The following is a 55000-nucleotide window of genomic DNA, read 5'->3' as shown; positions in this document are numbered from 1 at the left end:
GCCGGGGGGTTGAGCTTTGCCACGGTGCTGACCCTGCTGCTCACGCCCTGTCTTTTGATGCTCGGCCACCGGGTCAGCCAACGCCTGGGTGGTTGGCGGCAGCGCTGGCAAAGCGCCGGGGCCTAGGCTTGTGCCGCCCCGCTGGAGGGGTATGCTGGCGCCACTAAAAAGGGAGGGGACCCATGCAGCTCTATACCTCGACGACATCGCCCTACGCCCGGCTGGTCCGGGTGGCGCTGGCCGAAAAGCAGCTCTCGGCGGGCATTGATTATCAATTTCTCGACCCCTGGCAGGATCCGGCGGCGCTGCAGTCGGTCAACGCCGTCTGCCGGGTGCCGACGCTGGTCACCGATGATGGCCAGGCGTTGACCGAGGCGGCGGTGATCCTGCTCTTTCTCGAGCGCCGGTATCCCGAGCCACGGCTGATGGGGCGGGACAATGTCGAGCAGGTCCATGCCCGGCTGGGCCAGGCACTGGGTTGCATCGATGCCGGCGTGGGGGTGATCACCGAGCGCCGCCACGGGGACCCCGAGACCGCGCTTACCCGTCGGCGGGCCGCCGCCCTCGAGCGCTCGGCCCATGCCATTGCCGAGGCGGTGGATGTGGACGGCGATGGCAAGCCGGATCTTGGCAGCCTGGCCCAGGCGGTGACCCTGGCCTGGCTGGACTTCCGCTTTGCCGCTGAGTTGCCCTGGCGCGAGCAGCATCCGGCCACCGCCGAGTGGCTTGATCGCATCAGTCAGCGCCCCTCGTTTGTCGAGACCCAGCCACCGGCTGTCTGATGACAACCGGCCGGGCCGCCTTTGTCGCCGGTTTGCAGGCGGTCGCCCCGATGGTGGCGGCGATCGTGCCGTTTGGCGTGACCGCCGGGGTGGCCGGGCTGGATGCCGGTCTGGGGCCGTGGGTCACCATGGGCATGTCGGTGGTGATCTTTGCCGGTGCCTCGCAGCTTGCCAGCATCCAGCTACTCGATGCCGGGGCGGCGGTCCCGCTGGTCATCGTCACCGCGCTGCTCATCAACCTGCGGATGGTGATGTACAGCGCCCACCTGGCGCCGCATTTCCAGCAGGCATCGGGACCGACCCGGTCGTTGATGGCCTATCTGCTCACCGATCAGGCCTATGCGCTGACCATCTCGCGGGTGATGGATGACCGGCCGCTGCTGGCGGGGCATTGCTTTTATCTGGGCGCGGCGCTGCCCCTGTGGGGGGTCTGGCAGATCGCCACGGCCTTTGGTTACTGGGCCGGGGCGGCGGTGCCGGCGGGCTGGGAGCTGGGGTTTTTTGTGCCGCTCATCTTTCTGGCGCTGCTGGTGATGTCGATTCGCAGTCTTCCGGGGCTACTGGCCGCGGCGGTGGCCGGCACCATTGCCGTGGCCGGGGCCGGCCTGCCGGCGGGGTTGGGGCTGACGCTGGGGGCCGTGGCCGGGATTGCCACCGGGGTCGTGGCCGAACGCTGGGGATCCCATGCCTGATCCGGTGTGGTGGGTGGTGCTGGCGATCGGGGCCGGGACGTTTTTCTGGCGGGGGTCGTTTCTGGTCTTTGGCCGGGGGTTGCACATGCCCGATCTGGTCCGGCGGGCGCTTAACTACGTGCCGCCGGCGGTCTTTGCCGCGTTGGTGCTGCCGGGGCTTGTCCAGTTCCAGGCCGAAGGGGGCATCGATGCCCCGCGGCTGGCGGCGGGCCTGCTGGCCGCCGCGGTGGCCTGGCGCACCCAGGGGACCATCGCCACGCTGGTGGCGGGCATGGTCACCCTGTGGGCGCTGCGGGCGTTGCTGGGGGGTTAGCGGCTGGCGAGGCCGTGGCCGGCGGCCGCGCGGTCGCCAAGCCCCTGGCGGACCCGGTGGACCAGCGATTTGCAGGCGCCGGCGATATAGGCGCTGCGAATCATCTCTGCCTGGCGCAGGGCGGCATCGATTTCTGAGTGACTGATCTTTTCGGCCTGCATGCTGTCATCTCCCTGGTGCGTCATTGCGAGCGTTAGGCTATCCTGTGCCCAGAAAAAGATAATCCGGCAAACTGGAACAGTATTCTTGAACGATAGGAACGAATAGACATGGATCGGGCCGCGGAAATGCACATGTTCGTCCGGGCCGTGGACAAGGGGAGTTTCTCCGCCGCGGCCCGCGACCTGGATCTCACCCCATCGGCGGTGAGCAAGCAGATACGCCGGCTCGAGGATCGCCTGGGGGTACGGCTTTTCAACCGCACCACCCGCCGGGTGAGCCTCACCGAGGTGGGCCATGCCTACTATGAGCGCTGCAGCCGCATCATCCAGGAAATCGAAGAGGCCGAAGAGGCGGTCACCGCGCTCAACGAAAACCCCCGCGGCACCCTGCGGGTGGCCGCCACGGTGGCCTTTGGCCGGGTCGAGGTCTTGCCGCGGATCAACGAATTCCTCGACCGCTATCCCGATTTGAACATCGAGTTCGAGCTCACCGACCGGCAGGTGGACTTGATCGAGGAAGGGATCGATGTGGCCATCCAGTGGCGGGAGCAGATGGAAGACCCCTCGCTGATTGCCCGGCGGCTTTGCGTCAACCGCCGCATTATCTGTGCCGCACCCAGCTATATTGAGCAGTTCGGCAAGCCGACCACGCCCGAGGCGTTACTCGATCACAACTGCCTGACCCTCTACGAGGTCTCGCAGTTCAACGACTGGGCCTTCGAGGATGCCAAGAAGGGCCACCGGGTTTTGCATGTCGGTGGCAACTTCCGGGCCAACACCGCCGATGCGCTCTACGAGGCCGCACTGGCCGGTGTGGGGCTGGCCCGGCTTTCGACCTGGTTGGTGATGCCGGCCATCCGCCGGGGCGAGCTGGTGCCGGTGCTGCCCCAATACCCCCACGAGAGCTCGGCGTATTTCCTGCTCTACCCCCATCGCCGGCATCTCTCGCGCAAGGTCCGGGCGTTTGTGGATTTTCTCGTCGAGGTGTTCACCCCGGTCCCGCCCTGGGAGCGGGAGGGGCTGGAATTCACCGAAGCGGAGTGGCAGGCCCGGATCGAGCGCGAATAACCCGCCGGGTTAGCCCGGCGGCGCCGGGCCGTTGAGGGCGATGATGCCGATATTGAGGTAGGCGGCGTAGCTCACCCACACCAGATAGGGGGCGAGCAGCCAGGCGGCCGGCGGGTGGATGCGCCGAAAGCGCAGCATGGTCAGTCCGATCAGCGTCCAAAGCACCACCAGATCCACCAGCGCCCAATCCGGTCGATGCCATTGGAAAAACAGCACACTCCAAAGCCCGTTGGCGCCGAGCTGGGCGACAAAGGGCAATAACGCCGCCAGCCCGCCGATCAGCCCGACGCGCCGCCAGACCTGCCAGGCGGCCGCGGTCATGAGGATATAAAGTACCGTCCAGGCCACCGGAAACAGCCAGTCCGGCGGCGTCAGCGGGGGCTTTTCGAGCGCGGCGTACCACTCGCCCGGTGGGCTCAAGATACCGCCCATGGCGGTGACCACCACCAGCGCGATCCAGACGGTAAGCCCGGTCAGGTCGCGTCGGCGATCGGTCATCGGGGGCGCCGATGGGTTCATGGCTACCAGCTCCCGGTGTTGGGCATGGACTGCCAGGGCTCCTGCGCCGGCAGGGCATCGCCCTTTTGCAACAGCTCGATGGAGATGCCATCGGGTGATTTAACAAAGGCCATGTGGCCATCCCGGGGTGGCCGGTTGATGGTCACGCCGTTGTCCATCAATCGCTGGCAAAGGCCATAGATGTCGGTGACCCGATAGGCCAGGTGGCCGAAGTTGCGGCCGCCGTCATAGACCTCGGGGTCCCAGTTGTAGGTGAGCTCGAGCATGGGCGCCCGATCGTCGGAGCGGGCCCGGTCCACGTCATCGGGGGCGGCGAGGAAGATCAGCGTAAAGCGGCCCTGTTCGCTGTCGCGCCGGCTGATTTCTTCCATGCCCAGCAGACCGCAGTAGAAATGCAGCGAGGCCTCGATATCGCTGATGCGCACCATGGTGTGGAGATACTGCATGAATCCTCCTCGCGGTGGCCGGCGCCAATTAGTGGGCACCGGTGGTTAATGTCCGCCGGACCGCATCATGCCAGCCCTCGACCACATGGTCGCGGTGGCTTTTGGCCAGTGCTGGCTCGAAACGCTCATCGAGCGACCATTGTGCCTTGAGATCGTCCAGCGAGTCATACAGTCCATGCCGAAGGCCGGCCAGATAGGCCGCCCCCAGCGCGGTGGTCTCGATGGTCTCGGGCCGTTCCACCGCCAGACCGGTGAGGTCGGCGAGCCGCTGGAGCAGCCAGTTATTGGCCACCATGCCGCCGTCCACCCGCAGGGTGGCCTGGGCGGTGCCCGAGTCGGCGGCCATGGCCTCGAGCAGGTCGCCGGTCTGCAGACAGACCGAGTCGAGGGCGGCGTGGACAAACTCTGCCACCCCGGTGTTGCGGGTCAGGCCAAAGATGGCGCCCCGGGCGTTGGGATCCCACCAGGGGGCGCCCAGCCCGGTAAAGGCCGGCACCAGGTAGAGCCCTTCGGCCTCGGCATCGTTGGCCAGCCCCTCACTCTGCGAGGCGTGGGCGATGATGCCGAGCTCGTCGCGCAGCCACTGAATCGCCGCCCCGGCGATGAAAATCGCCCCTTCCAGCGCATAGGTGGGCTTGCCATCGATGCGATAGGCGGTGGTGGTGAGCAGCCGGTTGTTCGACGGCACGGCCTGGTCGCCGGTATTCATCAGCGCAAAACAGCCGGTGCCGTAGGTGCTTTTGATCATCCCCGGGGCAAAACAGCACTGGCCCACCACCGCGGCATGCTGGTCGCCGGCGATGCCCTGGATGGGTAGGCTCATCCCCAGGGCATCGGCGTGGGTGGTGCCAAAATCATCGGCGCTGTCCATCACTGTGGGTAGCAGGCTTGCCGGGATGTCGAAAAGCGCCAGCAGCTCATCGTCCCAGCACTGCCGGTGGATGTCGAATATCAGCGTCCGGCTGGCGTTGGTGGCGTCGGTGGCGTGGGACTGGCCGCCGGTGAGATGCCAGAGCAGCCAGGTGTCGACGGTGCCAAAGGCGAGCTCGCCATTGCGGGCCCGCTCACGGGCGCCGGCGACGTTGTCCAGCAGCCAGGCGATTTTGGTGGCGGCAAAGTAGGGGTCGAGCAGCAGCCCGGTCCGCTCGGCCACCATCGCCTCGTGGCCGGCGGCCTTGAGGGCGGCGCAGCGCTCGGCGGTGCGCCGGTCCTGCCAGACGATGGCGTTGTGAATGGGGGTGCCGGTGTGGCGATCCCAGATGATGGTGGTCTCGCGCTGGTTGGTGATGCCAATGGTGCGGGCGTGGACACCGGCCGCCTTGGCCGAGCGCAGCGCCTTGCGGCAGGTCTCGAGGGTGCTGTCGAGCAGATCCTGCGGGTCATGTTCGACCCAGCCGCTTTGCGGGTAGTGTTGCGGGAATTCCTGCTGGGCGGTGGCAACGATCTGTCCGTCCAGATCGAAGACAATGGCCCGGGAACTGGTCGTGCCCTGGTCGATGGCCAGGATGCCGCTTCGCTCGGCCATGATGCTCCCCTCCTGTGGCGTGATTCGGCTGCCGGATTGCGCCGGTCCAACAACTCGGTATGATCAAATGCAACCATTAAATGTCAAGGATCATTTTCGAATCCGAAACATCGGGGGAGGGGTCGACCATGATGGCCGACGATGCAGGCGTTGAGCTTAATCGCCGACAACAGGCGATGCTCAAGCTCGTCGAGGAACAGGGATTCGTCTCCGTCGAGGAGCTCGCACAGCACTTCGCGGTGACCGCGCAGACCATTCGGCGCGATATCAATGCCCTTTGTGGTGCCGGGCTGCTGCGTCGCTACCACGGCGGCGCGGGGCTGCCGTCGAGTGTCGAGAACGTCGCCTATCAAGCCCGGCAGGTGTTGCATCTCGAGGCCAAAGAGCGCATCGCCGCGGCCATCGCTGCGCGCATCCCCAACCAGGCGTCGCTTTATATCACCCTCGGGACCACCACCGAGGCAGTGGCCCGGGCGCTGCGCGAGCATCGCGGGCTGCGGGTGATTACCAACAACCTCAATGTCGCCAGCACCCTGGCCGAAAACCCCGGTTGCGAGGTCATTGTCGCCGGCGGCGTGGTGCGCCACCGCGATCGGGGCATTACCGGCGAGGCCACCATCGATTTCATGCGTCAGTTCAAGGTCGACTACGCGGTGATGGGCATCTCGGGCATCGAATCCGATGGCACCTTGCTCGATTTCGACTACCGCGAGGTTCGGGTGTTGCAGGTCATCATGGGCAATGCCCGTTCGGTTCTGCTCGGAGCCGATCACAGCAAGTTCGGTCGCAACGCCCTGGTCCGCGTCGGCGATCTCACTGAAATCGCAGAGCTTTTTACCGACATTGAGCCGCCTGCGGCGGTGCGTCGCCTCCTCGCCGACCACGGCGGCCGGCTCGTGGTAGCCGGCGAGTAGGGCGCGGAAATGTTCGCTTGACACCCCTTTTCCGGCTGGTATGTTTGAAACCGAACATCAAGAGGCGGCAATATAGCGGCCCAATTACAGGCTGGAGGAGAGGCGCACGTGTCTTCCGATCATCAGCGGAACGATTCCTACGACCTGGTTGTGGTCGGCGGCGGCATCAACGGCGCGGGCATCGCTCGGGACGCGGCCGGCCGCGGGCTGCGCGTGTTGCTTTGCGAACAGGGCGATCTGGCCAATTACACCTCGTCGGCCAGCACCAAGCTCGTCCACGGCGGGCTGCGCTATCTCGAATATTACGAATTCCGTCTGGTGCAAAAAGCCCTCGCCGAGCGCGAGGTGCTCATGGGCATCGCCCCGCACATCATCTGGCCGCTGCGGTTTGTCATGCCCCATGTCAAAGAACTGCGCCCGGCCTGGATGATCCGCATGGGGCTTTTCCTCTACGACCACCTGGGCGGGCGCAAGAAGCTGCCCGGCTCCAGGGGGTTGAACCTGCAGACCCACTACACCGGCAAGCCGCTCAAGGACAGCCTCAAGAAAGGCTTTATGTACTCCGATTGCTGGGTCCAGGACTCGCGGCTGGTGGTGCTCAACTGCATGGATGTGGAGGCCCGCGGCGGCACCGTGCTGCCCCGGACCCGCTGCACCGACGCCCAGCGCAGTGACGAGCACTGGTCGGTGGAACTCACCGACACGGTCAGCGGCAAGACCACGCGGGTCAACACCCGGGCGGTGATCAACGCCGCCGGCCCCTGGGTGGCACGACTGCTCAGTGATGCCATGCATCGCAACGACGACAAGGACGTGCATCTGGTCAAGGGCAGCCATATCGTGGTGCCTCGGATGTTCGATCACGAGGCCTCGTATCTTTTCCAGAACGACGACGGCCGGGTGATCTTTGCCATCCCCTACGAGCAGCATTTCACCCTCATCGGCACCACCGATGTCGCCTACGAGGGCAACCCCGCCGAGGCCGAAGCCAGCGACGACGAAATCCAGTATCTTTGCGATGCGGTCAACCGCTATTTCAAGCAAGGCATCGAGCCGGCGGACGTGGTCTGGACCTACTCCGGCGTCCGGGCGCTCTATGACGAGTCCGACGAAGCGGACGTCTCGGCGGTGAGCCGCGACTACAGCCTCGATCTCGACAGCAGCGCTGCACCGCTTTTGTCGGTGTTTGGCGGCAAGATCACCACCTACCGCACCCTGGCCCGCCAGGCGGTGGATCAGGTCGCACCGCTGCTCGGCGCGCCGATCGACGACTGGACCGGCAAAGCGGCATTGCCGGGCGGGGATATCCCGGGGGGTGATTTCGAGCACTACCTCGAGCGGTTGTGCGCGGCCCGGCCGTGGCTGCCGCAGGACATGGCCTGGCGGCTGGCGCGCAACTACGGCACGCGTACCGAGCAGATCCTGGGGGAGGCGGCGTCACTGGATGATCTGGGAGAGCACTTCGGAGCCGATCTGTATGAGGCCGAGCTGCGCTATCTGGCCGAGGCCGAGTGGGCGATGACCGCCGAGGATGCAATCTGGCGGCGCAGCAAGCTGGGGTTGATGCTCACGCCGGCCGAGCGTGAGCGGGTGGCCGCCTGGTATGCCGGGCAGAACGACAAGAGGGCAACTGCATAATGGGGCTGGTCCTGGAGGGGGTGAACCGCACCGTCGATGGTGAGGTATTCCTCAGTGATATCAACCTGACCTTCGAGCGCGGCGAGTTCAACGTGCTGCTGGGCCTGACCGAGGCCGGCAAGACCACCTTGATGCGCATCATGGCCGGGCTCGAGCCCCCCAACTCGGGGCGGGTGATCGAAGACGGCACGGATGTGACTGCGGTGCCGGTGCGCAAGCGCTCGGTGGGCATGGTCTATCAGCAGTTCATCAACTACCCGTCGCTGAGCGTCTACGACAACATCGCCTCGCCGCTCAAGCTCGCCAAGCTGTCAAAAGCCGAGATCGACCGGCGGGTACGGACCGAAGCCGAGCGCCTGGGGATCGATCACCTCATCGACCGGCTGCCATCGGAGCTCTCCGGCGGTCAGCAGCAGCGCTGCGCCATGGCCCGGGCGCTGGTCCGCGACGCCAAGCTGGTGTTGCTGGATGAGCCGCTGGTCAACCTTGACTACAAGCTTCGCGAGGGGCTGCGCTCGGAGTTGCGCAACCTCTTTGCCGACCGGGACACCGTGGTGGTCTATGCCACCACCGAGCCCGAAGAAGCCCTGGTGCTGGGCGGCAAGACCACCGTGCTGCACGAAGGCCGGGTGGTCCAGCATGGCGTCACCGCCGAATGCTACCGCCACCCGGCCAACACCACCGTGACGCAGGTCTTCGCCGACCCGCCTATGAACCTCATGCCGGTCCGTGTCGACGACGGGCAGATCCATGCCGAGGGGCTTTTCAGCGCGCCGCTGCCGGCCCACATGCGGGATCTGGCGGCTGGTAGCTACACCCTTGGGATCCGGCCCCACCATCTGTATGCCCAGGCGACGGATGACCGGGTTGCCCTGGCCGGTGAGGTCGAGGTGGCGGAGATCGCCGGTTCGGTGACCTATGTCCATATCGAGATCAACGGCCGCGACTGGGTCGTGGAAGAGCGCGGCGTGCATCAGGTCCATCCGGGCGACGCCTTCTCGGCCCACATCGATCTGGCCCGCGCCTACGCCTTTGATGGATCAGACAACCTGGCGGCGGCGCCGGCCAGCGAACGCGGATAACACCATGGCCCGTATCGAACTCAACAACCTTGCCCATCAGTACGCCCCCGGCGGTGACTATGCGCTGCAGCCCATGCAGCATGTCTGGGAAGACGGCGGCGCCTACGCGCTGTTGGGCCCCTCGGGCTGCGGCAAGACCACGTTGCTCAACATCATCTCCGGGCTGCTCCAGCCCTCTCAGGGCCGGGTGATGTTCGGCGAGCGCGATGTCACCACCCTGCCGCCCGAGCAGCGCAACATCGGCCAGGTTTTCCAGTTTCCGGTCATCTACGACACCATGAGCGTGTTCGATAACCTGGCCTTCCCGCTGCGCAACCGCAAGCTGGGCGAGGACTACGTCGAGCGGCGCGTCACCCAGATCGCTGGCATGCTGGGGCTCGAGGATGTATTAAAGCGCCGCGCCAAAAATCTTACCGCCGATGCCAAGCAAAAGATCTCGCTGGGCCGGGGGCTGGTCCGCGAGGACGTGGCCGCGGTGCTCTTCGACGAGCCCCTCACGGTCATCGACCCGCATCTTAAATGGCAGCTCCGCCGCAAGCTCCGCGAGGTGCATGAGCAGCTCAATCTGACGCTCGTGTATGTCACCCATGACCAGACCGAGGCGCTGACCTTCGCCGATAAGGTGGTGGTCATGCTGGCCGGCCAGGTGCTGCAGGTGGGTACCCCCCAGGCGCTTTTCGAGCGCCCCGAGCACACCTTTGTCGGCTATTTCATCGGCAGCCCCGGGATGAACTTCTTTGACTGCCAGGTCGAGGGCGGCGAGGCGCTCATCGAAGGCCATCGGGTGGCGGTGGACCCGGCCATGGCGCAGGCCGCCGGTGAAGCCGGCGGACTGCTGCAACTGGGCATCCGCCCGGGGCTGATTCGCACCGCCGCCGCCGGCGAGAAGGGCCTGACCCTGCAGGTCGAGAACGTCGAAGACCTGGGCGATTACGAGCTGGTCACCGGTTATCTGGGCAGCCAGAAGCTCCATGTCCGCCTGGAAGAGTCCGAGAAGATTGGCAGCGATGGCCTCGAGGTGGTCTTCCCCCGGGAGCATGCGCTGCTCTATGCCGACGATCGACTGGTCGGTGGAGGGAAATAGCTGTGGATAAGCGCGAATACCAATGGGCGTGGCTGATGGTCCTGCCGGTGGTGCTGGTCGTGGCGTTCAGCGCCATCATGCCGCTGATGACCGTGGTCAACTACTCGGTGCAGGACATCTTCGGGCCGGACTCGCGGTTTTTCGTGGGCACCGAGTGGTTCAAGGAAGTCCTCCGCGACCCGGCCCTGCATGGGGCGCTGGTCCGGCAGATCATCTTCTCGGCGGCGGTGCTTTTCATCCAGATTCCGCTGGGCATCGGCCTGGCGCTATGCATGCCCAAAAAGGGCATCGGCGTGTCGTTTGCCCTGGTGCTGCTGGCGCTGCCGCTTCTGGTGCCGTGGAATGTGGTCGGCACCATCTGGCAGGTCTTCGCCCGCCCGGATGTGGGCCTGGCCGGTGTCACACTCAACAGCCTGGGGCTTGACTACAACTACACCGGCGACTCGCTGGATGCCTGGTTCACGGTGCTGGTGATGGATGTCTGGCACTGGACCTCGCTGGTGATCCTGCTTTGTTACGCCGGCCTGCAGGCCATCCCGGATGCCTTCTACCAGGCCGCGCGGATCGATGGCGCTTCGCGCTGGGCGGTGTTCCGCTATATCGAGCTGCCCAAGTTAAAGGGCGTGCTGCTCATTGCCATTTTGCTGCGGTTCATCTTCAGCTTCCGGATCTATGCCGAGCCGTTCGTGCTCACCGGCGGTGGCCCGGGCAACGCCACGACATTCCTCAGTCAGAGCCTGACGACCATGGCCGTGGGGCAGTTCGATCTGGGGCCAGCGGCGGCGTTCTCGCTGGTCTACTTTCTGATCATTCTGCTTTTTAGCTACGTCTTCTATCTGACCATTCTCAACATGGACCGGGAGGGCTGATCGATGGGCTCGAGGCGTCGTTACATCTTCCTGGGCCTGTGGCTGGTCTTTTTGATGCTGCCCATCTACTGGCTGGTCATGATGTCGCTGAAGACCAACCAGGAAATCCTCTCGACCTTTTCGCTGTGGCCGCAGAACCTGACGGTGGATAACTACATCAAGATATTCACCGACCCGACCTGGTATCCCGGCTATATCAACTCAACGCTTTATGTGTTGATGAACGTCATCATCTCGCTGACGGTGGCGTTGCCGGCGGCCTATGCCTTTTCGCGCTACAACTTTCTGGGCGACAAGCACCTGTTCTTCTGGCTGCTGACCAACATCATGGCGCCGCCGGCGGTGTTTTTGCTGCCGTTTTTCGAGCTCTACCAGAGCGTCGGGCTCTATGACACGCACATCGCGGTGGCGCTCGCGCATACGCTTTTCACCGTGCCGCTGGCGGTGTGGATCCTGGAAGGGTTCATGTCCGGCGTGCCCAAGGAGATCGACGAGACCGCCTATCTCGATGGCTATTCCTGGCCGCGGTTTTTCATCACGATCTTCCTGCCCTTGATCCGCTCCGGCGTGGGCGTCACGGCGTTTTTCTGCTTTATGTTCTCGTGGGTGGAGCTGCTGCTGGCGCGCACGCTCACCTCCACCGAAGCCAAGCCCATTGCCGTGACCATGACCCGGACGGTCAGTGCCTCGGGCCTGGACTGGGGGCTTCTGGCCACCGCCGGTGTGCTCACCCTGGTGCCCGGGGCGCTGGTGATCTGGTTCGTGCGCAAACACATCGCCCGCGGCTTCGCCCTGGGCCGGGTCTGATTGGAGTGACGGCATGAATGCGGAAGCAGGATTCAATCTGGCGTGGATGGCCTGGACGCAGCCGGTGGCCATCTTTTTTGCAGCCATTGTGGTGATGCTGGTGGTCTTTGGCGTGCTGCAGTTCGTCATCCCCACCTACGAGCGGCGCGGCTTTCTGCCGGTGCCCACGACCCGGGGCGATCGGCTTTTCATGAGCCTGCTGGGCTCGGCGTTCATCCATCTCATCTGGCTGGCGTTCTCGGACGCGAGCCTTTTGATTGCCTCGGCCATTTCCGTTGCCTATGCAGCGGTGATGATGCGCTGGGGCTGACCGGCTTGCGCCCGCCCCCCGGGCCGGGTGCATGGCATGAAACGGGCAAGTGCCGGATGGGCCGGTGCCGCTGCCCTTGGAAACCGGGATCACATGGATCCCCTCCAGGAGGAGAACGAAATGAAACAGCAGAAAAGCGCCATGCGGCCCTGGACGGCGCTTGCCGTTGCGGCCGCCCTGGGTGTGGGTGGAATGGGCAGTGTCCATGCCGCCACCGCCGAGCAAATGGCTGTTGCCGAGCAGTACCTGGACGAGTTCCAGCCATCCACGCTGACCCGCGAAGAGCAGCTCGAGCAGCTCGAGTGGTTCATCGACGCCGCGGAGCCGTTCCGCGGCATGGATATCTCGGTGGTCTCCGAGACCATCACCACCCACGAGTACGAGGCCAGTGTGCTGGCCGAGGCCTTCAGCGAGATCACGGGCATCAATCTCACCCATAACCTCATCGGTGAAGGGGATGTCATCGAGGCCCTGCAGACCGAGATGCAGTCCGGCGAGAGCATCTATGACGGCTACGTCAACGATGCCGACCTCATCGGCACGCATTACCGGTATGGTCAGGTCATCCCGCTGTCCGATTACATGGAAGGTGAGGGCGCGGAGGTGACTTCGCCCTATCTGGATCTGGATGACTTCATCGGCCTGGACGCGGTGACCGCGCCCGACGGCAAGATGTACCAGCTCCCGGACCAGCAGTTCGCCAACGTCTATTGGTTCCGCTACGACTGGTTCCAGCGCGAGGATCTGCAGGCGCAGTTCGAGGACATCTACGGCTATGAGCTGGGTGTGCCCACCAACTGGTCCGCCTACGAGGACATCGCCGAGTTCTTCACCGAGCATGCCGGTGAGCTGGACGGCCGCGAGGTCTACGGCCACATGGACTACGGCAAGAAGGACCCGTCGCTGGGCTGGCGTTTCACCGATGCGTGGCTTTCCATGGCCGGCGCCGGTGACAAGGGCCTGCCCAACGGCCTGCCCGTGGACGAGTGGGGCATCCGCGTCGAAGACTGCCATCCGGCGGGCTCTGACGTGACCCGGGGTGGTGCGGTCAACGGCCCGGCCGCGGTTTACGCCCTGACCAAGTACATCGACTGGCTCGATGCCTATGCGCCGCCGGAGGCCTCCGGCATGACCTTCTCCGAGGCGGGCCCGGTCCCGGCCCAGGGTCAGATCGCGCAGCAGATCTTCTGGTACACCGCCTTTACCGCCTCGATGGCCCAGGAGGGCACGCCGGTGGTGAACGACGACGGCACGCCGAAGTGGCGCATGGCCCCTTCGCCGTCCGGCCCGTACTGGGAAGAAGGCATGAAGGTGGGTTATCAGGACATCGGTTCCTGGACCTTCTTCGAGCACGCCGATCCCGAGCGTCGCAAGGCGGCCTGGCTGTATGCCCAGTTCGTTACCTCCAAGGTGGTCTCGCTGAAGAAGTTCCACGAGGGCCTCACCCCGATCCGCCAGTCCGACATCATGCATGAGTCGATGACCGAGCGGGCACCGCGTCTGGGTGGTCTGGTCGAGTTCTACCGCAGCCCCGACCGCGAGATGTGGACTGATACCGGCACCAACGTGCCCGACTATCCGCGTCTGGCCCAGCTCTGGTGGTCCAACGTGGCCGCGGCCGTCACCGGCGAGGTGACCCCGCAGCAGGCCATGGACAACCTGGCCGAAGAGCAGGACCGGGTCATGGAGCGTCTCGAGCGTGCGGGTGTCCAGGAGCGTTGCGGACCGCGCCTCAACGAAGAGCGGGATGCCGAGTACTGGTTTAACCAGCCCGGCGCACCCAAGCCACCGGTCGACAACGAGAAGCCACAGGGCCAGACCGTGCCCTACGACGAGCTCGTTGCGAGCTGGCGCGAGAGCATGTAATCCGGACCCATCTCCTCATCCGGAACCTTGGGGGCCTGCGGGCCCCCTTTTCTTTTGGGGTGCCGCTTTCTGCCGATTGACCGACCCCCCGGGGGGAGGGGTAGAATCAAAGCATCAGATGGCAGTTAGCGATGCATGACCATGAGCGAGCAAACCCTCACCCTGACCATTTCGGGGCTGAACTGCGCGAGTTGCGTGCGCCGTGCCGAGACGGCGATAAACGGTGTCGACGGGGTGCAGAGCGCAAGCGTCAACCTGGGCACCGGCAAGGCCCAGATCCAGCTGGACGGGTCGGTGGATCCGACCACCGCCGCCGATCAGGCGGTCGCCGCGGTGGAGGCGACGGGCTACGGAGCCGAACGGGCCGAGGCGCCGGGCGGCAAGGCCAACGACGAGAATCCGGCGGCCCGCGAACAGGCATTGCTTTTGCAGCGGTTGCGCCTGGCGGCGGTCTTTACCGTGCCTTTGGTGATCATCGCCATGGGTCGACACCTGCCCGGTGGGCAGGCGTTTTTCCACACGTTGCTGCCGGAACGCGCCTGGATTGGCATCGAGTGGCTGCTGGCCACCCCGGTGGTGTTCTGGGCCGGTCGCGAGTTCTTCGTCCGCGGCTTGGCCGAGATGCTCCACCGCGCGCCGGCCATGAGCAGCCTGGTGATGATCGGTGCCGGGGCCGCCTATCTCTACTCGCTGCTGGTGCTGCTGGTGCCGGGGCTTTTTCCCGCCGGCACCGCCGGCAGCTATTTTGAGGCCGCCGGCGTGATCGTCACCCTCATCCTCGCCGGTCGCTACCTCGAGCAGGTCGCCCGCGGCCGGACATCGCAGGCCATTCAGCGGCTGCTGCGGTTGCAGTCGCGGACCGCCCGGGTCATGCGCGATGACGAGCCGGTCGAAGTGGACGTCGACGCGGTCGCGGTGGGTGACCGGGTGCTGGTGCGGCCCGGTGAACGCATCCCCGTGGATGGCCATGTGCGCGAGGGCCAGTCACGGGTGGATGAGTCCATGCTCACCGGCGAGCCCGTGCCCGTGGCCAAGGCCGCGGGGGATGAGCTCAGTGCCGGGACGGTGAATGGCAGCGGTTCGCTGACCTTTGACGTGACCCGGGTGGGCGGCGAGACGGTGCTGGCGCGGATCATCGACATGGTCGAACGCGCCCAGGCCGAAAAGCCGCCCATCCAGCGCATGGCCGACCGGGTGGCCGGCGTGTTCGTCCCCATCGTGCTGGTGGTGGCACTGGCCACCGCTGCCGTGTGGCTGACCGTCGGGCCCGAGCCGGTCCTCTCGTATGCATTCGTCGCGACGGTGAGTGTTCTGCTCATCGCTTGCCCCTGTGCCATGGGGCTTGCCACCCCGACGGCGATCATGGTGGCCACCGGCAAGGGCGCCGAGCAGGGCATGCTCATGCGCCGCGGGGCGGCCCTCGAGTCGCTGGCCCGGGCGGATACGGTGGTGCTGGATAAAACCGGCACGCTCACCGTTGGTCAGCCCCGGATGACGGATCTGGTGGTCCCGAGCGGCGCCGAGGACGAGGCCCTTGCCATGATCGCCGCAGTGGAGCAGCACAGCGAACATCCGCTGGCCGAGGCCATTGTCAGCGCCGCCCGGGAGCGTGGTCTGTCTCTCTCCGCGGCCACGGACTTTGACGCGGTGAGTGGCTATGGCATTACCGCGCAGGTCGAGGGTCGCTACGTCCACGTGGGCGCGGCCCATTACATGGAATGGCTCGGGGTCGACACCACGGCGGTGGCCGACGCCGTGGCCAGACTCGCCCGGGACGCCCGCACGGTGGTCTATGCCGCAGTGGATGGCCAACTGCTGGGGGTGGTGGGCATCGCCGATCCGCCCCGACCCGAGAGCGCCGCGGTCATCCACGACCTCAAGGCCGCCGGCCTGCGGGTGGCCATGGTCACCGGTGACCAGCAGGCCACCGCCGATGCGCTGGCCCGGCAGCTGGGCATCGACGAGGTCATGGCCGGGGTCCTGCCCGATGGCAAGGCCCGCGAGGTCGGCCGGCTGCAGGCGGATGGCCAGCGGGTGATGTTTGTCGGGGATGGCATCAACGACGCGCCGGCCCTGGCCCGGGCCGATGTGGGCATCGCCATTGGCACCGGCACCGACGTGGCCATCGAATCCGGCGACGCGGTGCTGATGCGCGCCGATCTCAATGGCATCCGCGATGCCTTGAGCCTGGCCCGGCGCACCCATCGCACCATCATCGGCAACTTCGTCTGGGCCTATGGCTACAACGTCCTGCTCATCCCGGTGGCGGCGGGGCTGCTCTTCCCGTTTACCGGCTGGTTGCTCAACCCCATGGCCGCCGCGGCGGCGATGAGCCTGTCGAGCCTTTTTGTGCTCACCAACTCCCTGCGGCTGCGGCGGTTTTCGCCGGCGCCCTCCGCCGGGTCGACCACGCCACAGCCGGAGGTGGCCCATGGATGAGAAGACCCATTGCGAACTGACCCTTGATGCGAATGTTCGCGAAGACGCGCGCCGGCGACTGGCCTCGGTGCGTGGGCATGTCGAGGGGGTGGTGCGGATGCTCGAGCGCGACGATGTCTACTGCGTGGATGTGCTGCGCCAGTTAAAGGCGATCAACGCCGCCCTGGACCGGGTGGGTGACACGGTGCTGCGCAGTCATCTGCGCCACCATGTCACCAACGCCCAGGCCCGGGGGGATGACGAGCGCATCGTCGCCGAGCTCATGGAAATCCTCAAATACCGCCAGGGCTAGCCGGCGTCGTTCAACGGCAATTGGACCTCGATGATGTCCCGGTCGTCGGGGTCGGTCCGCTCGCTGAATCCCAGTTGCCGGCAGAGCGCGAGCATGGGCTGGTTCTCGCGCAGGACCTCGCCGGTGATCGCCCCGATGCCCCGCTGCCGGGCATAGTCGATGACATGCTCCATGAGAATCCGTCCCAACCCCTGACGGGTGAGCTCGTGGCGGACCACGATGGAGTATTCGGCCTGCTCGCCATCCGGGTCGGCGTGGATGTGCACCGCGCCATAGAGCTCGGCCTCGCCGGGCACCCGGTCCGGGTCGGTGATGATCAGCGCCATCTCGCGGTCATAGTCGATCTGGGTAAAACGCGCCGCCGCCATGTGGCTTAGCTGCTTCATGGGGGCAAAAAACCGCAGCCGGATCTGTTCCGGGGTCAGATGCGAAAACGCCCGGTGCAGCGCCGGTTCATCCTCCGGCAGGATGGGGCGGAGCAGATAGTCGCTGCCGTCATCGGCACGGACCCGTGTCTCGAGCTCACGCGGATAGGGCCGGATGGCCAGCCGGCCGGCGCCGTCGCCGGCCTCACCCACCCGGATGCGGGCGTCCAGCGCGATGGTGCCACCCGCCGAGGCCAGCAGCGGGTTGATGTCGAGCTCTTTGATCCGCGGCAGATCGGCGGCGATCTGCGCGATGCGGGTCAGGGTCAGCGCGATGGCCTCGAGGTCCGCCGCCGGGCGGTCGCGATAGCCCTGGAGCTGGCGGTAGATGCGGGTGCGCGAGACCATGTCCTTGGCCAGTTTGAGGTTGAGCGGCGGCAGCGCCAGGCTCTGGTCGCGGATCACCTCCACCGCCGTGCCCCCCTGGCCGAACAGCACCACCGGCCCGAACTGGGCATCCTCGGTGAACCCGGCGATCAGCTCCCAGGCGCCGGCGCGCTTGACCATGGGCTGGACGCTAAAGCCCTGCAGGTCCGCATCCGGATAGGTCTTGGCCACCCGCCGCTGCATGGCCTCGGCGGCGCTGCGCACGCCCTCGGCGGTCTCGAGATCCAGCACCACCCCACCGACGTCGCTTTTATGGGTGATATCCGCCGAGAGGATCTTGATGGCGGCGGGCAGCCCCAGCCGTTCCGCCGCCTCGCCCGCCGCCGCCGGTGTGGCAGCAACCTCGGTGGGCACCACATCGATGCCGTAGGCGGCGAGCAGGGATTTGGCCTCGGGCTCGCTTAGGATGGCCCGATCTTCATCCACTGCCCGGTCAATCAAACGCTTGGCCCGGTCATGGTCGGGCTGGAAGAGCTCGGGCACCGACGGCGGGGTCTCGAGCAGCTGCTCCTGACTGCGCCGATAGGCCACCATGTGCATGAACGCCCGCACCGCCGCCTCGGGGGTGGTGTAGCTGGGGATGCCCGCCTCGGCAAACCGCCGACGGGCGTCCTGGGCGGTGTGTTCGCCCACCCACGAGGTCAGCATGACCGGGCGCTGACCGCTGCCCGAGGCCTGCCAGCGTTGATGCTCGGCGATCACCGCCTCGGCCGCATCCATGCTGTCGGCCACCGCGGTGGGGCAGTTGAGCACCAGAATGGCATCGGTCTCGGCATTGTCGGCGAGCACCGCCAGGGCGTCGGCGTAGCGTTTGCCCGGGGCGTCGCCGATGATGTCCACCGGATTGCCCTTCGACCAGGTGGCCGGCAGCACCTCATCCAGCGCGGTGGTGATGTCGTCGTCGAGTTCGGCGAGGTGGCCGCCCTGGCCGACCAGTGCGTCGGTGGCCAGAACGCCGATGCCACCGCCGTTGGTCAGGATGGTCAATCGGTCGCCGGCCGGGGGTTCGGTCGAGGCCAGCGTCTCGACGGCGGCAAAGAGCTCGCCCAGGGTGTCCACCCGCAACATGCCGGCCCGCCGGAAGGCGGTGTCGTAGACCGCATCCGAGCCGGCCAACGCCCCGGTGTGCGAGGCGGCCGCCTGGGCGCTTGCCGCGTGGCGGCCGGATTTGACCACGATCACCGGTTTCATGCGGGCCGCTGCTCGGGCGGCGGACATGAACTTGCGTGCGTCGGTGATGGCCTCGACATACAGAAGGATCGCCCGGGTGTCCGGGTCATTGGCCAGGTAATCGATGGTATCGCCAAAGTCCACATCCGCCATGTCCCCCAGCGAGATCATGTGCGAAAAGCCGATGCCCCGGCGCTTGGCCCAGTCCAGCACCGAGGTGACGATGGCGCCGGACTGGGTGACAAAGGCAAGCCGTCCTCGGGGCGGTGCCAGGTGCGAGAAGCTGGCATTGAGCCCGATGCGCGGCACTAGGATGCCCAGGCAGTTGGGCCCGATGATGCGGGTTAGCTGCGGCCGTGCCGCATCCAGTACCGCCTGACGGCGCTGCTCGCCGGCCTCGTCGCCGCCCTCGCCAAAGCCGGCGGTAATCACCACCACCCCGCGGGTCCCCCGACGGGCCAGCGCCTCGACGATACCCGCCACGGTATCCGGCGGCGTGCAGATCACCGCCAGATCCGGGGTCATGGGCAGGGCATCGATATCGGGATAGCACAGAACCCCCTCGATGGCGTCATGCTTGGGGTTGACCGGCATGATCGGCCCGTCGAACCCGCCGCGAAAGAGGTTGCGTGCCAGCACCGCACCCACGGATCCGGGACGGCGGCTGGCCCCGATGACGGCGACCGACCGGGGCTTGAAAAGGGCGTTGAGGTTGCGAATGGTCATCGGATGCTCCTGGCATGCTGCATAGCAACATACCCAGTGTAACGAACATCAGCGCCTGCGTTGTGACAGCCGGGATCAGCCCAGGTGGCGGGCAAGCAAAGCCAGTACCAGCGGCAGCGTCAGCGCCGAGATGGCCGTCTGCAGCGTCAGCATGCCGGCGACCAGGCGAAAATTGCCACCCATCTGACGGGCCAGGATGTAGGCCGAGGTGGCGGTGGGCAGCGCGGCGAAAAGCACCAGGACCTGGGTCTCGAGCGTGCTCAGGCCGATGCCCACCGCCAGGGCCCAGGCGATGGCCGGCATGGCGATGAGCTTGACGGCGGCCGCTCCCACCATCGGCGCGCCGGTGCGCCGGAGTGCGCCCATGCGAAGACCGGCGCCGACGCTGATCAACCCCAGCGGGACGGCGGCGCTGCCGGCGATCTCGAGCAGGCTGCTAAGCCACGGATGCAGGCCGATGCCGCCGACGTTGAGCAGCAGCCCGAGCACACAGCCGATGATCAGGGGGTTTTTCACCAGGCTGCCGGCGATATAGGCGGCGGTGGTGGGGGTGTTGTTGAAGCGGCTCAGCACCAGCACACAGCCCAGGTTGATCAGCGGCACCATGATGGCGATCACCACCGCGGTCACCGCCATCGCCGGCTCGCCGTAGACCGCCAGCACCACCGCGATCCCCAGGTAGGTGTTAAAGCGGATGCCGCCCTGGTAGAGCGAGGTCAGATCGGGCCCGTTGAGTCGCAGCAGGGGCTGCAGGGCAAAGGTCAGCGCACTGCCCAGGGCGATGGTGCCGCCGGCGGCCAGGAACACCGGGACCAGCCGGGCCGGGTCGACATCGGCGGTGGCCAGACTCTCGATAAGCAGCGCGGGGAAGAGAAAGAAATAAATCAATCGACCCAGATCCGGCCAGAACCCTTCGCCGGGGAAATCCGCCCGGGCCAGGGCGGCGCCGATCACGATCAGACCAAAAAGCGGGACCAGGGCCCCGAGGATGGCGGCGAGGGTATTCATGGTCGGGCGGGTTCCGGGTGGCTGTCCTCAAGGCCGGCGAGCTGGACGCCCAGCAGGCGCACGGCCCGGTGCAGGCGATGGGCATAGAGGCAGGCGCGGGTGGTCTGTGCCAGCGTTGCAAAGTCATCGGTAGGGCCGGTCAGGCTCTGCGAGCGGGTATGGGTGGTGAAGTCGCGATAGCGGATCTTGACCGTCACCGTGCGGGCCAGCAGATGGCGTTGGCACAGCCGGGTGTGGACCTCGGTGAGCATCTGCTCGGCCTCCCAGGCCAGTCGGGCACTGCTGCGGCAGTCGGTCTGGAAGGTGCGCTCGCGGCCAATGGATTTGCGCACCCGCTGCGACTGGACCGGCCGTTCGTCGCGCCCGTGGGCGGCGTCATGCAAAGCCCGGGCGTGGCGCTCGCTGAACTCGCTACCCAGGGTCGTAAGCGGTGTCCGGGCCAGGTCTCCCACGGTCTCGATGCCCAGGCCGGCGAGACGCGCGCCGGTTTTGGGCCCCACACCGTGGAGCACCCGGGCGTTGAGCGGCCAGACCCGATCCTCAAGATCGTCCGGGCCCAGACAGGTCAGCCCGTCGGGCTTTTCCAGATCCGAGGCGATCTTGGCCAGCAGCCGGTTGGGGCCGATGCCCACCGAGGCCACCAGGCCGGTATCCTCGCGGATCGACTGCTTGAGCGCCCGGGCGAGCGCCACCGCATCACCGGTCCGGTCGCTGACATCGAGATAGGCCTCGTCCAGCCCCACCGCCTGGATCACCGGTGTGACCCGGTGGAGATGCCGGAACACCGCCTCCGAGGCCTCGCGGTAGGCGGCCATGTCCACGGGCAGAAAGACCGCATCGGGGCAGAGGCGCGCGGCGGTGCGAAGGGCCATGCCCGAGTGAATGCCATAGACTCGGGCCTCGTAGGTACAGGTCGAGACCACGCCCCGCCGGGACGGATCACCCCGGCCGCCCACGACCATGGGCTGGCCGCGCAGCTCGGGCCGCCGGCGCAGCTCCACAGCGGCAAAAAAGGCATCCATGTCCAGGTGCATGATCCGACGCCGGGCGGGCGTGGCCGGATCAAGCCCGGGCAACGCCAAGGTCGTCGAGGAAGCGCTGTTCCCAGGCACCAATGTCGTTCTCCCGCAGGGTGGTCATCATCGCCTCGTGCCGCCGGCGCCGCTCGGGCAGCGGCATGGCCAGCGCCTGGTTGACGCCGGCGGCGATGGCATCGATGTCGTAGGGGTTGACCCGGATGGCATCGGTGAGCTCGGCGGCGGCGCCGGCAAGCTCCGAGAGCACCAGCACGCCGGGGTTGTCCGGATCCTGGGTGGCGACAAACTCCTTGGCCACCAGGTTCATGCCATCGCGCAGCGGGGTGACCAGGCCCACCCGGGCAGCGCGGTAGAGCCCCATGATCGAGCCCCGGGCAAAGGTTCGGTTGAGATAATGCAGCGGTGCCCAGTCGAGGTCGGCGTAGGTGCCGTTGATATGCCCGGCCAGTCCCTCCAGGCGTTGGCGCAGATCGGCGTATTCGCTGATGCTGCTGCGCGAAGGGCTGGCGATCTGCATGAGCACGGTGTGACCGCGGCGGTGGGGGTAGTCTTCGAGCAGCGCCTCAAAGGCCCGGAACCGCTGCTCGAGGCCCTTGGAGTAGTCCAGCCGGTCGACACCAATCATCAGATCGCGCTCGCCCAGGCCGTTGAGCAGCCGGCGGACACGGTTGGTGGTCAGCGTGCGCGCCGCGGTGCGGGCCAGCTCGTCCACGGCGACGCCCACCGGATAGACCCCGGTGCCAAAGGGGTGATTGCGGTGCCGCAACGCCCCGGGGGCGTGGACCAGCGCGCCGATGGCCCGGCCGGCGGATTCCTCGAAAGCGTGCTGGTCGTTACGGGTCTGGAAACCCAGAAGATCAAACCGGCACAGATCCTCGAGCAGCTGGCGGTGGCCGGGCATCGCCCGCAGCACATCGTAGTCGGGAAAGGGGATATGCAGGAAAAAGCCGATGCGGTTGCCGATGCCGCGTTCGCGCAGCTCCCGCGCCAGGGGCATGAGGTGATAGTCGTGGACCCAGAGGATGTCGTCGGGCTCGATCAGCGGCGCCAGGGCATCGGCGAACAGCGCATTGACCCGGCGATAGGCTTCGCCGTAGCGGCGCTGGTAATCCATGGCCCCCAGGTTGAAATGAAACACCGGCCAGATCACCGCGTTGGCGTAGCCCAGGTAGAAGTCGTCGTAGTCGGGCTTGGCAAGGGGCAGGGTGGCGTAGTCGATGCCCTCGTGATGCGCCACCCGCGGGCGGGTCACCGCCGACTGGCTGAGCTGGCCGTTCCAGCCAAACCAAAGCCCACCCCGGCGTTTGAGGGCATCGGTCAACGCCACCGCCAGTCCACCGGCCTGGGGTTGGCCCGAGCCGGGATTGGGGACCCGGTTGGAGACCACCACTAGACGGCTCATAGCGCCTCCTCCCAGGGGCGGCTCAGGTGCATGGCCGAGTTGATCAACCCCACCATGCTGTAGGTCTGCGGGAAGTTGCCCCACAGCTCGCCGCTCTGGGTGTCGAGATCTTCCGAGAGCAGCCCCAGCCGGGTGCGGTGGCCGAGCATGTTCTCGAAAAGGGCCCGCGCCTCATCGCCCCGGCCGATGGCATCGAGGGCGTCGATGAACCAGAAGGTGCAGATGTTAAAGGCGTTCTCGGGCAGGCCGAAGTCATCCTCGGCGGCGTAGCGAAAGAGGTGATCGCCGCGTCGCAGGTGCCGCTCGATGGCCTCGACGGTGCCGACAAAGCGGGGGTCATCGGCGGCCATGAACCCCAGTTCGTGCATCAGCAGCAGACTGGCGTCCATGGTCTCGCCGCCGAAGGTCTCGGTGAAGGCGTTTTCAGTGGCATTCCAGGCCTGGCGGCAGATATCGGCGTGCATGCGATCGGCCTCATCGCGCCAGCGCCGGGCATCGGCGTCGAGCTCGAGCTGGCCGGCGATGCGGGCCAACCGATCGCAGGCCGCCCAGCACATCATCGCCGAGTAGGTATGCACCTGGGTCCGGCCGCGATACTCCCAGATGCCGGCGTCGGGCTGGTCATAGAGCCGGGCGGCCTCCTCGCCGAGGGCGCAGAGGCGATGATAGAGCGCCCGATCGCCGGGACGGTCGAGGCGCTGGTCAAAGAACGCCTGGGTGGCGGCGAGCACCACCGTGCCGTAGACATCGTGCTGGTTTTGCCGGTAAGCGGCATTGCCCACGCGCACCGGCTGCATGCCGCGGTAGCCACCCAGCGCATCGGCGGTGGTCTCTTCGATGCGGCGCTCGCCGCCGATGCCGTAGAGCGGCTGCAGGCGGCTGTCATCCGTGCCGGCCACCAGGTTGATGATATAGCGCAGAAAGCCCTCCATGGTGCGGGTGGCGCCCAGGCGGTTGAGGGCATGGACGGTAAAATAGGCATCCCGCAGCCAGCAGTAGCGATAGTCCCAGTTGCGCTGGGTGGCCGCCGCCTCGGGGATCGAAGTGGTGAACGCGGCGATCACCGCGCCGGTGTCTTCGTAGGCCGAGAGCTTGAGGGTGATCGCCGCCCGGATCACCGAGGCCTGCCACTCGAAGGGAATGGCCAGCGAGCGGGACCACTCGCGCCAGTGGTCCTCGGTCAGCTCGAGAAAGCGCCGGCCCATGGCATCCACCGACTCCTTGACGCTCTCGTCCGGGCCAAGGACGAAGGTCATGGTCCCATCCACCACAAAAGGGGTTTCATCGAGCACATGGGTGAGCGGGGCATCGGTGGTGACCCGCAACACCTGGTCGTTGCGCAGAAACCGGACATGGTTGCTGCCCCGGGTGGCGGCCGGCGCTTCGCCGTCCCAGCCCATCGACGGGCGCAGCCGGGCGCGGATCACGGGGTTGCCCCGCAGCACCTCGAGCCGGCGGATGATCATCACCGGCCGATAGAAACGGCCGTACTGACGAAAGCGGGGGCAGAAATCGGTGATGCGCAGCACCGCGCCGTGGCGGTCGGTGAGCTCGGTGCAGAGCACCGCGGTATTGCGTCGGTAGTACTGCTGGGTATGGCAGGGGTCGCAGAGCTCGATGGCAAACTGCCCCCGATCCTGGGTGTCCACCAGCCGCGAGAAGGCCGGTTCGGCGTCAAACCGGGGCAGGCAGGACCAGACGATGCTGCCCCGCTCGTCCACCAGTGCGGCCACCTGGCAGTTGCCGATGACCCCCAGCTCCAGATCTAGCGGTGGTCGGCCAGTTGTCTCGCCAGACGGTTCAGCCATTGCAGTGCCTCGTTAACAGAGTCGATGGTGTGGTGCGCGGCGGTGGCGCGATCGCCATCGCCCACCCGGATGGTATGGCCGCCCAGTTGATTGACCGCGGCGAAGGCGTACTCGTCGGTCACATCATCGCCCATGAACACCGGCACCCGGCCGGCGAAGGGGGGCTCGCGCATATAGGTCTGGACCACCGTGCCCTTGTGTTGATCCGCCGGCTTGAGCTCGAGGACCTGTTTGCCGTCCATGAGCACGAACTCATCGCCCATGGCGTGGCAATGCGCGCTCAGCATGGCCCGCGCGGCGTCGGCTGCCGCCGGGGCGCCGCGGAAGTGCAGCGTGATGGCATTGCCCTTGTCCTCCATCACCGTGCCCGGGTGGTCTTCGACGAAGGCCTGGACCGCCGCCCGGGCCTGGCGGAATGCCGGGGTGCGATCAAGCGGCGCGTAGGTCTGGCCGCGTCCATCCCGGCGCTCCAGCCCGTGGACCCCGGCCATGGCCGGCAGTGCCCCGTCAAGCAGGGCATCCAGGCCCGCCAGGCTGCGTCCCGAGACGATGGCGACTGCGCCGTCCAGGGTCGCGGCCAGTCGCTTTAAAAGCCCCGGCAGGGTCTCGGGCACCACCACCGCATCGGGGTGGTCGGCGATTTCCACCAGCGTGCCGTCAAAATCCAGAAAAAGCGCCCAGTCGCTGGCCGGCTGGGGCAGGGCGTTCATTCGTGCATCGCCGGAGTGCATCGTCGTGGTTATCGGCCTGTGGCCAGGAATCGGGCCAGTTCGTCGTCCAGCAGCTGCCCCAGGGCGCGGCTGAGGGCGGTGTTAATGGCATCGGCGTTGGCATCCGCTGTGGGGGGCAGGGGGCGTTGCCGGGTGAGGGTGGTCCCCGAGCGGGTGGTGTAGCGTTGACCGTCGGCGTAGCCGGTGGCGGTCAGCGCCACCTCGGTGGCCAGCTCATAGGGCACCCCGGCGGTGACCTGGTGGTCGAGGGTTTCGATGCGGATTTCAAGCCGGGGGGTGCGGGCCTCGTCCCAGAGGCTGGGTTCGAAGTCGTAGCCGCGCAGGGTCTCGGCGGCGGCCAGTTGCAGTGTGTAGGTGATCTGCTGGGCCGGCATCAACCGGGCGATGCTGCCATCGGGGTTTTCCAGCATGCCCAGGTCGCGATCGGTGCGCGCGTCCTCCACGCTCAGCCCCAGGCTCTGTCCCGAGCCGACCAGCGATTCCACCGCCGCCGGCGTGGGCGATAACCGCAGGGTCTGCGTGCCCTGGGCGCAGGCGGTGAGGATGACCGCGGTTGCGGCCAGAAGGATCAGTCTGGGTAGATATCTCATCGATGGCGTCCTCCGGCTGACCAGCACCAAGATTAACATCCTCGCGCCGGCGGCTGCCGGCACTTGACGCGCTCGGGGCCGCATCAGAGACTGCCGAGTCTTTTCGACGATGACCCGCTTCGGAAGCCATTATCCGTGAAAACCGTACTTGAAGCCGTTCCGCCGGAACGCCACCGGGGCCAGGCCGCGCTGGAGAAGGTGCTCAAGAAAGTCGCCGCGGTGCAGGCCGACACACCGGTGGATCTGGTCAATATCCCCGAGATCCACGAAGAGCCGGCGCGCAGCGACAAGGGCGAGCGCCGCCAGCCCTTCGCGCCGCGCATGGCACCCCGGGATCTGGCGCAGATCATCCGCGAGCGGCTGGGTATCGAGTGCATGATCAACCACGTGGTGGTCCACCATCACTCCGAGCAGGCCCTGGTGGATTGGGCCCGCGAGACCTGGGAGCGCTGCGGCGTCCGGCAGATGGTGTTGGTAGGCGGTGGCCGCCGATCGGTGCGCTACCCCGGCCCCGGGGTGGCCCGGGCCAACGCGCTGCTGCGCGACGCCGATGGGGTGCCGGGGCTTCGCATCGGCAATATCTGCATCCCCAGCCGGCGGGATGAGGCCGCACGCATGGCCGAGAAGGTCGGCGCCGGGGCCGATTTCTTTACCACGCAGATCCTCTACGAGTCGGATGGCTTCTCGCAGATGCTCGCGGCGCTGTCGGCGGCGGGCCAGGCACCGGCCGAGGTGCTGGTGGCTTTCTGTCCAATCCGCAGCGTGCGCAACCTGCGCTTTCTGCAGTGGCTGGGGGTGGGGGTGCCCGAGGACCTCGAGGCCTGGCTGGTTGCTGACGAGACCAAGATCACCGGGCGCTCGGTCGAGCAGATCCATCGGACCTGGCAGGCGATCCTTGATGAGGCCCGGACCATTGCCCCGCCGGTGCCCCGGCTGGGGGTCAACCTCGCGCCCATCGGGCCGATCCCGCCGGCGGTCACCGCTGGTCTGGCCCGCGATCTGGCCGCCGCGCACACCGACGGTGTCGCCGCGCTATGATGCGCGGGACAAGCCTTGGCGAGGAGACAAACCATGGGTGACCTGCCAAAGGTCTTTCGCATCCTGGGCTGGGTCTTTCTGGCGCTGGCGGTCAACATCGTCGGCATCAGCGTGGGCGCGCTGTGGATGAAGCTGGGCCCGGCGACAGTGGATCTGCTGCTCGACCCGGCCAACGCCACCATCTGGCTGACCACGGCGCTGACCTTTGCCCCGGCCATCGGCAGCTTCTACGCCGCCTACCTGCTGCGCCGACGCGAGGCCCGTCAGGCCGACTGATCCCGCAGCGGCACCACCTTGCCCGGGTTGAGCGTGTCGGCCGGGTCCAGTGCGGCTTTGAGATTGCGCATCAGCGCCAGTTCCACCGGGTCCTTGAGCCGTTGCACCTCGGCCGGCTTTAACTGGCCGATGCCATGCTCGGCGGCGAACGACCCGCCTAGCCGGACCGCCTCGTCGTGCACCACCGCGGTCAGATCGGCCCATCGAGCCAGAAATTCGTCGTCGTCGCTGGCTTCGGGGCGGGTGAGGTTGAAATGGATGTTGCCATCGCCCAGATGGCCAAACGCACAGATCCGCGTCCCGGGGCAGGCGGCGATGACCGCTTCGCCGGCGCGCTGGATGAACTCGCCCATGCCGCTGATGGGCACCGAGATATCGTTTTTGATGCTGGCCCCGGCCACTTTCTGGGCCGCCGGGATGGTGTTGCGCAGCCGCCAGAACGCCGCGGCGGTGGGGGCATCACCGGCGATGCGGTAGTCGCCGACGGCCGCAGCGGCCATGGCCTGTTCCAGCCGGCCGGCCAGGTCCACGTCCTCGGCGCTGCTGCTGGCTTCGACGAGCAGATACCAGGCATGGGGCGCCGGCAGCGGGTCGACACAATGCGCGTCATGGGCAAGGGCGTACTCGAGCGGCCGACGACCCATGAGTTCGCAACTGCTCAACGCATCGCCGCTTGCCTGGCGCAGCTGGCTGAACAGGGCGATGGCGCGCTCGACGCTGTCCAGTCCGACAATGGCCGTGGCCCTTTGCCGGATGGCCGGAAAGAGCTTGAGGCTGGCGGCGGTGATGATCCCCAGGCTGCCCTCGGCGCCGATGAAAAGATCCTTAAGGTCAAAGCCGCTGTTGTCCTTGCGCAGACGCTTGAGCCCATGCCAGATCCGGCCATCGGCGAGGACCACCTCAACGCCCAGGGTCAGGTCCCGGGCGTTGCCGTAGCGCAGCACGTTCATGCCGCCGGCGTTGGTGGCCAGGTTGCCGCCGATCTGACAATCCGCCTCGGCGGCGTAGCTCAGCGGAAACAGCCGATCGACGGCCGCGGCGGCGGCCTGGACGGCGCTGAGCCGGCAGCCGGCCTCTGCCACCAGACTGAAATCCTCGGCATCCACCGAGCGGATGCGGTCGAGCCGCTCCAGCGAGAGGATGATGGCCTGCTCGTCCGGCCGCGCCGCCGCGCCGCCGCAAAGCCCGGTGTTGCCGCCCTGGGGGATGACAGCCAGACCGGCCCCGTGGCACGCCGTCACCGCCCGGGCCACCGCCTCGGGGGTATCCGGCCGGATCACCGCCGCCACCGGGTGTCCGCCAAACCGACCCCGCTGTTCGGTGAGATAGGGCGCCATCGCCCGGGCATCGGTCACCACCGATTCGGCGTCGAGGGTCTTGAGCAGTTGGGTGACCGCGGTGTTGGTCATGTTTTCTCCCGTTGCCGATTCGCTCCATTGTACGGCGTGGACCGGCCTGCCGTCGCGGCGGTGAGCGTGTATCATGAGCCGGGTCAATCATTGGCTTTGAGGAGTGCCGGTCATGAGGTTCAGGACTGCCCGTTGGGCGCTTTTATCCGTGGTCTTCGCCGCCGCCACCGCCGGCGCGGATACCCTGGGTGTGGATCTGAGCAGCGACGCTGCCAAACTGTCGTTTTTGCGGCCTCTGCCGCCGGAGGGGCTGGAGGCCGGCGGGGGGCTGATGATCCACGATGACGACGGCGAGATCATCGAGGCCGACCTCCATCTGGTCGACCGGCCCGAGCCGGGGCGCAACGCGCTGGTGCTCGGCATTGGCGGCAAGCTGCCGGTGATCATGGACGACCGACGTGACGCCGACGGCGCCGCGCTTGCCATCGGCGGCAAGCTGCGCTGGACGCTGCCGCACTACAACCGTGCCGCAGTGGCCGGCAACCTCTACTACGCGCCCTCGGCCACCAGTTTTAGCGATATCGACGGCTATCAGGAATATGCCGTACGCGGCGAGTTCCAGGTCCTCGAGCAGGCCAATGTCTTTGTTGGCTATCGCAATATTGAGCTGAGCTACGACGGCCGCTCCCGCGGTGGTGACCGGGATTTCGACGATGGCGTCTACGCCGGGTTCAACATCAACTTCTAACCCGGCGCGCCGGCGCGCCGGCGGCGTCCCGGGGTGGCTGCTGGGGCTGGTGCTGCTGGCCGGGCCGGCCGGCGCCTCGGCACCGGATCTGGCCGCGACGGTGTTGATGTACCACCACGTCGGCAACGCCGAGACGCCCAGCACCAGTGTCACCCGCACCCAGTTCGCGGCGCATCTCGACTATCTCGCGCGCAACGACTTCAACGTGGTCGACCTGGGCGAGGTGGTCGAGGCGCTGCGCACCCGCGAGCCGCTGCCCGATCGCACGGTGGCGATCACCTTTGATGACGGCTACGAAAGCGTTGGCCGGGTCGCGCATCCGATGCTGGCCGAGCGGGGTTGGCCGTATACGATTTTCGTCAACACCCGGCCGGTGGCGGATGGCTACAGCGGCTATCTGACCTGGGCCGAGATGGCGGCCATGGCCGATGAGGGCGCCCGGTTCGCCAACCACTCCCACCGCCACGTGCCGCTTCAGTTGCGGCGGGATAATGAGGCCCGACCTCAGTGGCGCGAGCGGGTGGTCAATGACATCCAGACCGCGCAGCGCCGGCTGGTCGATCGGTTGGGCGAAGCCGTCCACCAGGATCCGCCGTTGCTGGCCTATCCGTTTGGCGAATACAGCATCGAGCTCATGGATGTCGTCGCCGAGCTCGGCTATGTGGGCCTGGGTCAGCACTCCGGCGCCATCGGCCGCCACAGCAACTCGCTGGCGCTGCCGCGCTTTCCGATGAATGAGCATTACGCCGACATGGACGGATTTGCCGTCAAGGTCGATGCCCTGCCCCTGCCGGTGGTCTCGCAGACGCCCCTCGATCCGGTGCGCGAGGCCGACGAACTGCCCACCCTGACCGTGACCCTGGCGCCCGACGCGGCGATCCCCGAAGCCCGGCTCGCCTGTTTCTACCAGGACCAGCGCCTCGATCCACGCTGGCTCGAGCCCGGGCGGCGCTTCGCCGTGCAGGCCACCGGCCGTCTGCCCGTCGGCCGCAGCCGTTACAACTGCACCGCGCCGGCCGGTGAGGGGCGTTTTTACTGGTACAGCCAGCTGTGGATCCACGGCGAGGCCGGTACATGAGCCCAGCGGGCCCGGTGCGTCTGCTGCAGCTAAGCGATACGCATCTTTTTGCCGACCCCGACAAGCGGCAGGCCGGGGTCAACGTCCGTGACCGCTTCAACCGGACGCTGGCCGCCATGAAGCCCTGGGCGGCTCATGCCCACGGGCTTTTGCATACCGGCGATCTGGTCCATGACGAAAGCGCCGCCGGCTATGACGATCTGGCCGCGCAACTGGCGACCCTGGGGCTGCCCGGCCGGGTCATCCCGGGTAACCATGATGACCCCCGGCAGATGGCGCGGGCGTTTGCCGGGCCGCTGATCACCACCGGCCGCAGTCTGGTGGTGAGGGACTGGACGGTGATCATGCTCAACACCCAGATCCCCGGCGCTGTCCCGGGGGCGCTTGCCGAAGGCGAGCTGGCGGCGCTGGATGAAGCGCTCGAGGCGTTGACCACCGACCATGTCATCGTGGCCATGCACCACCCCCCCATCCCGGTGGGTACCCCCTGGCTGGATGCCATCGCGTTGCAGCGGCCGGCGGCGCTGCAGGCCCGGATCGAGGCCGAGTCGCGCATTCGTGCGGTGCTGGTCGGGCATATCCATCACCCCGTGGACCGGCCCTGGTGCGGGGCGCGGGTGATCAGCGCCCCCTCCACCGCCGCCGATTTCTGCCCCGGTGCCGCCGACTTTACCCGGGGGGAGGCGCCGCCGGGTTTCCGCTGGCTGGATCTGGGCCCGGGCGGTGAAATCGACACCGGTGTGGTCTGGGCCACCCACGGCTAAAGCCCTTTCCCGTGGACGCGGCAGGCTTTAGGGTTGGGATTTGAAAACGTTCTGACTTCGACCTGATCAACGGAGATGGCAATGGAATATCGCTCGTGGATGTGTGTGGTCTGCGGCTGGATCTATGAAGAAGAGGATGGCCTGCCCGAGGAGGGCATCGCCCCCGGGACGCGCTGGGAAGATATCCCGGATGACTTCGTCTGCCCGGAATGCGGCGCCGGCAAGTCGGATTTCGAGATGATCGAGATTTGACCGCCGCGGGTTCCATCACCGGGCTTTACGCGATCACCGCCCCGCGTCGGGCCGGCCAGTCCGGTCTGCTCGACGCCGCGGCCGCCACCCTCGGGGCCGGCGCCCGGGTGCTGCAGTATCGCGACAAAAGCGATGACGCCGATCGGCGACTGACCGAAGCCACCGCGCTGGCGGCCCTGTGTCGGCAGCATGGTGCGGCGTTCATCATCAACGACGATGTCGACCTGGCTCTGCAGGCCAACGCCGACGGGGTGCACGTCGGTCGCGACGATGCCGGTGTCGCCCGGGCACGATCGGCGCTGGGGCCCGGCCGTGTGCTGGGGGTTTCCTGCTACGCCGATCTCGACCGGGCCGGGGCAGCGGTCGAGGCGGGTGCCGACTATCTGGCCTTTGGCAGTGTCTACCCCTCGCCCACCAAGCCCCAGGCCGGGCTGGCGCCGCTTGATATCCTGGCCGAGGCCCGGCGACGCTTTGCCCTGCCGGTGGTGGCCATTGGCGGGATCACGGCCGATAACATCGGCGAGGTGACCGCTGCCGGGGCCGATGCGGTGGCGGTGGTGGATGCCGTATTCGGTGCCGACGACCCGCGGTCCGCCACGGCGGCGTTGATCCATCGCGGCTTTTCAACACAAGGGACGCCATCATCATGAGCAGCCGATCCGAGAATCTTTTTGCCCAGGCCCAGCAGCATCTGGTGGGCGGGGTGAACTCTGCCGTGCGGGCATTCCGCTCGGTGGGCGGGACACCGGTTTTCATCCGCCGCGGCGAGGGCGCCTGGATCGAGGATGTGGATGGCAAGCGCTATGTGGACTACGTGCTCTCGTACGGGCCGCTCGCCATCGGCCATGCCCATCCCGAAGTGGTGGAGGCCATCGCCGATACCGCCGCCCGGGGCACCAGCTTTGGTGCCCCCACCGAGCTCGAGACCGAGCTGGCCGTCCAGGTCAAATCCCTGATGCCGGGCATCGAGCGCCTTCGCATGGTCAACTCCGGCACCGAGGCCTGCATGAGCGCTGTGCGGCTGGCCCGGGGCTATACCGGCCGTGACCGGGTGTTGAAATTCCGCGGCAACTACCACGGCCATGTCGATGCGCTGTTGGTCGAGGCGGGTTCGGGGGTGTTGACCCTCGGGATCCCCGGCTCTCCCGGGGTGCCGGCATCGGTCACCGAGACCACCCTGACCGCGCCCTACAACGACATCGATGCGGTCCGCCAGCTCTTTGCCGAGTATGGCGAGACCATTGCGGCGGTGCTGGTCGAGCCGGTGGCCGGCAACATGAACTGCGTGCCGGCCATGCCGGCATTCCTCGAGGGGCTGCGGAGCCTTTGCGATGACAGCGGGGCGCTGCTGGTCTTTGACGAGGTGATGAGTGGTTTCCGTGCCGCCCCCGGCGGAGCCCAGGCCGCCTATGGCGTGACCCCGGATCTCACCTGCCTGGGCAAGGTGATCGGCGGTGGCCTGCCCACCGCGGCGCTGGGTGGACGGGCCGATGTCATGGAATACCTCGCCCCCACCGGTCCGGTCTATCAGGCCGGCACCCTGTCGGGGAATCCGCTGGCAATGGCCAGCGGCCTTGCGACGTTGCGCAACCTCACCCGGCCCGGTGTGCATGCCGGGGCCGAGGCATGGACCGGGCGTCTGCTCGCCGGGCTCGAGGCTCGGGCCGAGGCCGCCGGGGTTGGGCTGACCACCACCCAGGCCGGCACCATGTTCGGGCTTTTCTTTACCGACAAGGACGAGATCGTCGGCTTTGAGGATGTCGCCGGCTGTGATGCCGATCGGTTCAAGCGCTTTTTCCACGGCATGCTCGAGGCCGGGGTCTATCTGGCCCCTTCCGCTTTCGAGGCGGGTTTTGTCTCGACCGCCCATGACGAGGCGGCGCTAGCCCATACCCTGGATGCCGCCGAGCGGGTCTTTGCCCATCTGTGAACGGGCCCTGGGGATTTGTTGAACCCATCCTGAACTTCCTCGCCGCTCACCCCGACTGGGTGGGGGTGGCGGTGGCGGTCATCGCCTTTGCCGAGTCCCTGGCGCTGGTGGGGCTGCTGGTCCCCGGGGCGGTGCTGATGTTCGCCGCCGGGGCGCTTATCGGCGGCAGTCACATGCCGGTGCTGCCGATTCTGCTCTGGGCCATGGCCGGTGCCATTGCCGGGGATGGGCTGAGTTTCTATCTGGGGCGGCGCTTTCGCGGCGAGCTCCGTCTGCTGCCGGTCATCCGCCGCTATCCGGGGGCGGTGAACCGGGCCGAGGCGTTGTTCCACCGCCACGGCGGCAAGAGCGTGGTGATTGGCCGGTTTGTTGGCCCGGTGCGTCCGGTGATTCCCGCCGTGGTCGGTATGCTGGGCATGCCGCCGGGGCGTTTTCTGCTCGCCAACCTGGGCTCGGCGGTGATCTGGGCCCCGGCGTATCTCCTCCCCGGTGTGGTGTTCGGGGCCTCGCTGGCCCTGGCGCTCGAGGTCATGGGCCGCCTGGTGGCCTGGATCGTGCTGGTGATCACCCTGTTCCTGCTGCTGCGCTGGCTGTTGCCGCGCATCGATCGGCCACTGCGGCTGGCCGGCCATCGCCTGGCCCGCGCGGTGGGCCGACAACCGCCCAGGGGCGTGGAGTGGGCCTGGCTGCGGCCATTGCATGCCGCCACCCGGGCGCTGCGATACCGGCGTGGCTGGTTCTGGTGGCTGATGCTGGCCGTGCTGGTGGCAAGCAGCGCCCGGGCGCTGCTCGAACCCGCGCCCATGGACTGGGAGCGCGGCATGGCCGCCGTCATCCGGGTCTCGGCGTCCGGCCTTGATGATGCCTTTTGGGCGGTCACCCAGCTGGGCGGTGTATTGCCGGTCATGCTGGCGGCGCTGGCCCTTGTCGGGGTGGTGTGGTGGGTCGAGGGGCAACGGCGGGCGCTGCTGGCGCTGCTGGCGATGGCCGCCACCCAGGCCATCGCCTACGGCCTCAAGGGCTGGATTGGTCTGGCCCGGCCGCTTTCGCTGACCGAGACCCCCGCGTTCGGGGCGGCGTTGCCGAGCGCCCACGCCGCGGGTATTGCGGTGCTGGTCACGCTCTGGGTGGTGTTGTGGCCGGCCGCGCGGCCCATCTCGCGCAATCTTTTGCTGGCCATTGCCGGGCTGCTGACCGCCGCCGTTGCCGTGAGTCGTCTGGCGTTGGGGGTGCATTGGCCATTGGATGTCCTCGCCGGCATCGGCCTGGGCGTCACCCTGGGCGCGCTCCCGGTGGTAGCCCGCAGCCCTCGGGGCTCGGGCAATGGGTCGATGACGGCGGTGGCCGTCTCGATGGTGGTGCTGCTCGCCACCGCCGGGCTCACCCGGCAGCTTCAGTGGCCGGATCCGTTGGCGGATTATCCCGAACCGCCGGGCGCGCCGGTGATGACCGCGGCCGACTGGCTGGCCGGCGATGGCCCCCTGCCGCAGCGGCGATTGGCCATTCTGGGGCTTGAGGCGCCGTTTGACGCCCAGTGGTGGTCGGCGGCAACGCCACCGGCGGGTTTTCAACCCGACTGGCAACAACCGCCGGAATGGCGCTGGCAGACCCTGCTGCGCTGGGTCAGTCCGCGGCCCACACCCGCGCGTCTGCCGGTGCTACCGCGCTGGCACGCGGGCCGGATAGCCCCCTTTGTCCGTATCCGTCTGGGCGACGACCCGACCCGGCGCTGGGTGTTGCGGGGCTGGCCGGTGGCGCGTGTCGAGCGCGGTCGGGTGTGGCTGCTGCAACTCGAGCAAGAGCGTATTACCGGTGGCTTGCTGCTCCCGCGTCTCGAACGGCAACGCCCGGACCGGACGGCGGTAAGGCGGCTTTTGGACGCCGCGGCCGAGCGGGCCGAGCGGCGCTCGATCGCCGGGATCCGGCCACCTCGTTATTCGCCGGCGAGCGAGTCCTGGCCCCAGGGCGGGATCAGCGACTGATCAAGCCCCAGGCGGTCGAGGACCCGGGCGACGACAAAGTCCACCAGCTCGTTCATCGCCGTCGGCCGGTGATAGAAGGCCGGGTTGGCGGGCAGCATGACCGCCCCCATGCGGGTGAGCCGGAGCATGTTCTCGAGGTGGATTTCGGATAGGGGGGTCTCGCGGGGCACCGCGATGAGCTGGCCGCGTTCTTTGAGCACCACATCCGCCGCCCGCTCGATCAGTGCCTCACTGGTCCCGGCGGCGATCCGGCCCAGGGTGCCGGTGGTGCACGGGCAGATCACCATCTGCCTGGGCGCCCCCGAGCCCGAGGCCACCGGCGCCGACCAGGCCTTGGCGCCAAACACCGTCAACTGCCCGTCATGGGCGCCGAAGCGCCGGGCCAGTGTGGCTGCCATGTCACTGCTTCGCGCCGGCAGACTGAGATCGTGCTCCATTTTGAGCACCAGCCGCCCGGCCTCCGAGACCATCAGGTAGACCGGGACACCGGCGCCCAGGAGGCATTCCAGCAGTCGCAGGCCGTAAATCGCGCCCGAGGCGCCGGTGATCGCCAGGGTGATGGGTGGGTTGTTCATTGGGCATTGTCCTGTGTCTGCCGGGTCAATCCCTCGATGAGTCGCTCATGGATCCCACCGAAGGCCCCGTTACTCATGACCGCGATGGTATCGCCGGGTCGGCTGTCCTGCATGATGCCCGCCACCAGCGCATCCAGTCCGTCGGCCACGCGGGCGCGGGAGCCAAGATCGGCCACCGCGGCCCGGACATCCCAGTCAAGAGACGGGTCGGCCAGCAGATGGATCCGGTCGGCTTTCTGCAGCGAGCCGCCCAGGCGATCGGCATGGACGCCTTCGCGCATGGTGTTCGACCGCGGCTCGACCGCCGCCACCAGCCGCCGATCGGGTGCCGCTGTCCGCAGGGCCTCGAGGGTGGCGGCGATGGCGGTGGGGTGGTGGGCAAAATCATCCACCACCCGGATGTCGTTGACCTCGCCGCGCAGTTCAAGACGCCGCGCCACGCCCCGAAAGTCGGCCAGCGCTTCGGTTGCGTTTTCGATGGCAACGCCTACGTGGCGGGCCGCCAGGGTGGCCGCGGCGGCATTCATGGCGTTGTGGGCGCCTGGCTGTGGCAGGGGCAGGGGGTGTTGCCCCAACTGCCACGCCCCGGCCGTGCCGTCGAGGCGCCAGGGGTGGTCGGGATGCCGGCCAAACACCACCCGGTCGGTCCAGCAGCCGGTGGCCAGCACCCGCTCGAGGGCGGGCTCATCGCCGTTGACCACCAGGCTGCCGTTGCCGGGGACGGTACGGATCAGATGATGGAATTGCCGCTCTATTGCCGCAAGATCGGGGTAGATGTCGGCATGATCGAACTCAAGATTGTTCAGCACCAGAGTCCGGGGGCGGAAGTGGACGAACTTGGCGCGTTTATCGAAAAAGGCGGTGTCGTACTCATCGGCTTCGATGACAAAAAACGGCGCCTGACCAAGCCGCGCCGGGACGTCGAAGTTGGCCGGCCGGCCGCCGATCAGAAACCCCGGTGCCAGGCCGGCGGACTCCAGCATCCAGGCAAGCATTGCCGCGGTGGTGGTCTTACCATGGGTGCCGGCCACCGCGATCACCCAGCGGTCGTGGAGGATGTGGTGGGCCAGCCAGGCCGGGCCCGAGGTGTAGTCGCGGCGCATCGCCAGAATGGCCTCCACCGCCGGGTTGCCGCGGCCAAGGGCGTTGCCGATGATCACCTCGTCGGCGGCCTCGGCACTGGGCGATGGCGTATAACCGGTCTCGACGTCGATCCCGGCGCGGGCAAGCACCTCGCTCATGGGCGGGTAGAGCGGCTGATCCTGACCGGTCACCCGGTAGCCGGCCTCTCGGGCGATCAGCGCCAGCCCGGCCATGAACGTCCCGCCGATGCCAAGGATATGGACGTGGCTCATGCGCCGGTCAGCCCGCGAACAAAGACACTGGCGCCGAACAGATAGACCAGCGCCAGGCCGACGGCAAAGCCCGTGGTCATGGACAATGCCGCGCGCAGGATGCGGCTGACCACGGCGACATTCCACAAAAGCAGCGCCAGGAAAAGCCCCGCGGCCAGGCCGTTGGTCTCATTGGGCTGGCCAAGCCTGAGCAGCACCGGCAGGGCCACCGCCGAGATGATCGCATCGGTGCCGAAAACCGCGGTGGCGGTCTGGGTGAAACGCGCTGGCACGCCCCGCAGCCACAGGGCAACGGCAAGGAACGCCGCGTTGTAGGCGATCAACAGCAGGATCTGCACCAGCGGTTCCACCTCGGGGGTGTAGCGCTGGATGACCGGGTAGTTGATGGCCGCGGTGGCGGCGATGGTCCCACCCAGCAGGGCATTCGAGCAGGGCAACTCGTCGGGTCCGGCACGGAGCAGGGCGATGCCCAGCAGGCGCTGCGGTGACGATGCGGATGTCTCGGCCATGGTTTTCTGCGCTCTTGCGGGCGGGGTTGAACCCGCCGGCGGTGTTGCGGTTGCATGCATGGTAACGGTTCACCGCGCCGCCGTCGCCACGGAGGTCAGGGATGCTGGAGAAAATCCTCGAAGAAGGGGTTCGTAACGGCTCGCTTGATTTCAAGGCCGCCGATGGCCGTCGCGGCCGTTATGGCGATGGCGAGCCGGTGGCCGAGGTGACACTGCATGACCCCGCCATCGAGCGGCGGCTTGTGGCCGACCCGGATTTCATGCTCGGCCAGACCTACATGGAAGGGGCCTGGAGCACGCCGGATCTGCGCACACTGCTGGATGTGTTGATGGGCAACTTCGCCCGACAAGCGCCGGGGCAGGGCCAGCGGGTGTTGCAGCCGGTGCTTCGCTTGTTGCAGCAGTGGAACCGACGGGCGGCCAGCCGGCGCAATGTCGCTCATCACTACGATCTTGATGAGTCGCTTTTCAGGCGGTTTCTCGACCGCGATCTGCAGTACTCCTGCGCCTATTGGGACGACGGGGTGGACGACCTCGAGGCCGCCCAGGCCGCCAAGCGGGCGCTCATCCGCCGCAAGCTCTGCCTCGCGCCCGAACAGACCGTGCTGGATATCGGCTGCGGTTGGGGCGGGCTCGCCATCGAGCTGGCGGAACAGGCCGGTGCCCAGGTGGTGGGGTTGACCCTGTCCCGGGAGCAGGCCCGGGTGGCCCGGCAACGGGTGGCCGACCGGGGGCTCGACGACCGGGTGGCGATCCGCATGCAGGATTACCGCGATGTGCCCGAGCGGTTTGATCGTATCGTCAGTGTCGGCATGTTCGAGCATGTCGGGGCGCGTTACTACGACACCTACTTCAACGCCGTCCACCGTCACCTGAGCGCCGATGGCATCGCCCTTGTCCACACCATCGGCCGGACCGGCCGGCCGGGGGTGACCAACCCCTGGATTCGTCGTTACATCTTCCCCGGCGGCTACATACCGGCGCTCTCCGAGGTGGCCTCGGCGGTGGAGCGCCAGCAACTGCTCTGCAGCGACCTGGAAGTGCTGCGCATGCACTATGCCTACACCCTGGCGGCGTGGTTCGCCCGATTCCAGGCGGTCCGCGATGCGGTCTGCCGCGAGAAGGGCGAGCGCTTCTGCCGAATGTGGGAGTTCTATCTGGCGGCCAGCGAGATGGCCTTCCGTCACCGCGGGCTGGTGGTCTTTCACTTCCAGCTCGCGCGGGATCAGCATGCCGTGCCGCGAACCCGGGATTATCTCTGGCAGCAAGGCCAACCGGTCAGTTGTTAGAATCGGCCCCGGATTGCAGGGGAGAGCCATTCATGACCGCCAGAAACGCTTTTTATGCCCAGTCCGGGGGGGTGACCGCCGTGATCAACGCCACCGCCTGCGGGGTGATCGAGACCGCCCGCGCCCACCCCGAGCGGATTGGCACCGTCTACGCCGGCCGCCACGGCATATTGGGGGCGTTGCAAGAGGCGCTCATCGACACCGCCGGCGAGTCGGCCGAGACCATCGCCGCGCTGCGCCACACCCCGGCGGGTGCATTTGGCTCGGCGCGCTACAAACTCAAGGGGCTGGAGGAAAACCGCGCCGAGTACGAGCGGCTGATCGACGTCTTCCGGGCCCACGACATTGGTTATTTCTTCTACAACGGCGGTGGTGATTCGCAGGACACCGCCCACAAGGTCTCGCAGCTCGGCGAGGCCATGGGCTATCCGATCCAGTGCATTGGCGTGCCCAAGACCGTCGACAACGACCTGCCGGTCACCGATACCTGCCCGGGGTTCGGCTCGGTGGCCAAATACATTGCCGTGGCGACCCGCGAGGCGGGGCTGGATGTGGCCTCCATGGCCGAGACCTCGACCAAGGTGTTCATCCTCGAGACCATGGGGCGACACGCCGGCTGGATTGCCGCGGCCTCGGCCCTGGCGCGGGAGGGCGAGGGCGACCCGCCCCATGTCATTCTGCTGCCCGAGGTGCCGCTGGATGAGCAGCGTTTCCTCGATCGGGTCCGCGAGAGTGTCGAGCGGTTCGGCTACTGCGTGGTGGTGGTCTCGGAGGGGGTGAAAACCGCCGACGGCCAGTTCCTGGCCGACCAGGGCACGCGGGATGCCTTCGGCCACGTCCAGTTGGGGGGGGTGGCGCCCACGGTGGCGGCCATGGTCAAAAACCAACTCGGCTACAAATACCACTACGCCATCGCCGATTATCTGCAACGCGCGGCGCGGCATATCGCCTCGGCCACCGACGTGGAACAGGCCTATGCCCTGGGCAAGGCGGCCGTGGAGCTGGCAATCGCCGGCGAGGATGCGGTCATGCCCACGATCGTGCGCGAATCCGACAGTCCCTATCGTTGGCACATCGGCCGGGTGCCGCTGGCCGAGGTGGCCAACGTCGAGGCCAGGATGCCGGCGGAGTACATCGATGAAAGCGGTCTTTTCGTCACCGAATCCTGCCTGCGCTATCTGCGCCCGCTAATTGCCGGTGAAGACTATCCGCCCTACCGCAACGGCCTGCCGGACTATGCCCGTCTGGCCGGTCGGATGGTCGAAAAACGCCTGCCGGCATTCGGTGCCTGACCCGGGGGCGGGGGCTGCGTATAATCACGCCTTTTGACGAACCAAGCCTGCATCCAGCAACGAGGAGAGCGAAGCATGGCCTTTGAGGGAATCACCGCCGGCAAGGATCTGCCGGAAGACATCAACATCATCATCGAGATCCCGGCCAACGCCGATCCGATCAAGTACGAAGTGGACAAGGACTCGGGCGCCGTGATGGTGGACCGGTTCATGGGCACGGCCATGCACTACCCGGCCAACTACGGCTACATCCCGGACACCCTCTGCGGCGATGGGGATCCGCTCGATGCACTGGTGGTCACCCCCTTTCCGCTGGCGGTGGGCTCGGTGATCCGCTGTCGTCCGGTGGGGGTGCTGGAGATGTCCGACGAAAGCGGCGAGGATGCCAAGCTGCTTTGCGTGCCGATCAGCAAACTCACCCCCATCTACGATCACGTCCAGGCCCCCGCGGACCTGCCGTCGCTGCTGCTCGAGCAGATCAGTCATTTCTTCGAGCACTACAAGGATCTCGAGCCCGGCAAGTGGGTGAAGGTCAACGGCTGGAAGGGGCATGACGCGGCGGTCGCCGAGATCGAGGATTCGGTCAAGCGGTTCAACGGTTAACCGCGTGGTCAAGCTCACCAAAATCTATACCCGAACCGGGGATGCCGGTCACACGGCGCTGGGCGACGGCAGCCGTGTGGCCAAAACCGATCTGCGGGTCAATGCCTACGGCACGGTGGATGAGCTCAACGCCCTGCTCGGTATCTGCCGGCTGCATGCCGGTGGTGATCTGGATGCGGCGTTGATGCGCATCCAGAACGATCTTTTTGACGTGGGGGCCGATCTTTGTACCCCCGAGCAGGAGGATCCGCCCTTCGAGCCGCTGCGGGTGACCGAGCCCCAGGTGGAATGGCTGGAGGCCGAGATCGATCGCATCAACGCCGGCCTCGAGACGCTGCGCTCGTTTGTCCTGCCGGCCGGCAGCCCGGCGGCGGCGCACCTGCATCATGCCCGCACCGTGGCACGTCGGGCCGAACGGGATTCGGCCGCGCTGGCCACCGCCGCGCCCATCAACGAGACGGTCCTTCGCTATCTCAACCGGCTCTCGGATTATCTGTTTGTCCTCGCCCGCGAGGCCAACCGCGAAGCCCGCGGTGATGTCCTCTGGCAGCCCGGCGAACATCGCGGGCCGTGAGTGACTGGCAACTGAGCTTTCCACTGCCGGCGGCCGATGCCGAGCGGGCCGAGGCGGTGCTCGAAGCCCATGGCGCGACGGCGGTCAGCCTTTGTGAGGCGGCCGGGGCGACGGCGGTGCTCGAACCGGCCCCGGGCGAGACCCGTCTGTGGGATGCCATGCGGGCCGAGGCGCTGTTCGGCGCGGACGTCGACCAGGTGTTGGTGGCCGATGCCATCGCCCGGGCCCTCGATCTGCCGCCTACCGAGCTCAAGTGGGCACCCATCGAAGCGCGCGATTGGGAACGGGTCTGGCTGGATGACTTCAAGCCGCTGGATTTTGGCCATGGGCTCTGGGTGGTGCCCCACGGCATGACACCGCCGGCGTCGGCGACCATCCCCGTCCGGCTGGATCCGGGGCTGGCCTTTGGCACCGGCACCCATCCCACCACGGCGCTCTGCCTCGAGGCGCTGGCGGCGGCACCGCCTGTGGGGCAAACGCTGATCGACTATGGCTGCGGATCCGGCATCCTGGCCGTCGCCGCCCTCAAGCTGGGCGCCCGTCGGGTCATTGCCATTGATAACGATCCCCAGGCGCTGACCGCCACCCGGGACAATGCCCGGGCCAACCAGGTGGCCGGGGCCATCGAGACCGGTCTGCCGGGCCATGATCTGCCGGTGGCCGACGCGGTGGTGGCCAATATCCTGGCCGGGATTCTCAAGCAGCTGGCGCCGGTTTTGACCGATGCACTGACGCCCGGCGGGCGTTTGCTCATGAGCGGGGTCCTTGCCGATCAGGCCGCGGCCGTACGCCGGGCCTACACCCCGGCCATTGATTTTGTCGATGACACCCGGCGCGACGGTTGGATTTGTCTGCGTGGACACCGGCGGTTGTCTTGACCCATGCGCTTTAACGCAGCGGGGGTTGTGGTTATGATCCCGGCTTCGCGCGAGGAATGAACGCCATGTCGGACCAATCACCCAAACACAGTGCCGATGTCGGCCCCATCCGGGCCTGCGTTCGTGACACCCTGAGTGATTATTTTGAAAAGCTGGATGGCCACCACTGCCGCGATCTCCACCGCATGGTCATCGAAGAGGCCGAGCGGCCCTTGCTCGAGGTGGTCATGCAGATCTGCGAGGGCAACCAGACCCGTGCCGCCGAGACCCTGGGGATCAATCGCGGGACCTTGCGCAAGAAGCTGCGGCACTACAATCTCGAAGACTAGCGCGGGTCATGACCCGGGGAGTCCCCATGACGACTGTCGATCGCCCGATACCGGTGCGCCGGGCGCTTTTGAGCGTCTCGGACAAGACCGATATCGAAACCCTGGCCCGGGCGCTGAATGACGCCGGCGCCGAAATCCTCTCCACCGGGGGCACCGCCCGGCTGTTGACCGAGGCGGGCATTCCGGTCACCGAGGTGGGCGATTACACCGGGTTTCCCGAGATCATGGCCGGCCGGGTCAAGACCCTCCACCCCCGGGTGCACGGGGGGCTTTTGGGCCGTCGCGGTGAGGACGAGGCGGTTATGGCCGAGCAGGACATCCCGCCCATCGATCTGCTGGCGGTCAACCTCTACCCCTTCGAGGCGGTGACCGCCGACCCGGACTGCAGTCTGGCCACGGCGATCGAGCATATCGACATCGGCGGCCCGGCGATGTTGCGGGCGGCGGCCAAGAACCACGCCGGTGTCGGGGTGGTGACCGATCCGTCGCAGTACCCGGCGGTGATCGACGCCCTGGGCGGTGAGGGGCTCAGTGTCGCACTGCGTTATGAGCTGGCGGTGGCGGCGTTCAACCATGTCGCCCGCTATGACGCGGCGATCAGCAATCATCTCTCGGCCCGATCGGCCGATGGTGAGCGCGCCGATTTTCCCGCCCAGCTCAACGCCCACTGGCAGCGGGTCGATACCCTGCGCTATGGCGAAAACCCCCATCAGCAAGCGGCCTTCTACCAAGAGGCGGCCGCGCCGGCCGGCAGCTTTGCCAGCTACCGGCAATGTCAGGGCAAGGCGCTTTCCTACAACAACCTCGCCGACGCCGATGCCGCCTGGGCCTGTGCTGCGGCCTTCGAGGCCCCGGCCTGTGTCATCGTCAAACATGCCAACCCCTGCGGGGTGGCGGTGGCGGACAGCCTCGAGCCGGCCTACCAGGCCGCCTTCGCCACCGATCCCACCTCGGCGTTTGGCGGGATCATCGCGTTCAACCGGCCGCTGGATGCTGCCACCGCCGAGGCCATTATCGCCCGGCAGTTTGTCGAGGTGATCCTGGCCCCGGCGGTGGCCGACGAGGCGCTTGCCATTACCGGCCGCAAGCAGAATCTGCGGGTGCTCGAAATCCCCCACGGCCCATCGACGCCCGGGGGCTGGCGGTTGCAGCCCATCGGCGGCGGGGTGTTGGTACAGTCCCAGGATGCCGCACTCTACGGCGACGATGCGTCCCTTCGCTGTGTCACCGAGGCCGCCATCGACGACTCGCTTCGATCGGATCTGGATTTTGTCTGGCGGGTGGCCAAGCATGTGAAATCCAACGCGATCGTCTATGGTCGTGACGGTCGGACGCTGGGGATCGGGGCGGGGCAGATGTCGCGGGTGGACAGCGCCCGCATCGGCGTGCGCAAAGCCACCGATGCCGGTCTCTCGCTGGCCGGGGCGGTGCTTGCCTCGGATGCCTTTTTTCCGTTTCGGGACGGGGTCGATCAGGCCGCCGAGGCCGGGGTCCGGGCCATTGTGCAGCCGGGCGGCTCCATGCGGGATGACGAGGTGATTGCCGCGGCCAACGAGCATGGCATCGCCATGGCGTTCACCGGCATGCGGCATTTTCGCCACTGATTAACGGTCCACGGAACCGGGAGGGGAGATGGATATTCTGGTGATCGGCAACGGCGGGCGCGAGCATGCGCTTGCCTGGCGGCTGGCCCGCTCGCCGCGGGTCAACCATGTGCATGTGGCCCCGGGCAATGCAGGCACGGCCCTCGAGCCGGGGGTGAGCAACGTCAATGTGGGTGTCGAGGATATCGACGGGTTGCGCGCCGTTGCCCAGCGCCTGGAGGTGGCCATGACCGTGGTCGGCCCCGAGGCGCCCCTGGCCGCCGGGGTGGTGGATGCCTTTGCCGCCGCCGGCCTGCCCTGCCTGGGTCCTGGCCGGGCCGGCGCCGAGCTGGAGTCGTCCAAGGCCTTCGCCAAGGATTTCTTTGCCCGTCACCACATCCCCAGCGCCGCCTATCAGACCTTTGATGATCTGGACGAGGCGCGGGCCTATATCGAGGCGCGCGGTGCGCCGCTGGTGGTCAAGGCTGACGGTCTGGCCGCGGGCAAGGGGGTCACCGTGGCGCGCACCCTGGACGAGGCGCTGCTCGCCGCCGAGGAGATGCTCTCGGGCGCCTTCGGCGCGGCCAGTGAGCGCATCGTGGTCGAGGATTACCTCGAGGGCGAGGAGGCGAGTTTCATCGCCCTGGTGGATGGCGAGACGGTGCTGCCGCTTGCCACCTCGCAGGATCACAAGGCCCGGGACGCCGGCGACCAGGGGCCTAACACCGGTGGCATGGGCGCGTATTCGCCGGCCCCGGTGATCGACGACGCCGTCCACGCGCGGGTGATGGACGAGGTGATCCACCCCACCGTCCGGGGCCTGGTGGCCGAGGGACGGGGCTATCAGGGGTTTCTGTATGCCGGGCTGATGATCGATGCCGACGGGGCGCCCCGGGTGCTCGAGTTTAACGTCCGGCTCGGCGACCCGGAGACCCAACCTATTGTCATGCGCCTTGCCAGCGACCCGGTGGCGCTTTTCGAAGCCGCCCTGCAGGGCCAGCTCGCGGCGCAGTCGGTGACATGGGATCCGCGGCCGTGCCTGGGGGTGGTGATGGCGGCAGCCGGCTATCCCGGGGTCTATGACAAGGGCACGGTCATCCACGGGCTGCCCGATGCGGCGATCTCCGATCGCAAGGTCTTTCATGCCGGCACCGCCCAGAACGCCGATGGCCAGGTGGTGACCGCTGGCGGTCGGGTGCTCTGCGCCTGTGCGTTGGGTGAGGATATCGTCGCCGCCCAACAGGCGGCCTACGACCTGGCCGGGCAGATCCACTGGGAGGGCGCTTTCGTGCGCACCGACATCGGCCATCGGGCGGTGACCGCCGCCCTCCAAGGAGGCTCGTCATGACCCTTGCCTACTGGTGCATCCTCGCCGCGGCGCTAATCCCCTTTGGGTTTGCCGGTGCGGCCAAATCGGCCGGGCAGTTCGACAACGCCCGGCCCCGGGCCTGGCTTGCCAACCTCGAGGGCTGGCGGCAGCGGGCCAATTGGGCGCAGATGAACAGTTTCGAGGCCTTCCCGCCCTTTGCCGCCGCGGTCCTGGTGGCCGAGCAGCTGGATGCCGGCCAGGGCTGGGTGGATGGCCTGGCGGTGGCGTTTGTCGTCCTGCGGGTCGGCTATGGATTGGCCTACATTGCCGATCGTCCGATGCTGCGCAGCCTGTTGTGGACCGCCGCGTTTGCCTGTGTGGTGGGGTTATTCATCGTCGCGGCGCTCACCGGCGCCTGAGCCGCCCGGGCCATGGGGGCGGGTGGCGAGAAACACCACCACGCCGGCCATCACCGCTGATGCGGAAAGTCGGGCATAGAGCGGTTCGACGCTGACCCACATCCACACCCAGCTCAGTGCCACCAGGATCAGCGCGGTGACCTTGGCCCGTGGCCGGATGGCGCGGTGGTCGCGCCAGTCCCGCAGCAGCGGCCCAAAGCGCGGATGGCTGTAGAGCCAGGCGTGAAGCGCCGGCGAGCTGCGCGAGGCACAGAACGCCGCCAGTAACAGAAATGGCGTGGTCGGCAGCAGCGGCAGCACCGCCCCGACGCTGCCCAGGCCGACAAAGAAAAGCGCCAGCGCCAGCCAGAACCGCCGTATCAGCTGCTGTCGCAGCCCCGCCCCGGGCCGGTCCGGCCCGGTGGTTGGCCTTTTGCCGTGCTCACTCAATCCTGTCTGCTCCCAACGGGCCCGGTGGCTGATCCATATCAAGGGGCGCTGTGCCCATACCCGGTATCGTCTGTCCATTGCAACACAACAGGGTTAGGCTGCCATGGCCGACAATTTGATGCTCGACCGCGAGCTGCTGCAGCGCTACGACGTCACCGGCCCGCGGTATACCTCGTATCCCACCGCCGCGCAGTTTACCGAGGTCTTCGACGCCCAGCGATATCGCCAACGGGTCGAGGCCAGCAACGGCGATCCGATGCCGCGGCCGTTATCGCTGTACGTGCATGTGCCGTTCTGCCGGACGGTCTGCTTTTACTGCGCCTGTAACAAGGTGATTACCGCCAACTACCGCCGGGCCGAGCGTTACCTCGACCGACTCATCGACGAGCTTGACCTGCAGGCGGCGCTGTTTGACGACGACCGACCGGTGGAGCAGCTGCACCTGGGCGGCGGCACCCCGACCTACTTTAGCGATGATGATCTCGCCCGGTTGATCGATGCCATCGCCGAGCGTTTTCCCCTGGCCGATCCGTCGCGGCGCGAGTTCTCCATCGAGGTGGACCCGCGCACGGTGGATCGGGCGCGGATCGCCGGCCTCGCCGAGCTCGGCTTCAATCGGCTGAGTCTGGGCGTGCAGGATTTTGACGATGATGTGCAAAAGGCCATCAACCGCATCCAGGGGGTTGAAGATACCGCCGATGTGGTCGCCGAAGCCCGGGCCCGGGGCTTTCATTCGGTAAACCTCGATCTGATGTACGGACTGCCGCTGCAGACACCGGCCAAGCTGGCCCGCACGCTGGATGCGGTCATGGCCATTCGGCCCGATCGGATCGCGCTCTACAACTACGCCCATATGCCGCAGATGTTCCGTATCCAGCGCCAGATCCGCGAGGACATGCTGCCGCCGGCGGATGTCAAACTCACGCTTTTGATCGAGGCCATGGAGCGACTCGCCCGCGATGGCTACCAGTATATCGGCATGGACCACTTCGCCCTGCCCGACGATGAACTGGCCCGGGCCGCCCGCGACGGGACGCTGCATCGTAACTTCCAGGGTTATGCCACTCGCCCGGATCTGGATCTGATCGGGCTCGGGGCATCGTCCATCGGACAGATCGGTGATGCCTACATGCAGAACAAACGCGACCCGGAAGGCCATGCCGAGGCGCTGGCCGCTGGTCGTCTACCCATCTGGCGGGGCGTGGAGCTGTCGGCCGATGATCGCCTGCGGCGGGATGTCATCCAGGCCGTGATGTGCCGGGGGCGGGTGGATTTTGCCGCCATCGAGGCACGCCATGGCATCGTTTTTCGGCAGTACTTTGCCGATGCCCTGATGGCGCTGCAGCCGCTGGTCGATGATGGATTGGTGACGATCGGCCGGGACGAGCTGGCGGTCACCGAGCGGGGCCGGTTCTTTTTGCGCAACGTCGCCATGCCCTTCGACGCCTATCTGGCCGAAGCCCGTGGCGAACGGCGCTTCTCGCGGGTCATCTGAGACCCACTAACTAACGCCGGCCACTAGCACGCAGGCCTGCCGTATCGTGGTGTCCTCGGGCTCATGAGATCCGCTGGTCGGTGACCGGCTCGTGAACATAGGGATCGGCGGATCAAAATCGCCCGAGGACACCACGATACGGCGAAAAGCCCGCTTGCTCAGTGCGTCATCCCATGGGCGTCATGCCCCATATGGTCGGCGCCCATGGCTGTGGGCGAGCGGACCTCCACGGTGATGGGTAGATCGCCGGCGCGCTCGAGCTCGAGGATGATTTCGTAGGTCTCTCCCTCGGTCAGAGCCCGCTCCAGGCCCATGAGCATGACGTGACGGCCCCCGGGTTCGAACACCAGTTCGCCGTTGGCCGGCACGCGCACCGTTGGCGTGTGCACCATGCGGGCGTTACCGCCTTCTTCGATGGTTCGATGCAACTCCACCCGCGGCGCGCGGTCGCTGCGCACGCCGATCAGTCGGTCGCCGCGCTCGCCGGTGTTGATCAGATGAAAATAGGCCCCGCCGGTGCCAAGGCCCGGGGCGGTGGCCCGGGACCAGGCGCCTTCGACTCGTACCTCGGCACTGACCGCCGTGGCCATGCCCGCCAGCAGGATCAGGGTGATCAGTCGCAGTGGCGTTGCCAGTGTGGCTTTCATGATGGATGCCTCTTCGAAGTGCGGTTAAGCGGCAGGGGGGTGTCGCCCTGGCGCAGGGTCAGCATGGGCCAGCCGCGGGCCTCGGCCTCGGCGGCCAGCACCGGGTCGGGGTCCACGGCCACCGGATGGTCGACATGCTCGAGCAATGGCAGATCGTTGCGCGAGTCGCTGTAGAAATGGGCCGCCTCGAGCATGGCCGATTCGCGGTCCAGCCAGTCCTGCAGCGCGGTGATCTTGCCCTCGCGAAAGGTCGGCGTGCCCTGATGTCGGCCGGTGAAGGCGCCATCGGCAAATTCCGGCTCGGTGGCGAGCAGTACCGGGATGTTGAAAAGCGCCGCGATCGGCTCGGTGACAAAGCGGTTGGTGGCCGTGATGATCATCAGCCCGTGCCCGGCCTGCCGATGGCTTTCGACCAATCGCCGGGCGGCCGGCAGCACCCGGGGGCGGATGTGGGTGTCGATGAACTCGGCCCGCCAGGCCAGTAGGGTGTCATGGGGGGTGGCGGCCAGCGGGCGCAGGGCAAAGCGCATGAAGGCATCGATATCCAGCTCGCCGCGCTCGTAGGCATCCATGTAGCGCTGGTTTTCGGCTTCAAAGCCTTCGCGGGCCACCGCACCCTTGTCCATCAGGTGCTGTCCCCAGAGGTAATCGCTGTCACCGCCGAGGAGGGTGTTGTCGAGGTCAAAGATCGCCAGTTGCACGGTCGGTCCGGGGTGATGAAATTGCCGCTGGATTGTCCTATGTGGAAGAATGAGGCACAAGCAATGGGCAACACGGGTTTCATAAGTGATTGACGCGCAGGGTTTTCGCCCCAATGTCGGCATCATTCTCGCCAATGATGCGGGCGAGCTGCTGTGGGCGCGTCGTATCGGCCAGAACGCCTGGCAGTTTCCGCAAGGGGGCATTCAGCGCGACGAAAGCCCCGAGGCGGCCCTCTATCGCGAGCTCCATGAAGAGGTCGGTCTGCGGCCGGCCGACGTGGCGGTGCTGGGCGCCACCCGGGGGTGGCTTCGCTACCGACTGCCGCCTCATCTGATCCGGCGGCGTCAGCGGCCCACCTGTATTGGCCAGAAGCAGGTCTGGTTTCTGCTGCGGCTGGTCGCCGACGAGGCCCGGGTGCAGCTGGATGCCTGCGCGGATCCTGAGTTTGATGCCTGGAACTGGGTCTCGTACTGGCACCCGTTATCTCAGATCGTTGCGTTCAAACGCGATGTCTATCAAAAGGCGCTGGAGGAACTGGCGCCGGTGCTCTTTCCGCAGGGGGCGCCGCGCCCGCCCGCCGATCCCGGGCCGGGGCAGCCACCGGCGGTGGACGCGATCAGGCCCGGGAGCTGACCCGCACGATCACATCCACCCCTTCGATGGACTTGCCGGACGGCGGTGTCGGTAGGGCACCCACCGCCACGCCATCGGCCGGGATGTCCTCCATCTCGCCGGTATCCTCATCAAGGAAGTGATGGTGCGGGTGGACGTTGGTGTCAAAGTAGATGCGGCGCGGGTCGGCGAGGATCTCGCGCAACAGCCCCGCCTCGGTAAACTGATGCAGGGTGTTGTAGACGGTGGTCTGTGAAAGCCGCATGCCCGCGTTGATGGCCTCGGCGTAGAGCTCTTCGGCGGTGAGGTGGCGTTCTCCCGCGCCAAAGATCAGCTCGGCAAGCCCCATGCGCTGTCTGGTTGCCCGCAGCCCTGCCCCCTGGAGCAGGTCGCGGATATCCGCTGTGCTTTTCTCGCGTGTCATGGCCATACTTCCATTAATACAGGACCAATTAGGTACACTTTACCGGAACATCCCCGTCGGTGGTAGTCCATCATGCCCAGGGCTTTAACTCCACCAGCAACACCACTGCGATCAGCACGATCACCGGCAGCTCGTTGAACCACCGATACCAGACGTGGCTGCGCGTGTTGCGGTCCTCGGCAAAGGCGCGCAGCAAGCGCCCGCAGTACCAGTGATAGCCCACTAGCGCCGCCACCAGCAGGATTTTGACATGCAGCCAGCCCTGTTCCAGCCAGAACGGCTGCAGCACGATTAACAACACCCCGAGGCCGACGGCGACCACCGCGCTGGGGTTCATGATGCCGCGGTAGAGCTTGCGCTCCATGACCTTGAATCGCTCGCGGCTGGGCGCGTCCTCGGCCATGGCGTGGTAGACATAAAGCCGCGGCAGATAGAAAAGCGCGGCAAACCAGGTCACCACGCTGATGATATGAAACGACTTGACCCAGAGCGCGATCACGATGCCTGCGCCTCATCGAGCATGCCGCGGATCTGCGACTCAACCGCGTCAAAATCGAGATGCCCGATGCGCTGCCAGACGATCTGCCCGGCCGGGTCGATCAGCACGGTGGTGGGGGTGACCCGGACATTGTCAAAGGCCCGGGCAATGGCGCCTTCGTTATCGAGCACGATCTCGTAGGGCAGCGCCCGACGCTCGACCAGGGCCCGGACCTGATCCGGCGGGTCGTAGGCCATGGCCACGCCCAGGATGCTCAGGCCACGGTCGGCGAGTTTTTGATGCAACGCGACCAGATCCGGCATCTCGGCAATGCAGGTGGTGCAGGTGGTGGCCCAGAAGACCACCATCACCGGCCCGCCCCGGTAGTCGCTGAGCGCCGCCGACTCGCCCTCGAGGGTGGGCAGTGTGACGGCTGGCGCGGGTTCGCGGGCCGGCGGGGCCAACCAGACATAGCTGACCATGGCGACAACGGCCAGGGCGATGACAGCGCCGAACCACTCCTTGCGCATTGGCTTGATCCTCCGGGGATGACGACTGACCCAGTCTAGCAAGCCATGATCCGATGGGGGACGGCCATCGCCCGCCGTCTCTGGCATCATAAGGCGACCGATCCATGGCAAGAGGCAACCTATGGCGATTCGTGCAGGGATTGTTGGCGGCACCGGCTATACCGGCGTCGAGCTGCTGCGGCTGCTCGCCGCGCATCCGGGGGTGGATCTGGCGGTCATCACCTCCCGGGGCAAAGCCGGTGTGGCGGTCAGCGAGGTCTTTCCCAATCTGCGCGGTCATGTCGATCAGCCCTTTGTCGAGCCGGACGAGGCCGGCCTGGGTGAGTGTGACGTGGTCTTTTTTGCCACCCCCAACGGCACGGCCATGGAGATGGCCCCGGCGCTGCTGGAACAAGGGGTGCGGGTGATCGACCTGGGGGCGGATTTTCGCATTCGCGATCTCGAGCTCTGGTCGCGCTGGTATGGCATGACCCATCATTGCCCGGCGGTGGCCGCCGAAGCGGTCTACGGCTTGCCCGAACGCCACCGCGAGGCCATTCGCGCAGCGCGGCTGGTGGCCAACCCGGGCTGTTATCCCACCGCGGTGCAGCTGGGGCTGATCCCGTTGCTCGAGGCCGGGCTGGTGGATACCCGTCATGTGGTCGCCGATGCGAAATCCGGGGCCAGCGGTGCGGGGCGTCAGCCACGGCAGCACACCCTTTTGTGCGAAGCCGGCGAGAACTTCCATGCCTACGGCGCAGGCGGCCACCGGCATCTGCCCGAGATCCGTCAGGGCCTGGAAGAGGCCGCCGGCGGCGAGGTCGGGCTGGTGTTCGTCCCGCATCTTTTGCCCATGATCCGCGGCATCCATGCCACGCTTTATGCGCCGCTCCGCGACCCGGCGGTGGATCTGCAGGCGGTTTTTGAAACCCGCTATGCCGACGAGCCCTTTGTGGATGTGCTGCCGCCGGGCAGCCATCCCGAGACCCGCAGCGTTCGTGGCAGTAACATGGTGCGCATCGCCGTCCATCGGCCCGAGGACAGTGACATGGCGCTGGTCCTGGCGGTCGAGGATAATCTGGTCAAGGGCGCGGCCGGCCAGGCGGTACAAAACATGAACCTGATGTTCGCCCGGCCCGAGACCGAGGGGTTGCTGGCTCCGGCGGTCCTGCCATGACCGCGCATTGACGTTGTCCGCAGCCGGGATCGAGAATGAACTAAGCCCCAACGGCAGGAGGACTGAAGATGACCGAGGTAGCCGAAGCGCAAGACCTGCTGGTCTTTAGCGACAGCGCGGCTGAAAAGGTGCGTCAGCTGCTGGATGAAGAGCACAACGACGCGCTCAAGCTGCGGGTCTATATCACCGGGGGCGGTTGCTCCGGTTTTCAGTACGGCTTTATGTTCGACGAAAACGAAGAGCCCGGCGACGCGGTGGTCGAAAACGGTGGGGTGACGCTGTTGGTGGACCCCATGAGCTCGGCCTATCTCGAAGGCGCCGAGATCGACTACGTCGAAGGCATCGAAGGGGCGCAGTTTGTCATCCGCAACCCCAATGCCACGACCACATGCGGATGTGGATCGTCGTTCGGCGTCTGAAGTCGGGGTTTACGCAGGATAGATCGCGCCCAAACGCACGGGGTGCGTCGCACCGGTGATCGCCTGCATATCCAGCGCCTCGCCTTGCATCGCCGCGCGGCCCAGCCAGGCAAAGCCCATGGCCTCGACATCCGTGACCGGCACCCCCAGCGCATCGCTCGACCGAACCGGCCATCCCGGCAGCCGCTGACGGATCCGGCCGATCAGGTAGGTATTCAACGCCCCGCCACCGCAAAGCACTGCGTCCCGGGCATCGTCCGCCCATGCCATGATCGCATCGGCGATGCTGCCGGCGGTGACATCTGCCAGGGTGGCCTGGACATCCGCCGGGGCTTCGTGGCCGCCAAGATGACCGGCGAGCCATTCGAGGTTGAAATGCTCAGGGCCGGTGCTCTTGGGCGGCGGCCGCTTGAAGTAGGGGTCGGCCAGCAGGCGCTCGTAAAGCTCCGGTAGCAAGCGCCCGCTGGCCGCCCAGGCCCCGTCCCGGTCGTAGGCGGCGCCACGGTGGCTGGCGATCCAGCGGTCCATGAGTGTGTTCGCCGGCCCGCAGTCAAAGCCCTGCCGGATGCCTCCCCGGGCATCCAGCACGGTCAGGTTGGCGATACCGCCCAGGTTGACCACCGCCCGCGGTTGGTCGCCGGCAAAAAGGGCGCGGTGGAACAATGGGGCGAGCGGCGCTCCCTGGCCGCCGGCGGCCATATCACGGCGGCGAAAATCGGCGATGACCGCCACCCCGGTGCGTTCTGCCACCCGGGCCGGGTTGCCGATCTGGCAGGTGGTGGCCGGGTCGTCGTCCGGGGCATGCCAGATGGTCTGGCCGTGCAGGGCAATCCCGTCGGGCAGGTTGGGGTCGTCGGCTGGCCGGAGCAGCGGTTGGGCGGCGCTGGCACAGGCGTCGGCCACGGCCTGGTCGAGGCGCAGGACCTCGCCCAGTGGCGTGGTCGCGTCGACGCGGGCCAGGGCCTGTCTCAGCGTCGCATCATAGGCCTGATGGTGTCGGCCGATCGCCTGCATGCGGCCATGGTCCTCAAACCGCACCCGGACTGCATCCACCCCGTCCAGGCTGGTGCCGGACATCAGGCCGATGATGTCCATGCCCCTAGTCGTCGGCCCGCGCCAGCCGGGTGCCGCTCAAGGTGTCCAGGCGGGTGATCAGTGCGGTGGTGGTGCGCTCGAAATCAGCGCGATACCGCTCGGCAATGGGTTCGGCCTCGGGCAGGTCGACGGTGCGCGGGTTGCGGTGGACGCCGTTGACCCGAAATTCGTAATGCAGGTGCGGTCCGGTGGACAACCCGGTGCTGCCCACATAGCCGATGATCTCACCCTGCTTGACCCGATCACCCACGGAATGGCCGTTGGCGTAGTTGCTCATATGACCGTAGAGCGTGGTGTAACGGCCGCCGTGTTTGAGTACCACGGTCTTGCCGTAACCCCCCTTGGTGCCGCGGTGGACGATCTTGCCATCGCCGGCGGCCTTGATCGGTGTACCCGGCGGCGCGGCATAGTCGGTGCCGCGATGGGGTCGGCGGGTGCCCAGGACCGGATGCAGGCGATCGGGATTGAACTCCGAACTCACCCGCGTGAAATCGGTGGGGGTGCGTAGAAAGGCCTTGCGCATGCTGCGCCCGTCCGGCGCGTAGTAGTTGCTCTCGCCCTCGGCGGTTTCGTAGCGCAGGGCCCGAAACCGCTCGCCACGGTTGATGAACTCGGCCGCCAGGATGTTGCCGTTGCGAATCTTCTCGCCGTCGCGGTAGAGCTCTTCGTAGACAACCACGAACCGGTCGCCGGCGCGGATATCGAGGGCAAAATCGATATCCCAGCCAAAGATCCCGGCAAGCTCCATGATTAGGCGATCAGTCAATCCGGCGTCCAGCGCCGCGTTGTA

General features: G+C 66.9%; 60 protein-coding genes (2 of these 60 only partly in view). 37 read left to right on the top strand and 23 right to left on the bottom strand.

From position 1 onward, the window contains the following. The 4 genes in view from V6X73_RS03235 to V6X73_RS03220 are tightly spaced (at most 56 nt apart) and all read left to right on the top strand, a layout consistent with a single transcriptional unit that may run on beyond the window. Positions 1-126, top strand: the 3' end of a protein-coding gene (locus tag V6X73_RS03235) for an efflux RND transporter permease subunit (protein WP_367957764.1). 3021 nt of this gene lie to the left of the window's left edge; only the last 126 of its 3147 coding nucleotides appear in the window; the start codon falls outside the window, past its left edge; it ends in the stop codon at positions 124-126. Positions 127-182: 56 nt separating this feature from the next. Then, positions 183-782, top strand: coding sequence for a glutathione S-transferase family protein (locus tag V6X73_RS03230; protein ID WP_367957765.1), 600 nt, complete (start codon positions 183-185; stop codon positions 780-782). Beyond that, positions 782-1474, top strand: a complete 693-nt coding sequence (locus V6X73_RS03225; protein WP_367957766.1) for an AzlC family ABC transporter permease — start codon at positions 782-784, stop codon at positions 1472-1474. The genes V6X73_RS03230 and V6X73_RS03225 overlap by 1 nt, the downstream gene beginning before the upstream one ends. Further along, positions 1467-1787, top strand: coding sequence for an AzlD domain-containing protein (locus V6X73_RS03220; protein WP_367957767.1), 321 nt, complete (start codon positions 1467-1469; stop codon positions 1785-1787). Before V6X73_RS03225 ends, V6X73_RS03220 begins: the two co-directional genes overlap by 8 nt. Here V6X73_RS03220 and V6X73_RS03215 read toward each other — a convergent pair. Continuing rightward, the gene (locus V6X73_RS03215; RefSeq protein WP_367957768.1) at positions 1784-1948 is read right to left on the bottom strand and encodes a hypothetical protein; all 165 of its coding nucleotides are present in this window, start codon (positions 1946-1948) and stop codon (positions 1784-1786) included. The genes V6X73_RS03220 and V6X73_RS03215 overlap by 4 nt on opposite strands. Positions 1949-2056: 108 nt before the next feature. On the opposite strand from V6X73_RS03215, the gene V6X73_RS03210 reads away from it, so the two are divergent. After that, complete coding sequence (locus V6X73_RS03210) at positions 2057-3016, top strand: LysR family transcriptional regulator (protein ID WP_367957769.1); 960 nt, start codon at positions 2057-2059, stop codon at positions 3014-3016. 9 nt (positions 3017-3025) lie between these two features. Here V6X73_RS03210 and V6X73_RS03205 read toward each other — a convergent pair whose 3' ends face one another. The 3 genes from V6X73_RS03205 to glpK are packed head-to-tail and all read right to left on the bottom strand — an operon-like array spanning position 3026 to position 5506. Then, positions 3026-3514 carry a TspO/MBR family protein gene (locus V6X73_RS03205; protein ID WP_367957770.1) on the bottom strand — a complete coding sequence of 163 codons (489 nt, stop codon included), beginning with the start codon at positions 3512-3514 and terminating at the stop codon, positions 3026-3028. A gap of 23 nt (positions 3515-3537) precedes the next feature. Continuing rightward, entirely contained in the window at positions 3538-3981 is a 444-nt protein-coding gene (locus V6X73_RS03200) for a VOC family protein (RefSeq protein ID WP_367957771.1), read from the bottom strand. Between the two features lie 28 nt (positions 3982-4009). Then, entirely contained in the window at positions 4010-5506 is a 1497-nt protein-coding gene (gene glpK, locus V6X73_RS03195) for a glycerol kinase GlpK (RefSeq protein ID WP_367957772.1), read from the bottom strand. 128 nt (positions 5507-5634) lie between these two features. Between glpK and V6X73_RS03190 the strand changes: the two genes are divergently transcribed. From V6X73_RS03190 to V6X73_RS03145, 10 genes are all read left to right on the top strand, one after another. Next, positions 5635-6420 carry a DeoR/GlpR family DNA-binding transcription regulator gene (locus tag V6X73_RS03190; RefSeq protein ID WP_456154521.1) on the top strand — a complete coding sequence of 262 codons (786 nt, stop codon included), beginning with the start codon at positions 5635-5637 and terminating at the stop codon, positions 6418-6420. 108 nt (positions 6421-6528) lie between these two features. Then, positions 6529-8058, top strand: coding sequence for a glycerol-3-phosphate dehydrogenase (glpD, locus tag V6X73_RS03185; RefSeq protein WP_367957773.1), 1530 nt, complete (start codon positions 6529-6531; stop codon positions 8056-8058). Beyond that, positions 8058-9140: an ABC transporter ATP-binding protein gene (locus V6X73_RS03180; RefSeq protein WP_367957774.1), complete on the top strand. Its 1083-nt coding sequence runs from the start codon at positions 8058-8060 to the stop codon at positions 9138-9140. The genes glpD and V6X73_RS03180 overlap by 1 nt, the downstream gene beginning before the upstream one ends. A 4-nt stretch (positions 9141-9144) precedes the next feature. Next, positions 9145-10224 (top strand): ABC transporter ATP-binding protein, encoded by a 1080-nt coding sequence (locus V6X73_RS03175; RefSeq protein WP_367957775.1) that lies wholly within the window; start codon positions 9145-9147, stop codon positions 10222-10224. 2 nt (positions 10225-10226) lie between these two features. Continuing rightward, positions 10227-11093: a carbohydrate ABC transporter permease gene (locus V6X73_RS03170; protein ID WP_367957776.1), complete on the top strand. Its 867-nt coding sequence runs from the start codon at positions 10227-10229 to the stop codon at positions 11091-11093. Positions 11094-11096: 3 nt separating this feature from the next. Next, positions 11097-11900 (top strand): carbohydrate ABC transporter permease, encoded by an 804-nt coding sequence (locus tag V6X73_RS03165; RefSeq protein ID WP_367957777.1) that lies wholly within the window; start codon positions 11097-11099, stop codon positions 11898-11900. Positions 11901-11913: 13 nt separating this feature from the next. Then, entirely contained in the window at positions 11914-12210 is a 297-nt protein-coding gene (locus V6X73_RS03160) for a DUF2160 domain-containing protein (protein ID WP_367957778.1), read from the top strand. Positions 12211-12330: 120 nt separating this feature from the next. Beyond that, entirely contained in the window at positions 12331-14076 is a 1746-nt protein-coding gene (locus tag V6X73_RS03155; protein WP_367957779.1) for an ABC transporter substrate-binding protein, read from the top strand. 141 nt (positions 14077-14217) lie between these two features. After that, complete coding sequence (locus tag V6X73_RS03150) at positions 14218-16515, top strand: heavy metal translocating P-type ATPase (protein ID WP_367957780.1); 2298 nt, start codon at positions 14218-14220, stop codon at positions 16513-16515. Beyond that, positions 16508-16807, top strand: coding sequence for a metal-sensitive transcriptional regulator (locus V6X73_RS03145; RefSeq protein WP_367957781.1), 300 nt, complete (start codon positions 16508-16510; stop codon positions 16805-16807). The genes V6X73_RS03150 and V6X73_RS03145 overlap by 8 nt, the downstream gene beginning before the upstream one ends. Here the strand turns inward: V6X73_RS03145 and V6X73_RS03140 are convergent. The 7 genes from V6X73_RS03140 to V6X73_RS03110 form a co-directional block, all read right to left on the bottom strand. Then, positions 16804-19515, bottom strand: a complete 2712-nt coding sequence (locus V6X73_RS03140; protein WP_367957782.1) for a bifunctional acetate--CoA ligase family protein/GNAT family N-acetyltransferase — start codon at positions 19513-19515, stop codon at positions 16804-16806. The genes V6X73_RS03145 and V6X73_RS03140 overlap by 4 nt on opposite strands. A 75-nt stretch (positions 19516-19590) precedes the next feature. Next, positions 19591-20523, bottom strand: coding sequence for an AEC family transporter (locus V6X73_RS03135; protein WP_367957783.1), 933 nt, complete (start codon positions 20521-20523; stop codon positions 19591-19593). Continuing rightward, positions 20520-21599 carry a DNA polymerase IV gene (gene dinB, locus V6X73_RS03130; protein WP_367957784.1) on the bottom strand — a complete coding sequence of 360 codons (1080 nt, stop codon included), beginning with the start codon at positions 21597-21599 and terminating at the stop codon, positions 20520-20522. Before dinB ends, V6X73_RS03135 begins: the two co-directional genes overlap by 4 nt. Then, positions 21586-22962, bottom strand: coding sequence for an alpha,alpha-trehalose-phosphate synthase (UDP-forming) (locus V6X73_RS03125; protein WP_367957785.1), 1377 nt, complete (start codon positions 22960-22962; stop codon positions 21586-21588). Before V6X73_RS03125 ends, dinB begins: the two co-directional genes overlap by 14 nt. After that, positions 22959-24770 (bottom strand): glycoside hydrolase family 15 protein, encoded by a 1812-nt coding sequence (locus tag V6X73_RS03120; protein ID WP_367957786.1) that lies wholly within the window; start codon positions 24768-24770, stop codon positions 22959-22961. Before V6X73_RS03120 ends, V6X73_RS03125 begins: the two co-directional genes overlap by 4 nt. Further along, positions 24728-25480 carry a trehalose-phosphatase gene (gene otsB, locus V6X73_RS03115; RefSeq protein ID WP_367957787.1) on the bottom strand — a complete coding sequence of 251 codons (753 nt, stop codon included), beginning with the start codon at positions 25478-25480 and terminating at the stop codon, positions 24728-24730. Before otsB ends, V6X73_RS03120 begins: the two co-directional genes overlap by 43 nt. 29 nt (positions 25481-25509) lie before the next feature. Then, positions 25510-26091, bottom strand: coding sequence for a YajG family lipoprotein (locus tag V6X73_RS03110; protein WP_367957788.1), 582 nt, complete (start codon positions 26089-26091; stop codon positions 25510-25512). Positions 26092-26226: 135 nt separating this feature from the next. Here V6X73_RS03110 and V6X73_RS03105 point away from each other — a divergent pair, with 135 nt between their 5' ends. Together V6X73_RS03105 and V6X73_RS03100 are read left to right on the top strand one after the other, a co-directional pair. Beyond that, positions 26227-27129, top strand: a complete 903-nt coding sequence (locus tag V6X73_RS03105; protein ID WP_367957789.1) for a mycobacterial-type methylenetetrahydrofolate reductase — start codon at positions 26227-26229, stop codon at positions 27127-27129. A 33-nt stretch (positions 27130-27162) separates the two neighbouring features. Further along, entirely contained in the window at positions 27163-27405 is a 243-nt protein-coding gene (locus V6X73_RS03100) for a hypothetical protein (protein ID WP_367957790.1), read from the top strand. On the opposite strand, the gene V6X73_RS03095 is transcribed toward V6X73_RS03100, so the two are convergent. Then, positions 27393-28814: an FAD-binding oxidoreductase gene (locus V6X73_RS03095; RefSeq protein ID WP_367957791.1), complete on the bottom strand. Its 1422-nt coding sequence runs from the start codon at positions 28812-28814 to the stop codon at positions 27393-27395. The genes V6X73_RS03100 and V6X73_RS03095 overlap by 13 nt on opposite strands. 112 nt (positions 28815-28926) lie before the next feature. Here V6X73_RS03095 and V6X73_RS03090 point away from each other — a divergent pair, with 112 nt between their 5' ends. From V6X73_RS03090 to V6X73_RS03060, 7 genes are all read left to right on the top strand, one after another. Further along, positions 28927-29502 (top strand): YfaZ family outer membrane protein, encoded by a 576-nt coding sequence (locus V6X73_RS03090; protein WP_367957792.1) that lies wholly within the window; start codon positions 28927-28929, stop codon positions 29500-29502. After that, complete coding sequence (locus V6X73_RS03085; protein ID WP_367957793.1) at positions 29468-30580, top strand: polysaccharide deacetylase family protein; 1113 nt, start codon at positions 29468-29470, stop codon at positions 30578-30580. Before V6X73_RS03090 ends, V6X73_RS03085 begins: the two co-directional genes overlap by 35 nt. After that, complete coding sequence (locus tag V6X73_RS03080) at positions 30577-31344, top strand: metallophosphoesterase (protein WP_367957794.1); 768 nt, start codon at positions 30577-30579, stop codon at positions 31342-31344. The genes V6X73_RS03085 and V6X73_RS03080 overlap by 4 nt, the downstream gene beginning before the upstream one ends. Before the next feature lie 81 nt (positions 31345-31425). Next, positions 31426-31596: a rubredoxin gene (locus V6X73_RS03075; RefSeq protein WP_016353964.1), complete on the top strand. Its 171-nt coding sequence runs from the start codon at positions 31426-31428 to the stop codon at positions 31594-31596. After that, complete coding sequence (thiE, locus tag V6X73_RS03070; protein ID WP_367957795.1) at positions 31593-32246, top strand: thiamine phosphate synthase; 654 nt, start codon at positions 31593-31595, stop codon at positions 32244-32246. The genes V6X73_RS03075 and thiE overlap by 4 nt, the downstream gene beginning before the upstream one ends. Then, complete coding sequence (gene hemL, locus V6X73_RS03065) at positions 32240-33526, top strand: glutamate-1-semialdehyde 2,1-aminomutase (RefSeq protein ID WP_407826431.1); 1287 nt, start codon at positions 32240-32242, stop codon at positions 33524-33526. The genes thiE and hemL overlap by 7 nt, the downstream gene beginning before the upstream one ends. Further along, on the top strand, positions 33523-35508 hold the full coding sequence (locus V6X73_RS03060) for a VTT domain-containing protein (protein ID WP_367957797.1): 1986 nt from the start codon (positions 33523-33525) through the stop codon (positions 35506-35508). The genes hemL and V6X73_RS03060 overlap by 4 nt, the downstream gene beginning before the upstream one ends. On the opposite strand, the gene V6X73_RS03055 is transcribed toward V6X73_RS03060, so the two are convergent. Genes V6X73_RS03055 through V6X73_RS03045 form a run of 3 tightly spaced genes read right to left on the bottom strand, consistent with a single transcriptional unit; the run spans position 35460 to position 37947 of the window. Continuing rightward, the gene (locus tag V6X73_RS03055; RefSeq protein ID WP_367957798.1) at positions 35460-36083 is read right to left on the bottom strand and encodes a flavin prenyltransferase UbiX; all 624 of its coding nucleotides are present in this window, start codon (positions 36081-36083) and stop codon (positions 35460-35462) included. The genes V6X73_RS03060 and V6X73_RS03055 overlap by 49 nt on opposite strands. Continuing rightward, positions 36080-37438 carry a UDP-N-acetylmuramate:L-alanyl-gamma-D-glutamyl-meso-diaminopimelate ligase gene (gene mpl / locus V6X73_RS03050; RefSeq protein ID WP_367957799.1) on the bottom strand — a complete coding sequence of 453 codons (1359 nt, stop codon included), beginning with the start codon at positions 37436-37438 and terminating at the stop codon, positions 36080-36082. The genes V6X73_RS03055 and mpl overlap by 4 nt, the downstream gene beginning before the upstream one ends. Then, the gene (locus V6X73_RS03045; protein WP_367957800.1) at positions 37435-37947 is read right to left on the bottom strand and encodes a hypothetical protein; all 513 of its coding nucleotides are present in this window, start codon (positions 37945-37947) and stop codon (positions 37435-37437) included. Before V6X73_RS03045 ends, mpl begins: the two co-directional genes overlap by 4 nt. Positions 37948-38048: 101 nt before the next feature. On the opposite strand from V6X73_RS03045, the gene V6X73_RS03040 reads away from it, so the two are divergent. The 9 genes from V6X73_RS03040 to V6X73_RS03000 all read left to right on the top strand — a co-directional run bounded on the left by V6X73_RS03040 (position 38049) and on the right by V6X73_RS03000 (position 46223). Continuing rightward, entirely contained in the window at positions 38049-39236 is a 1188-nt protein-coding gene (locus V6X73_RS03040) for a class I SAM-dependent methyltransferase (protein ID WP_367957801.1), read from the top strand. A gap of 32 nt (positions 39237-39268) precedes the next feature. Continuing rightward, a complete protein-coding gene (locus V6X73_RS03035; RefSeq protein ID WP_367957802.1) occupies positions 39269-40528 on the top strand; it encodes a 6-phosphofructokinase in 1260 nt (419 codons plus the stop codon). A gap of 75 nt (positions 40529-40603) precedes the next feature. After that, complete coding sequence (ppa, locus tag V6X73_RS03030; RefSeq protein ID WP_367957803.1) at positions 40604-41131, top strand: inorganic diphosphatase; 528 nt, start codon at positions 40604-40606, stop codon at positions 41129-41131. Between the two features lie 4 nt (positions 41132-41135). Further along, positions 41136-41705, top strand: coding sequence for a cob(I)yrinic acid a,c-diamide adenosyltransferase (locus tag V6X73_RS03025; protein WP_367957804.1), 570 nt, complete (start codon positions 41136-41138; stop codon positions 41703-41705). Then, on the top strand, positions 41702-42583 hold the full coding sequence (prmA, locus tag V6X73_RS03020) for a 50S ribosomal protein L11 methyltransferase (RefSeq protein ID WP_367957805.1): 882 nt from the start codon (positions 41702-41704) through the stop codon (positions 42581-42583). Before V6X73_RS03025 ends, prmA begins: the two co-directional genes overlap by 4 nt. A 65-nt stretch (positions 42584-42648) precedes the next feature. Next, positions 42649-42912: a helix-turn-helix domain-containing protein gene (locus V6X73_RS03015; RefSeq protein WP_367957806.1), complete on the top strand. Its 264-nt coding sequence runs from the start codon at positions 42649-42651 to the stop codon at positions 42910-42912. A gap of 26 nt (positions 42913-42938) precedes the next feature. Beyond that, positions 42939-44516 carry a bifunctional phosphoribosylaminoimidazolecarboxamide formyltransferase/IMP cyclohydrolase gene (purH, locus tag V6X73_RS03010; protein WP_367957807.1) on the top strand — a complete coding sequence of 526 codons (1578 nt, stop codon included), beginning with the start codon at positions 42939-42941 and terminating at the stop codon, positions 44514-44516. Positions 44517-44544: 28 nt separating this feature from the next. Continuing rightward, on the top strand, positions 44545-45843 hold the full coding sequence (gene purD / locus V6X73_RS03005) for a phosphoribosylamine--glycine ligase (protein ID WP_367957808.1): 1299 nt from the start codon (positions 44545-44547) through the stop codon (positions 45841-45843). Continuing rightward, positions 45840-46223 (top strand): MAPEG family protein, encoded by a 384-nt coding sequence (locus tag V6X73_RS03000; protein WP_367957809.1) that lies wholly within the window; start codon positions 45840-45842, stop codon positions 46221-46223. The genes purD and V6X73_RS03000 overlap by 4 nt, the downstream gene beginning before the upstream one ends. Here the strand turns inward: V6X73_RS03000 and V6X73_RS02995 are convergent. Beyond that, positions 46191-46652 (bottom strand): YbaN family protein, encoded by a 462-nt coding sequence (locus tag V6X73_RS02995; RefSeq protein ID WP_367957810.1) that lies wholly within the window; start codon positions 46650-46652, stop codon positions 46191-46193. The genes V6X73_RS03000 and V6X73_RS02995 overlap by 33 nt on opposite strands. Before the next feature lie 103 nt (positions 46653-46755). Between V6X73_RS02995 and hemN the strand changes: the two genes are divergently transcribed. Further along, the gene (gene hemN / locus V6X73_RS02990) at positions 46756-48147 is read left to right on the top strand and encodes an oxygen-independent coproporphyrinogen III oxidase (RefSeq protein WP_367957811.1); all 1392 of its coding nucleotides are present in this window, start codon (positions 46756-46758) and stop codon (positions 48145-48147) included. 158 nt (positions 48148-48305) lie between these two features. Here the strand turns inward: hemN and V6X73_RS02985 are convergent, their stop codons facing one another. Beyond that, on the bottom strand, positions 48306-48794 hold the full coding sequence (locus tag V6X73_RS02985) for a copper chaperone PCu(A)C (RefSeq protein WP_367957812.1): 489 nt from the start codon (positions 48792-48794) through the stop codon (positions 48306-48308). After that, positions 48791-49495, bottom strand: a complete 705-nt coding sequence (locus V6X73_RS02980; RefSeq protein WP_367957813.1) for a histidinol-phosphatase — start codon at positions 49493-49495, stop codon at positions 48791-48793. The genes V6X73_RS02985 and V6X73_RS02980 overlap by 4 nt, the downstream gene beginning before the upstream one ends. Before the next feature lie 85 nt (positions 49496-49580). On the opposite strand from V6X73_RS02980, the gene V6X73_RS02975 reads away from it, so the two are divergent. Next, positions 49581-50129, top strand: coding sequence for an RNA pyrophosphohydrolase (locus tag V6X73_RS02975; protein ID WP_367957814.1), 549 nt, complete (start codon positions 49581-49583; stop codon positions 50127-50129). On the opposite strand, the gene irrA is transcribed toward V6X73_RS02975, so the two are convergent. The 3 genes from irrA to V6X73_RS02960 all read right to left on the bottom strand — a co-directional run bounded on the left by irrA (position 50113) and on the right by V6X73_RS02960 (position 51540). Beyond that, the gene (gene irrA, locus V6X73_RS02970) at positions 50113-50532 is read right to left on the bottom strand and encodes an iron response transcriptional regulator IrrA (RefSeq protein ID WP_367957815.1); all 420 of its coding nucleotides are present in this window, start codon (positions 50530-50532) and stop codon (positions 50113-50115) included. The genes V6X73_RS02975 and irrA overlap by 17 nt on opposite strands. A 70-nt stretch (positions 50533-50602) precedes the next feature. Continuing rightward, entirely contained in the window at positions 50603-51031 is a 429-nt protein-coding gene (gene hemJ, locus V6X73_RS02965) for a protoporphyrinogen oxidase HemJ (RefSeq protein WP_367957816.1), read from the bottom strand. Continuing rightward, a complete protein-coding gene (locus tag V6X73_RS02960) occupies positions 51028-51540 on the bottom strand; it encodes a peroxiredoxin family protein (protein ID WP_367957817.1) in 513 nt (170 codons plus the stop codon). Before V6X73_RS02960 ends, hemJ begins: the two co-directional genes overlap by 4 nt. A gap of 121 nt (positions 51541-51661) precedes the next feature. Here V6X73_RS02960 and argC point away from each other — a divergent pair, with 121 nt between their 5' ends. Together argC and erpA are read left to right on the top strand one after the other, a co-directional pair. After that, complete coding sequence (argC, locus tag V6X73_RS02955) at positions 51662-52696, top strand: N-acetyl-gamma-glutamyl-phosphate reductase (protein WP_367957818.1); 1035 nt, start codon at positions 51662-51664, stop codon at positions 52694-52696. A 68-nt stretch (positions 52697-52764) separates the two neighbouring features. After that, positions 52765-53115, top strand: a complete 351-nt coding sequence (gene erpA, locus V6X73_RS02950) for an iron-sulfur cluster insertion protein ErpA (RefSeq protein ID WP_367957819.1) — start codon at positions 52765-52767, stop codon at positions 53113-53115. Positions 53116-53124: 9 nt separating this feature from the next. Here the strand turns inward: erpA and V6X73_RS02945 are convergent, their stop codons facing one another. Both V6X73_RS02945 and V6X73_RS02940 read right to left on the bottom strand, forming a co-directional pair. Next, a complete protein-coding gene (locus V6X73_RS02945; RefSeq protein ID WP_367957820.1) occupies positions 53125-54210 on the bottom strand; it encodes an anhydro-N-acetylmuramic acid kinase in 1086 nt (361 codons plus the stop codon). A gap of 4 nt (positions 54211-54214) precedes the next feature. Further along, positions 54215-55000: the 3' portion of an OapA family protein gene (locus V6X73_RS02940; RefSeq protein ID WP_367957821.1), read on the bottom strand. Its footprint extends 645 nt past the window's final position; only the last 786 of its 1431 coding nucleotides appear in the window; its start codon lies off the right edge, out of view — the gene reads right to left on this strand; its stop codon occupies positions 54215-54217.

The organism is Spiribacter pallidus, assembly GCF_040838495.1.
GTDB classification, from domain to species: domain Bacteria; phylum Pseudomonadota; class Gammaproteobacteria; order Nitrococcales; family Nitrococcaceae; genus Spiribacter; species Spiribacter pallidus.
Note: the sequence above shows the minus strand (reverse complement) of the source record. Positions and strands in the feature narration are given on the sequence as shown.

Excerpts from the sequence above, each read along its gene's own strand:
- V6X73_RS03230 (WP_367957765.1), top strand. The coding sequence starts at position 183 with ATGCAGCTCTATACCTCGACGACATCGCCCTACGCCCGGCTGGTCCGG.
- V6X73_RS03225 (WP_367957766.1), top strand. The coding sequence starts at position 782 with ATGACAACCGGCCGGGCCGCCTTTGTCGCCGGTTTGCAGGCGGTCGCC.
- V6X73_RS03220 (WP_367957767.1), top strand. The coding sequence starts at position 1,467 with ATGCCTGATCCGGTGTGGTGGGTGGTGCTGGCGATCGGGGCCGGGACG.
- V6X73_RS03215 (WP_367957768.1), bottom strand. The coding sequence starts at position 1,948 with ATGCAGGCCGAAAAGATCAGTCACTCAGAAATCGATGCCGCCCTGCGC.
- V6X73_RS03210 (WP_367957769.1), top strand. The coding sequence starts at position 2,057 with ATGGATCGGGCCGCGGAAATGCACATGTTCGTCCGGGCCGTGGACAAG.
- V6X73_RS03205 (WP_367957770.1), bottom strand. The coding sequence starts at position 3,514 with ATGACCGATCGCCGACGCGACCTGACCGGGCTTACCGTCTGGATCGCG.
- V6X73_RS03200 (WP_367957771.1), bottom strand. The coding sequence starts at position 3,981 with ATGCAGTATCTCCACACCATGGTGCGCATCAGCGATATCGAGGCCTCG.
- glpK (WP_367957772.1), bottom strand. The coding sequence starts at position 5,506 with ATGGCCGAGCGAAGCGGCATCCTGGCCATCGACCAGGGCACGACCAGT.
- V6X73_RS03190 (WP_456154521.1), top strand. The coding sequence starts at position 5,635 with ATGATGGCCGACGATGCAGGCGTTGAGCTTAATCGCCGACAACAGGCG.
- V6X73_RS03180 (WP_367957774.1), top strand. The coding sequence starts at position 8,058 with ATGGGGCTGGTCCTGGAGGGGGTGAACCGCACCGTCGATGGTGAGGTA.
- V6X73_RS03175 (WP_367957775.1), top strand. The coding sequence starts at position 9,145 with ATGGCCCGTATCGAACTCAACAACCTTGCCCATCAGTACGCCCCCGGC.
- V6X73_RS03165 (WP_367957777.1), top strand. The coding sequence starts at position 11,097 with ATGGGCTCGAGGCGTCGTTACATCTTCCTGGGCCTGTGGCTGGTCTTT.
- V6X73_RS03160 (WP_367957778.1), top strand. The coding sequence starts at position 11,914 with ATGAATGCGGAAGCAGGATTCAATCTGGCGTGGATGGCCTGGACGCAG.
- V6X73_RS03155 (WP_367957779.1), top strand. The coding sequence starts at position 12,331 with ATGAAACAGCAGAAAAGCGCCATGCGGCCCTGGACGGCGCTTGCCGTT.
- V6X73_RS03150 (WP_367957780.1), top strand. The coding sequence starts at position 14,218 with ATGAGCGAGCAAACCCTCACCCTGACCATTTCGGGGCTGAACTGCGCG.
- V6X73_RS03145 (WP_367957781.1), top strand. The coding sequence starts at position 16,508 with ATGGATGAGAAGACCCATTGCGAACTGACCCTTGATGCGAATGTTCGC.
- V6X73_RS03140 (WP_367957782.1), bottom strand. The coding sequence starts at position 19,515 with ATGACCATTCGCAACCTCAACGCCCTTTTCAAGCCCCGGTCGGTCGCC.
- V6X73_RS03135 (WP_367957783.1), bottom strand. The coding sequence starts at position 20,523 with ATGAATACCCTCGCCGCCATCCTCGGGGCCCTGGTCCCGCTTTTTGGT.
- V6X73_RS03125 (WP_367957785.1), bottom strand. The coding sequence starts at position 22,962 with ATGAGCCGTCTAGTGGTGGTCTCCAACCGGGTCCCCAATCCCGGCTCG.
- V6X73_RS03120 (WP_367957786.1), bottom strand. The coding sequence starts at position 24,770 with ATGGCTGAACCGTCTGGCGAGACAACTGGCCGACCACCGCTAGATCTG.
- otsB (WP_367957787.1), bottom strand. The coding sequence starts at position 25,480 with ATGAACGCCCTGCCCCAGCCGGCCAGCGACTGGGCGCTTTTTCTGGAT.
- V6X73_RS03110 (WP_367957788.1), bottom strand. The coding sequence starts at position 26,091 with ATGAGATATCTACCCAGACTGATCCTTCTGGCCGCAACCGCGGTCATC.
- V6X73_RS03100 (WP_367957790.1), top strand. The coding sequence starts at position 27,163 with ATGGGTGACCTGCCAAAGGTCTTTCGCATCCTGGGCTGGGTCTTTCTG.
- V6X73_RS03095 (WP_367957791.1), bottom strand. The coding sequence starts at position 28,814 with ATGACCAACACCGCGGTCACCCAACTGCTCAAGACCCTCGACGCCGAA.
- V6X73_RS03090 (WP_367957792.1), top strand. The coding sequence starts at position 28,927 with ATGAGGTTCAGGACTGCCCGTTGGGCGCTTTTATCCGTGGTCTTCGCC.
- V6X73_RS03085 (WP_367957793.1), top strand. The coding sequence starts at position 29,468 with ATGGCGTCTACGCCGGGTTCAACATCAACTTCTAACCCGGCGCGCCGG.
- V6X73_RS03080 (WP_367957794.1), top strand. The coding sequence starts at position 30,577 with ATGAGCCCAGCGGGCCCGGTGCGTCTGCTGCAGCTAAGCGATACGCAT.
- V6X73_RS03075 (WP_016353964.1), top strand. The coding sequence starts at position 31,426 with ATGGAATATCGCTCGTGGATGTGTGTGGTCTGCGGCTGGATCTATGAA.
- V6X73_RS03055 (WP_367957798.1), bottom strand. The coding sequence starts at position 36,083 with ATGAACAACCCACCCATCACCCTGGCGATCACCGGCGCCTCGGGCGCG.
- mpl (WP_367957799.1), bottom strand. The coding sequence starts at position 37,438 with ATGAGCCACGTCCATATCCTTGGCATCGGCGGGACGTTCATGGCCGGG.
- V6X73_RS03045 (WP_367957800.1), bottom strand. The coding sequence starts at position 37,947 with ATGGCCGAGACATCCGCATCGTCACCGCAGCGCCTGCTGGGCATCGCC.
- V6X73_RS03040 (WP_367957801.1), top strand. The coding sequence starts at position 38,049 with ATGCTGGAGAAAATCCTCGAAGAAGGGGTTCGTAACGGCTCGCTTGAT.
- V6X73_RS03035 (WP_367957802.1), top strand. The coding sequence starts at position 39,269 with ATGACCGCCAGAAACGCTTTTTATGCCCAGTCCGGGGGGGTGACCGCC.
- ppa (WP_367957803.1), top strand. The coding sequence starts at position 40,604 with ATGGCCTTTGAGGGAATCACCGCCGGCAAGGATCTGCCGGAAGACATC.
- V6X73_RS03015 (WP_367957806.1), top strand. The coding sequence starts at position 42,649 with ATGTCGGACCAATCACCCAAACACAGTGCCGATGTCGGCCCCATCCGG.
- purH (WP_367957807.1), top strand. The coding sequence starts at position 42,939 with ATGACGACTGTCGATCGCCCGATACCGGTGCGCCGGGCGCTTTTGAGC.
- purD (WP_367957808.1), top strand. The coding sequence starts at position 44,545 with ATGGATATTCTGGTGATCGGCAACGGCGGGCGCGAGCATGCGCTTGCC.
- V6X73_RS03000 (WP_367957809.1), top strand. The coding sequence starts at position 45,840 with ATGACCCTTGCCTACTGGTGCATCCTCGCCGCGGCGCTAATCCCCTTT.
- hemN (WP_367957811.1), top strand. The coding sequence starts at position 46,756 with ATGGCCGACAATTTGATGCTCGACCGCGAGCTGCTGCAGCGCTACGAC.
- V6X73_RS02985 (WP_367957812.1), bottom strand. The coding sequence starts at position 48,794 with ATGAAAGCCACACTGGCAACGCCACTGCGACTGATCACCCTGATCCTG.
- irrA (WP_367957815.1), bottom strand. The coding sequence starts at position 50,532 with ATGACACGCGAGAAAAGCACAGCGGATATCCGCGACCTGCTCCAGGGG.
- V6X73_RS02960 (WP_367957817.1), bottom strand. The coding sequence starts at position 51,540 with ATGCGCAAGGAGTGGTTCGGCGCTGTCATCGCCCTGGCCGTTGTCGCC.
- argC (WP_367957818.1), top strand. The coding sequence starts at position 51,662 with ATGGCGATTCGTGCAGGGATTGTTGGCGGCACCGGCTATACCGGCGTC.
- erpA (WP_367957819.1), top strand. The coding sequence starts at position 52,765 with ATGACCGAGGTAGCCGAAGCGCAAGACCTGCTGGTCTTTAGCGACAGC.
- V6X73_RS02945 (WP_367957820.1), bottom strand. The coding sequence starts at position 54,210 with ATGGACATCATCGGCCTGATGTCCGGCACCAGCCTGGACGGGGTGGAT.